Source organism: Acidovorax sp. GW821-FHT10A04 (assembly GCF_059415825.1).
The window spans coordinates 900,910-952,317 of sequence record NZ_JBWKNZ010000001.1 but is presented as its reverse complement, the minus strand read 5'-3'; the positions used below and the strand labels follow the sequence as shown (position 1 = coordinate 952,317).

Below are 51,408 nucleotides of genomic sequence, written 5' to 3'. Positions count from 1 at the left end.
AAGGACGAAGGCGGCCGCCACACCCCGTTCTTCAACAACTACCGTCCTCAGTTCTACTTCCGCACGACCGACGTCACTGGCGCGATCGAGCTGCCAGCGGACAAGGAAATGGTCATGCCAGGCGACAACGTGTCGATCACCGTCAAGCTGATCAACCCCATCGCCATGGAAGAAGGCCTGCGCTTCGCCATCCGTGAAGGCGGTCGTACCGTCGGCGCCGGCGTCGTGGCCAAGATCATCGCCTAATAGCGTTACAGGGGTATAGCTCAATTGGCAGAGCGTTGGTCTCCAAAACCAAAGGTTGTAGGTTCGATTCCTACTGCCCCTGCCACCTGAACAGTGGCACCCAACAAGCCCGCCAGACCCTGGCGGGCTTCGGCGTCTTGGGCGACGCCGCGAATCGGAGCAGGAAACAATACACATGGCCACTTCCCAGGTTGAAACCGTCAATACCGGTGCAGACAAAGCCAAGCTTGCAGCTGTGGCCGCACTGGTCATTGCATCGGTCGCTGGCTTTTATCTGCTGAGCAAGCAGGGTGCGATTGCCCAGTGGGCCGCATTGATCGTCGGGCTGGTTGCTGCGGCTGCCGTGTTCCTGGTGTCAGAACCAGGCCGGCAGTTTGTCGCGTTTGCGCGCGAAGCCTGGCGCGAAGTGAAGAAGGTCGTCTGGCCGACCCGCAAGGAGACCTTGCAGATGACGGCTTACGTGTTCGCGTTCGTCGTCATCATGGCGCTCTTCCTGTGGTTCACCGACAAGACCCTCGAATGGGTCCTGTACGACCTGGTTTTGGGCTGGAGGAAGTAACGCCATGACAACCACCCCTGTGGACACCACCGGAGCCGAAGCTCTGGCCCCCGCAACGCCGGGCAATCCCGATCTGCGCTGGTACATCGTCCACGCCTATTCGGGCATGGAAAAAGCGGTCGAGCGCAACATCGTGGAGCGCATCGGCCGTTCGGGCATGGAGACCAAGTTCGGTCGCATCCTCGTTCCCACCGAAGAAGTGGTGGAAATGAAGAACGGCCAGCGCAAGACCACCGAGCGTCGCCTGTTCCCCGGCTACGTCTTCGTTGAAATGGTCATGGACGACGACACGTGGCACCTGGTGAAGCACACCAACAAGGTCACGGGTTTCGTGGGCGGTGCGAAGAACCGTCCCGCCCCCATCTCGGAAGACGAAGTGCAGAAGATCGTCAGCCAGATGCAGGAAGGCACCGAGAAGCCGCGCCACAAGGTGGAGTTCATGGTGGGCGAACTGGTGCGCGTCAAGGAAGGCCCATTCACCGACTTCAATGGTTCGGTGGAAGAGGTGAACTACGAGAAGAGCCGTGTACGGGTGTCCGTCATGATCTTCGGCCGCTCCACCCCGGTGGAGCTCGAATTCGGCCAGGTCGAGAAGACCTGAGCCCCAAGGTTTGGATGCCGCACCTTTCGGCTCGGTGCGGATGAAAGTGTCGTGAGTCGTTAACCCCGGGGAGCTGCGGCCACATGGCCAAGGCGTTATCACCCGCAAGGAGTAAAGCATGGCGAAGAAAATCGTCGGTTTTATCAAGCTGCAAGTCCCAGCTGGTAAGGCCAACCCATCCCCACCGATCGGCCCAGCACTGGGTCAGCGTGGCCTCAACATCATGGAGTTCTGCAAGGCATTCAATGCGCAGACCCAGGGCGTCGAGCCAGGCCTGCCATTGCCCGTGGTCATCACGGCTTTCGCAGACAAGAGCTTCACCTTCATCATCAAGACGCCGCCCGCGACGACCCTGATCAAGAAGGCCATCAAGCTCGACAAGGGTTCTTCGAACCCTCTGAAGACCAAGGTCGGCAAGATCACGCGCGAACAGCTCGAAGAGATCGCCAAGACCAAGATGAAGGACATGAACGCTGCCAACGTCGACGCCGCTGTGCGCACGCTGGCTGGCTCTGCACGCTCGATGGGCGTGACGGTGGAGGGTTTGTAAGATGGCCAAGCTGACCAAGAAGCAAAAAGCCCTGCAAGGCAAGGTCGACAGCACCAAGCTGTACGCTTTCGCTGAAGCAGTTGCGATCGTGAAGGAAGCCGCTACGGCCAAGTTCGACGAATCCATCGACGTGGCCGTTCAGCTTGGCATCGATGCCAAGAAGTCAGACCAGGTGGTTCGCGGCGCCGTGGTGCTGCCCAACGGTACCGGCAAGACGACCCGTGTGGCCGTGTTCGCCCAAGGCGCCAAGGCTGAAGAAGCCAAGGCCGCTGGCGCCGACATCGTCGGCATGGACGACCTGGCCGCCATGGTCAAGGCCGGTGACATGCCTTTCGACGTGGTGATCGCTGCCCCCGACGCAATGCGCGTCGTCGGTACGCTGGGCCAGATCCTGGGCCCACGTGGCCTGATGCCCAACCCCAAGGTGGGCACCGTGACGCCTGACGTCGCTACGGCCGTGAAGAACGCCAAGGCTGGTCAAGTGCAGTTCCGCGTGGACAAGGCCGGTATCGTGCACAGCACGATCGGTCGCCGTTCGTTCGACAACGACAAGCTGCAAGGCAACTTGGCTGCACTGATCGAAGCGCTGACCAAGGCCAAGCCTGCAACCAGCAAGGGTGTGTACCTGCGCAAGGTGGCAGTGTCCTCCACGATGGGCCTGGGTGTCCGCGTGGATACGCAGACCATCGCAGCGTAATTGCAAGAAATCTTCGGGCCGGCCTTCGGGGCGGCCCGATGTGGTGGGCTGGGGCTGCTTCGGTAGCCACAGGCCATCCAAGACCGTTGGTGCGCGAGGATGTCGCGCTTAAAGCCAGAAAAGGTGCCAACGCAGATGGCGATCCCGCTGCAGATGGAAAATTTTCCTGAACAGTTGGTCGCTGCAACAAGAGCGTGCACGAGGCAGTCGCCGAGTGCGCATTTTAAGGAGTAGACCTTGAGTCTTAATCGCAGTGAGAAAGAAGCGGTCATCAGTGAAGTGACCAGCCTCGCCGCTAAAGCTCAAACGCTTGTGATCGCGGAATACCGTGGCATCACGGTCGCCGACATGACCAAACTGCGTGTTGATGCTCGCAGCAAGGGCGTGACCCTGAGTGTTCTGAAGAACACCCTGGCTCGCCGTGCTGTGGCTGGAAGCGCATTTGACGTGGTGGCTGACCAGATGACCGGCCCGCTGATCTACGGCTTCTCCGAAGACGCTGTGGCCGCCGCCAAGGTGGTGGCCGATTTCGCGAAGACCAACGACAAGCTGGTGATTCGCGGTGGCGCTTTCGGTGGCAAGGCCCTGGATGTCAACGGCGTTAAGCAACTGGCCAACATTCCTTCCAAGGAAGTGCTGCTGGCTCAGATTTGTGGCTTGCTTATGTCCCCCATGTCGCGTACGGCCGTTGTGCTGGGCGCACTGGCGGCGAAAAAAGGCGAAGGCGCAGCCGCACCGGCCGCCGAACCTGTCGCGGCTTGATGGCCCGATAGATAACCAACAAAATTGTTAGGAAATAAAAATGGCATTCGATAAAGACGCATTTTTGACCGCTCTGGACAGCATGACGGTTCTGGAACTCAATGACCTGGTGAAGGCCATTGAAGAGAAGTTTGGCGTGAGCGCTGCAGCCATGGCTGCACCCGCTGCCGGCGGCGGCGGCGGTGCTGCTGCAGCTGCAGAAGAGAAGACGGAATTCAACGTGGTGCTGCTCGAAGCCGGCGCCAACAAGGTTTCCGTCATCAAGGCAGTGCGCGAAATCACCGGCCTGGGCCTCAAGGAAGCCAAGGACCTGGTGGACGGCGCTCCAAAGAACGTCAAGGAAGCTATTGCCAAGGCCGACGCCGAAGCAGCAGTCAAGAAGCTGGTGGAAGCCGGTGCCAAGGCTGAACTGAAGTAATTCGGTCCCTTGCAAGGGCTGGAGTGCTCCTCGCGGGCCTCCAGCCTTTGGCGCTTTCAGAGCGCACCCGAAAGCCGCATCCCCAAAGCGGTTTTCGAGTGTCTTCTGACAACCCCGACAGCAGAAGATACCTTGGTTCGGGTGATGTGCAACGCATCGCCGTCCGCCATGGTTGGTAGTGGCCAACCGCCAAGCCCGCAAGGAGGAGAGCCTTTGCGGGTCAGTCGTCGAAGACCCAGGACTCATGTCTTTGCCCGGAGATCTCATGGCCTATTCCTATACCGAACGCAAGCGAATCCGCAAAAGTTTCGGCAGCCGCGACAGCGTGCTGGAAGTTCCTTATCTGCTGCAGATGCAGAAGGACGCATACACCGCTTTCCTGCAGGCAGACAAAGCACCACAGAAACGAACCATTGAAGGTCTGCAGGCTGCCTTTGACGCTGCCTTCCCCATCGTCTCACACAACGGTTTTGTGGAGATGAAGTTCATCGAGTACAACCTGGCCAAGCCGGCTTTCGACGTGCGCGAGTGCCAGACCCGTGGTCTGACCTTCGCCTCGGCCGTGCGCGCCAAGGTGCAGCTCATCATCTATGACCGCGAGTCCTCGACGTCGCAGTCCAAGGTGGTCAAGGAAGTCAAGGAACAAGAGGTCTACATGGGCGAAGTGCCCCTGATGACCGAGAAGGGCTCCTTCATCATCAACGGCACGGAGCGCGTGATCGTTTCGCAGCTGCACCGTTCGCCTGGCGTGTTCTTCGAACACGACAAGGGCAAGACGCACAGCTCGGGCAAGCTGCTGTTCTCCGCACGCATCATCCCCTACCGCGGCTCCTGGCTGGACTTCGAGTTCGACCCGAAGGACATCCTGTACTTCCGCGTGGACCGTCGCCGCAAGATGCCGGTCACGATCCTGCTCAAGGCCATCGGCCTGAACCCCGAGTCCATCCTCGCGAACTTCTTCGTGAACGACAACTTCCGCATCATGGACAGCGGTGCGCAGATGGAATTCGTGTCCGAGCGCCTGCGCGGCGAAGTGGCGCGTTTCGACATCACCGACAAGTCGGGCAAGGTCGTGGTGGCCAAGGACAAGCGCGTCACCGCGCGCCACACCCGCGAACTGGAGCAGTCCGGCACCACGCACATCAGCGTGCCCGAAGACTTCCTGATCGGCCGCGTGGTGGCCCGCAATATCGTCGATACGGACACCGGCGAAATCATCGCCAAGGCCAACGACGAGCTGACCGAAGCGCTGCTCAAGAAGCTGCGCGTGGCCGGTATCCAGGACGTGCAGTGCATCTACACCAATGAGCTCGACCAGGGCGCGTACATGTCGCAGACCCTGCGCATCGACGAAACGGTGGACGAGTTCGCTGCCCGCGTGGCCATCTACCGCATGATGCGCCCCGGCGAGCCGCCAACGGAAGACGCCGTGCAGGCCCTGTTCCAGCGCCTGTTCTACAACCCCGACACGTATGACCTGTCGCGCGTGGGCCGCATGAAGTTCAACGCCAAGATCGGCCGCGACGAATCCACCGGCCCCATGGTGCTGTCCAACGAAGACATCCTGGCCGTGGTCAAGATCCTGGTGGACCTGCGCAACGGCAACGGCGAAGTCGATGACATCGATCACCTGGGCAACCGCCGCGTGCGCTGCGTGGGCGAACTGGCCGAAAACCAGTACCGCACCGGCCTGGCACGCATCGAGAAGGCCGTGAAGGAGCGTCTGGGCCAGGCCGAGCAAGAGCCGCTGATGCCGCACGACCTGATCAACAGCAAGCCCATCTCGGCTGCGCTGAAGGAATTCTTCGGCGCCTCGCAGCTGTCGCAGTTCATGGACCAGACCAACCCGCTGGCAGAAATCACGCACAAGCGCCGTGTTTCCGCCCTGGGCCCGGGCGGTCTGACCCGCGAACGCGCAGGCTTCGAAGTGCGCGACGTGCACGTGACCCATTACGGCCGCGTCTGCCCTATCGAAACGCCTGAAGGCCCGAACATCGGCCTGATCAACTCGCTGGCCCTGTACGCCCGCCTGAACGAGTACGGTTTCATCGAAACCCCGTACCGCCGCGTGGTGGACGCCAAGGTCACGAACGAGATCGACTACCTGTCGGCCATCGAAGAAGGCAAGTACGTGATCGCGCAGGCCAACGCCGTGCTCGACAAGGACGGCCGCCTGTCCGGCGACCTGGTGTCGGCCCGTGAAAAGGGTGAATCCATCCTGTGCGGCGCGGACCGCGTGCAGTACATGGACGTGTCTCCCGCACAGATCGTGTCGGTGGCTGCCTCGCTGGTTCCGTTCCTGGAGCACGACGACGCGAACCGCGCGCTGATGGGCGCCAACATGTCGCGCCAGGCCGTGCCTGTTCTGCGTCCCGAGAAGCCCCTGGTGGGCACGGGCATCGAGCGCGTGGCCGCGGTCGACTCCGGCACCGTGGTCACGGCCAGCCGTGGCGGCGTGGTGGACTACGTGGATGCCACCCGCATCGTGGTGCGCGTGAACGACGCCGAAGCCGTTGCCGGTGAAGTGGGTGTGGACATCTACAACCTCATCAAGTACCAGCGTTCCAACCAGAACACCAACATCCACCAGCGCCCCATCGTCAAGAAGGGCGACATGCTGGTCAAGGGTGACGTGATTGCCGACGGCGCATCGACGGACTTCGGCGAAATCGCCATCGGCCAGAACATGCTGATCGCCTTCATGCCCTGGAACGGCTACAACTTCGAAGATTCGATCCTGATCTCCGAACGCGTGGTGGCCGAAGACCGCTACACCTCGATCCACATCGAGGAACTGGTGGTCATGGCCCGCGACACGAAGCTGGGCGCGGAAGAAATCACGCGCGACATCCCGAACCTGTCGGAACAGCAGTTGAACCGCCTGGACGAGTCCGGCATCATCTACGTGGGTGCCGAAGTGCAGCCCGGGGATACGCTGGTCGGCAAGGTCACGCCCAAGGGCGAGACCACCCTCACGCCCGAAGAGAAGCTCCTGCGCGCCATCTTCGGCGAGAAGGCTTCCGACGTGAAGGACACCTCGCTGCGCGTGGACCAGGGCTCGCAAGGCACCGTGATCGACGTGCAGGTGTTCACCCGTGAAGGCATCCAGCGCGACAAGCGCGCCCAGCAGATCATCGACGATGAACTCAAGCGCTTCCGCCTGGACCTGAACGACCAGCTGCGCATCGTCGAGGCCGACGCCTTCGACCGTATCGAGAAGCTGCTCAACGGCCGCGTGGCCAATGGCGGCCCGCAGAAGCTGGCCAAGGGCACGAAGATCGACAAGGCCTACCTGGCCTCGGTGGAGAAGTTCCACTGGTTCGACATCCGTCCCGCCGAAGACGAAGTCGCCACCCAGCTCGAGAGCATCAAGAATGCCCTGGAGCAGACGCGCCACAGCTTCGACCTGGCTTTCGAGGAAAAGCGCAAGAAGCTCACGCAAGGCGACGAGCTGCCAGCGGGCGTGCTGAAGATGGTCAAGGTCTACCTGGCCGTCAAGCGCCGCCTGCAGCCTGGTGACAAGATGGCCGGCCGCCACGGCAACAAGGGTGTGGTCTCCAAGATCGTTCCGGTCGAAGACATGCCCTACATGGCCGACGGCACCCCTGCCGACATCGTGCTGAACCCCCTGGGCGTGCCTTCGCGGATGAACATCGGGCAGGTGCTCGAAGTCCATCTGGGCTGGGCCGGCAAGGGCATCGGCCAGCGCATCGGCGACATGCTGCAGCAGGAAACCAAGGCAACGGAAATGCGCACCTTCCTCGAAGAGGTGTACAACTCGCGCGGCCGCAAGGAAGACCTGTCGCAGCTGACGGACGAGGACGTGCTGGCCATGGCCCAGCATCTGACCGCTGGCGTGCCCTACGCGACCCCCGTGTTCGATGGTGCTTCGGAAGAAGAAATCATGGACATGCTCAAGCTGGCCTACCCGGACGACATCGCAGAGCGCAAGGGCCTGACGCCCACGCGCACGCAGGCCTACCTGCACGATGGCCGCACCGGTGACCGCTTCGAGCGCCCCACCACCATCGGCTACATGCACTACCTGAAGCTGCACCACTTGGTGGACGACAAGATGCACGCCCGTTCCACGGGTCCGTACTCCCTGGTCACGCAGCAGCCGCTGGGCGGCAAGGCCCAGTTCGGTGGCCAGCGTTTCGGGGAAATGGAAGTGTGGGCCCTGGAAGCCTACGGTGCAGCCTACGTGCTGCAGGAAATGCTTACCGTCAAGTCCGACGACGTGGTGGGCCGTACCAAGGTGTACGAGTCCATCGTCAAGGGCGAACACGCGATCGAAGCCGGCATGCCGGAATCGTTCAATGTGCTGGTCAAGGAAATCCGTTCGCTGGGCCTTGATATCGAGCTGGAACGCTCCTAAGCGGAAAAGGAAAGAGTCACTATGAAATCGCTACTCGACCTGTTCAAGCAATTCACGCCGGATGAGCACTTCGATGCCATCCGCATCGGCATGGCTTCGCCCGAGAAGATCCGTTCGTGGTCCTTCGGTGAAGTGAAGAAGCCCGAGACCATCAACTACCGCACGTTCAAGCCCGAGCGCGACGGCCTGTTCTGCGCCAAGATCTTCGGTCCCATCAAGGACTACGAATGCCTGTGCGGCAAGTACAAGCGCCTCAAGCACCGCGGCGTGATCTGCGAGAAGTGCGGCGTTGAAGTCACGCAGACCAAGGTGCGCCGCGAGCGCATGGGCCACATCGACCTGGCTGCACCCTGCGCGCACATCTGGTTCCTGAAGTCGCTGCCATCGCGTCTGGGCCTGGTGCTCGACATGACGCTGCGCGACATCGAGCGCGTGCTGTACTTCGAAGCCTATGTGGTGACCGACCCCGGCATGACGCCGCTGAAGAAGTTCAGCATCATGTCCGAGGACGACTACGACGCCAAGCGCAAGGAATACGGCGACGAGTTCATCGCCAAGATGGGCGCCGAAGGCATCAAGGACCTGCTGGAATCCATCGACATCGACCTGTCGATCGAGCGCCTGCGCGGCGACCTGACCGGCTCCGAAGTCAAGGTCAAGAAGAACGCCAAGCGCCTGAAGGTCCTGGAAGCCTTCAAGAAGTCGGGCATCAAGCCCGAGTGGATGGTGCTCGAAGTGCTGCCCGTGCTGCCACCGGACCTGCGTCCGCTGGTGCCGCTGGACGGCGGCCGCTTCGCGACCTCTGACCTGAACGACCTGTACCGCCGCGTCATCAACCGCAACAGCCGCCTGCGCCGTCTGCTGGAGCTCAAGGCCCCTGAAATCATCGCCCGCAACGAAAAGCGGATGCTGCAGGAAGCCGTGGACAGCTTGCTGGACAACGGCCGCCGTGGCAAGGCCATGACGGGCGCCAACAAGCGTGCCCTGAAGTCGCTGGCCGACATGATCAAGGGCAAGTCCGGTCGTTTCCGCCAGAACTTGCTGGGCAAGCGCGTGGACTACTCGGGTCGTTCCGTGATCACCGTGGGCCCAACGCTCAAGCTGCACCAGTGCGGCCTGCCCAAGCTGATGGCCCTGGAGCTGTTCAAGCCCTTCATCTTCTCGCGCCTGGAAGCCATGGGCATCGCGACGACGATCAAGGCCGCCAAGAAGGAAGTCGAATCCGGCACGCCGGTGGTGTGGGACATCCTGGAAGAGGTCATCAAGGAACACCCGGTGATGCTCAACCGTGCGCCTACGCTGCACCGCCTGGGCATCCAGGCGTTCGAGCCCATCCTGATCGAAGGCAAGGCCATCCAGCTGCACCCCCTCGTCTGCGCGGCCTTCAACGCCGACTTCGACGGTGACCAGATGGCCGTCCACGTCCCGCTGTCGGTGGAAGCGCAGATGGAAGCCCGCACGCTGATGCTGGCCTCCAACAACGTGCTGTTCCCCGCTTCGGGCGAACCCTCCATCGTCCCGTCGCAAGACGTGGTGCTGGGCCTGTACTACGCTACCCGCGACCGCATCAACGGCAAGGGCGAAGGCCTGATCTTCGCCGACACCGGTGAAGTGCAGCGCGCGTTCGACGCGGGCGAAGTCGAGCTGGCCACGCGCATCAACGTGCGCCTGACCGAATGGTCCAAGAACAAGGAAACCGGCGAGTTCGTGCCCGAGACCAAGATGGTGGAAACCACCACTGGCCGTGCCCTGCTGTCCGAGATCCTGCCCAAGGGCCTGCCTTTCTCGAACATCAACAAGGCGCTCAAGAAGAAGGAAATCTCCAAGCTCATCAACGTCTCCTTCCGCAAGTGCGGTCTGAAGGAAACGGTGGTGTTCGCCGACAAGCTGCTGCAAAACGGTTTCCGCCTGGCCACCCGCGCCGGTATCTCCATCTGCATCGACGACATGCTGGTGCCGCCCCAGAAGGCCGGCATCATCGAGCGCTCCGAGAAGGAAGTGAAGGAGATCGAGCAGCAGTACGTCTCGGGTCTGGTGACCTCCGGCGAGCGCTACAACAAGGTGGTGGACATCTGGGGCAAGGCCGGCGACGAAGTGTCCAAGGTGATGATGGCCCAGCTGTCCAAGCAGAAGGTCATCGACCGCCACGGCAAGGAAGTGGACCAGGAGTCCTTCAACTCCATCTACATGATGGCCGACTCCGGCGCCCGCGGCTCTGCCGCCCAGATCCGCCAGGTGGCCGGCATGCGTGGTCTGATGGCCAAGCCTGACGGCTCGATCATCGAGACGCCCATCACCGCGAACTTCCGCGAAGGCCTGAACGTGCTGGAGTACTTCATCTCCACCCACGGTGCCCGTAAGGGTCTGGCCGACACGGCGCTGAAGACGGCCAACTCCGGCTATCTGACGCGCCGCCTGGTGGACGTGACGCAGGATCTGGTCGTGACCGAAGAGGATTGCGGCACCGCCAATGGCTCGCTGATGCGCGCCATCGTCGAAGGCGGTGAAGTGATCGAATCGCTGCGCGACCGTATCCTGGGCCGCACCGCTGCCGAAGACGTGCTGCACCCCGAAACCCGCAAGGTGCTGGTGCCTGCCGGCGTGATGCTGGAAGAAGACCTCATCGAGGAAATCGAAGCCGCTGGCGTGGACGAAGTCAAGGTGCGCACGGCGCTGACCTGCGAAACCCGCTACGGCCTGTGCGCCAAGTGCTACGGCCGCGACTTGGGCCGCGGCGGCCTGATCAACCTCGGCGAAGCCGTGGGTGTGATCGCTGCCCAGTCCATCGGCGAACCCGGCACGCAGCTGACCATGCGTACCTTCCACATCGGTGGTGCCGCATCGCGCGCTGCCATCGCCTCGAGCGTGGAAGCCAAGTCCAACGGCGTGATCGGCTTCAACGCCACGATGCGCTACGTGAGCAACACCAAGGGCGAGCTGGTGGTGATTGCGCGTTCGGGTGAAATCATCATCCACGACGAGCATGGCCGCGAGCGCGAACGCCACAAGGTGCCTTACGGCGCCCTGCTGACGGTCAAGGCCGACCAGTCCATCAAGGCGGGCACGATCCTGGCCAACTGGGATCCGCTGACGCGCCCGATCATTACCGAGTTCGCCGGCCAGGTAAAGTTCGAGAACGTCGAGGAAGGCCTCACGGTTGCCAAGCAGCTCGACGAAGTGACCGGTCTGTCCACCCTGGTGGTGATCGACCCCAAGCGCCGCGGCGCTGCCAAGGTCGTGCGTCCGCAGGTCAAGCTGATCGATGCGCAGAACAACGAAGTGAAGATCCCTGGCACCGACCACTCGGTGACCATCGGCTTCCAGATCGGTTCGCTCATCCAGGTGCGTGACGGCCAGGACGTGGGCCCCGGCGAAGTGCTGGCGCGTATCCCGGTCGAAGGCCAGAAGACCCGCGACATTACCGGCGGTTTGCCCCGCGTGGCCGAGCTGTTCGAAGCCCGTACCCCGAAGGACAAGGGCACGCTGGCCGAGATGACCGGCACCGTGTCGTTCGGCAAGGAAACCAAGGGCAAGGTCCGCCTGCAGATCACCGACCCCGAAGGCCACGTGTTCGAAGAACTCGTGCCCAAGGAAAAGAACATCCTGGTGCACGAAGGCCAGGTGGTGAACAAGGGCGAGTCCATCGTCGACGGCCCGGCCGATCCGCAGGACATCCTGCGCCTGCTGGGCATCGAAGAACTCTCGCGCTACATCGTCGATGAAGTGCAGGACGTGTACCGCTTGCAGGGCGTGAAGATCAACGACAAGCACATCGAGGTGATCGTTCGCCAGATGCTGCGCCGCGTCGTGGTCGAGAACGTCGGCGAGTCGAACTACATCGGTGGCGAGCAGGTCGAGCGTTCCGAGATCCTCAACACCAACGATGCACTGCAGTCCGAAGGCAAGATCCCAGCGACCTACAGCAACCTGCTGCTGGGTATCACGAAGGCATCGCTGTCGACCGACTCGTTCATCTCGGCGGCTTCCTTCCAGGAAACCACCCGCGTGCTCACCGAGGCTGCCATCATGGGCAAGCGCGACGAGCTGCGTGGCCTGAAGGAAAACGTGATCGTGGGTCGCCTGATCCCTGCCGGTACCGGCATGGCCTACCACCAGGCGCGCAAGGCCAAGGACGCCATGGACGACGCAGAGCGCCGCGCCATCGCCGAAGCCGAAGCCGCTGAAATGGCTGCGTCCTCGTCGACGGACGACGCCACGGAAGTCGAAGGCAGCACCACCACCGCCACGGACGCTTCCGCAGACTGAAGCCAGGTGGCACCGGACAAGGAGACCCCAGCGATGCACAGTGCGGCGCATGGGGACCTGGTTCGGCGCCGTCCCGGGCTCTGAAGCGCTCCCGCCCTGTCCCCGGACAGGCCGGGAGCGTTTTTACTGGAGCGGCAGAGCGCTCCGGCTTTTTCCCGTTTTCTCTTTCTCGGCCACGGGCTGCCCCTGCAGCGCACGCCCTTGGCAATGTGTATGTGGTCATCGCCCCTTTTCTGGATTTTTGTTGCCATCATGCTGTTCTGGGCCCTGGGGGCCTACAACCGCCTGACGCGGCTGCGCTCCTCCGTGGTCCAGGCCTTTGGCGCGGTGGACGCCCACCTCGTGCGCCTGATGGCGCTGCTCGGTGAGTTCGATGCAGTCCAGGGCCACCACCATATCGCCGACCCCGCCGTGTCCCGCGGTAGCGCAGACCATGTGCCGCAGCCGCAGGGCCCGGTGCTGGACCCCGCCAAGGTGGCGGCCCTGCGTGGCGCCACCACGCAGATGGGCGCATCGCTGGCCGTGGCGCGCTCGCAGCCCCTGCAGCGCGATGCGCTGGCCGCGCTCACCGCGGCGCGCAGCGTGCTCGACGCCACCTGGCGCAGCGTGGTGACCGAGGCCGATGGCCCCGGTGCCAAGGAGATGCTGGCCCCCTGGTCCATCCGCTGGGAGGAGCACCACGCGCAGATCGATCTGGCCGTGCAGGTGATCAACCATGCGGCCGAACAGCACAATGCCGCCATCCACCAGTTTCCGGCCCGTGTCCTCGCCTGGGTCTTTGGCTTCAAGGAAGCCAAGGGGCTGTGAGAACGCCTGCACGTTCTGCCCCCATCCCGGGCTGTTTTTTTCCGGCCTTTTTCTTTTTTGACCGCCAGACCCCGCGCCTGTGTGCCGGCACCCCGAGGCCCCGACCATGAAACCAGCCCCACCCCACCCCGCCGTGCCCGAAGGGCAGCGTCCCGGTTCCGGTCGCCCTGCCGCACAGGCCGGCGCCAGCCGGGGGGACGCTGCCCCGCAGGTGGCGCTGTGGCAGCAACTTGTCGCCGTGGCCGGCGTGCTCCAGGCGATCCGGGGCGGCACCTCGGGCACTGCGGCGCTGGACGCGGTCGGCGCCGCGCTGCGCCCAGGCGTGCAGGCCTTGCTGTTCCAGGTGCTGCGCAACCTGGGGCGTGCCGAGGCCCTGCGGCGCCAGCTGGCCCGCCGGCCACCGCCGCCCGATGCGGATGCCCTGCTGTGCACGGCGCTGGCGCTGTGCTGGCGTGCCGACGAAGCCCCCTATGAGCCCTTCACCCTGGTCAACCAGGCCGTGGAAGCCGCCAAGCGGCACCCGGCCACGCGCGCCCAGTCCTCGTTCATCAATGCCTGCCTGCGGCGCTTTCTGCGCGAAAGCGAGGCACTGGTGGCGGCCACCGAGGCCGACCCCGTGGCCCGCTGGAACCACCCGCTGTGGTGGATCAAGCGCCTGCAGAAGGACCACCCCGAGCAGTGGGAGCAGATCCTGCATGCCAACAACACCCACGCCCCGATGGCGCTGCGCGTGAACCGGCTGCAGGGCAGCCAGGCGCAATACCAGCAGGAGCTGGCCGACATGGGCGCCGCTGCCGACCCGGCCGGTGCCGTTGGCCTGGTGCTGCACCGGCCGCTGCCGGTGCAGGCACTGCCCGGGTTTGCCCAGGGCCGCGTGTCGGTGCAGGACATGGCGGCCCAGCAGGCGGCGCCACTGCTGCTGCAGGGCATGGACCGCACGCACAGCCTCAGGGTGCTGGACGCCTGTGCCGCCCCCGGCGGCAAGACCGCCCACCTGCTGGAGATGGCCGGGGAGGGCGCTCCGCTGCAGGTGACGGCCCTGGAGATCGACGCCACGCGCGCCGAGCGCATCCACCAGACCCTTTCCCGCCTGGGCCTGGCCGCCCAGGTGCTGGTGGCCGACGCGGCCCGGCCAGAGGCCTGGTGGCCGCAGGCCAGTGGCGGCGCGCTGTTCGATGCCATCCTGCTCGATGCACCGTGCACCGCCTCGGGCATCGTGCGCCGCCACCCGGACGTGCGCTGGCTGCGCCGCGAGACGGACATCGCCCAGCTGGCTACCCTGCAAAAGCAGTTGCTGGCCGCCCTGTGGCCGCTGCTCGCGCCCGGCGGGCGGCTGCTGTACTGCACCTGCTCCGTCTTCCGTGCGGAGGGGGACGCACAGGTGCAAACGTTTCTTGCACACAACACCGATGCACATTTGCTCCCCTCGCCTGGGCATTTAATCCCCCGCGCAGCGGACAAGCAGGGGGCTGTCCCGGACAATCGATTCGGTGATCACGACGGATTTTTTTACGCACTGTTGCAAAAATCGGCCGACTGAGCGCTCCGCAGCTCGTTGGGGGTGGATTGGTGCGCTTTTGATGCTGATCACCTTGTGGGTGTTGCCGATGTCCACCCGGGCGGAGACCAGCCGCGGTGAAGTGGCCGAACTGCGCCTGCAGCGCCTGGACGATGGCATCTACCTGAGCACCAGCCTGGAGTTCGACCTGCCCGAGCTCGCCGAAGATGCCTTGCGCAAGGGCATCCCCATGTATTTCGTGATGGAAGCGCAGGTCATGCGCGACCGCTGGTACTGGTCCGACCGCCTGGTGGCGGAGGCCACGCGCTACCTGCGGCTGAGCTACCAGCCCCTGACCCGGCGCTGGCGCCTGAGCACCTCGGCATCCCCCATCACCAACACCGGCCTGGGCGTGGCGCTGGGCCAGAATTTCGACGACCTGGAGGATGCGCTGTCGGCGATGCAGCGGGTTTCGCGCTGGAAGATTGCAGAAGCCACTGCAATCGATACCGATGCCGGCCATACGATACAGTTTCGCTTCAGGCTCGACATGTCGCAACTGCCCCGCCCGTTCCAGATCGGCGCCGTGGGCCGCTCTGGCTGGAACCTGCTGGTCTCGCGCACTGGGCGCCTGGCCTTGCCGGAAGGCGCCAAGTGACCACCGGGCCTGCTGCGGCGCCAGCGTCGGCTTCGGCCCATCTGGCGGCGCGCCAGTCTCGAGCGGTGCGCTGGGCGGTGGGTGTAGGGGCCGCCATCATGTCCGCCATCGGGCTGGTGTTGCTCTTTTTGCTGACGCTGGCCACCAACAACCGTGCGCTCTACGAGCGCAACTATGCCTGGCTCTTCGGCGTGAACGTGCTGGTGGCCCTGCTGCTGCTGGCGGTGCTCGGCTGGGTGGCCGTGCGCCTGTGGCTGCGCCTGCGTCGGGGCCGCTTCGGCAGCCGCCTGCTGGTCAAGCTGGCGGCCATCTTTGCGCTGGTGGGCCTGGTGCCCGGCCTGCTGATCTATGTGGTGTCCTACCAGTTCGTGACCCGGTCCATCGAAAGCTGGTTCGACGTGAAGGTGGAGGGTGCGCTGTCCGCCGGGGTGAGCCTGGCGCGCGTCTCGCTCGATGCCCTGGCGACCGACATGGCCTCCAAGACGCGCACGGCCAGCGCCCAGGTGGCGCAGGTCCCCGACGCCTCCGCCGGGGTGGTGCTCGAGCGCATCCGCGACCAGTTGGGGGCCACCGACGTCATCCTGTGGAACAGCGCGGGGCAGGCTGTGGCCAGCGCCGGCCAGTCGCGCTTCAGCCTGAACCCCGAGCGGCCCGGCGTGCCGCTGCTGCGCACCGTGCGCCAGCAGCGGGCGCTGACGCAGATCGAGGGGCTGGACGATATCGCAGACCCTGCCGCCGTGCAGAACGCGCGCGTGAAGATCATCGCCCTGGTCAGCAGCCCCACGGTGGGCCTGCTGGCCGAGCCGCGCTACCTGCAGGCCACGCTGATGCTGCCGCCGGCCCTGGTGGAGAACGCCATTGCCGTGCAGGAGGCCAACCGCGAGTACCAGGAGCGCGCCCTGGCGCGCGGCGGCCTGCGGCGCATGTATGTCGGCACGCTCACGCTGAGCCTGTTCCTGGCCGTCTTCGGTGCTGTGCTGCTGGCTGTGCTGCTCGGTAACCAGCTGGTGCGGCCGCTGCTGGTGCTGGCCGAGGGGGTGCGCGAGGTGGCCGCCGGCAACCTGAGCCCCAAGGCCGCCCTGCAGGGCAAGGACGAGCTCGGCGGCCTGACCCGCTCGTTCGCGCTCATGACCCAGCAGCTGGCGGACGCCCGTGGTGCCGTGGAGCAGAGCATGAGCGAGGTGGACGCGGCGCGCGCCAACCTGCAGACCATCCTCGACAACCTCACTGCCGGCGTGATGGTGCTCGACGGCGCGGGCACCATCCGCTCGTCCAACCCCGGCGCCACGCGCATTCTGCGTGCGCCCATGGCGGCCTTCGAGGGGCAGGCGCTGGCCGAAGTGCCCGGCCTGGCGGACTTTGCCGCCGCCGTGCAGAAACAGTTTGCGGCCTTCCTGGGCGAGCGCGACCACCACGGGCTGGACCACTGGCAGCACCCGTTCGAGTTGCACGCCTCGCTCGCCGGCGTCGGGCAGCACGCGACCAGCATCATTGCGCGGGGTGCGGAACTGCCGGATTCGACCCGACTGTTGGTTTTTGACGACATTTCCGAAATCGTTTCGGCGCAGCGCGCGCAGGCCTGGGGCGAGGTTGCACGGCGCCTGGCACACGAAATCAAGAACCCCCTCACGCCTATTCAACTGTCGGCCGAACGGCTCGAGATGAAGCTCACCGGCAAGGTCGCGGCCACCGAGCAGGCCGTGCTCACCAAGTCGGTCAGGACCATCGTCGAGCAGGTCGATGCGATGAAGCGCCTGGTCAACGAATTCCGGGACTACGCACGCCTGCCGGCCGCCGAACTGCACGCGCTGGACATCAACGCGCTGGTGACCGACGTGCTCCATCTGTATGGCGAGGAAAACGCCACAGTCCCCGTGAAAGCTGAGCTGGACGCGCGTTGCCCGGCGATTGCAGGCGATGCGCAGCAGTTGCGCCAGGTGGTGCACAACCTGCTGCAGAACGCGCAGGACGCGACCGAACAGGCGCGCGCCGCGGGTGGCGAAAACTCGTCGCCGGTGCGCATCACGACGCGCTGGAGCGAGTCTTCCGGGCGCGTGCGGCTCACGGTGTCGGACAGCGGCAGCGGCTTTCCGGCGCACATCCTGCAGCGTGCTTTCGAGCCCTATGTCACCACCAAACCGCGTGGCACTGGCCTGGGTCTCGCCGTGGTCAAAAAGATCGCGGACGAGCATGGGGCGCGCATCGACCTGTCCAACCGGGTCGAAGATGGCGTGGTGCGGGGCGCCCAAGTGTCGTTATCATTCGCCACTGAACCAGCGGTGGCGGCATAACAACACGCCCCGCAGTACCTCCCAAGGCGTTTTCACACACATGGCAAACATTCTGGTGGTCGACGATGAGCTCGGCATTCGCGACCTGCTGTCCGAAATCCTGAACGACGAAGGCCACAGCGTGGACCTTGCAGAGAACGCGACGCAGGCCCGTGCGGCGCGTGCCGGCAGCAGCTATGACCTGGTGCTGCTGGACATCTGGATGCCCGACACCGATGGCGTGTCGCTACTCAAGGAGTGGGCCACCGGCGGCGTGCTGACCATGCCCGTCATCATGATGAGTGGCCACGCCACCATCGACACGGCGGTGGAGGCCACCCGCATCGGTGCCTTCTCCTTCCTGGAAAAGCCCATTACCCTGCAAAAGCTGCTCAAGGCCGTGGAGCAGGGCCTGGCGCGCAACGCCGCCCACCACGCCGCCCCCGTGGCGGCCGTGCAGGCCCCGGCCGCCGCACCCGCCGACGCGCCTTTCACCCAGGTGCCGGTGATCACCGCGCTGTCCGGTGTCGAAGCCGGCCCGCATGCGCACCAGGGGTTCGACCTGGACCGCCCGCTGCGCGAAGCGCGCGACGGCTTTGAAAAAGCCTACTTCGAATTCCACCTGGCCCGCGAAGGCGGCTCCATGACCCGCGTGGCTGAAAAGACCGGCCTGGAGCGCACGCACCTGTACCGCAAGCTGCGCCAGTTGGGCGTGGACCTGGGTCGCGGCAAGCGCGCCTGAAAAAAATTGATCCGTAATCTTTTCAGGGTCAATTTTCTGGCTATAATTTGAGGCTCAGGCCCGGTAGCTCAGTCGGTAGAGCAGAGGATTGAAAATCCTTGTGTCGGTGGTTCGATTCCGCCCCAGGCCACCAAAATAGCGAACGCCCCAGTACTTTCAACGGTGCTGGGGCGTTTTGCATTGGACGCGCATGATCCACTGGACGGCGGGGGGGACCCTTTCCTAAGATGGCGGCCGTGCACACACCACCACTATCCCCAGACCCCTCCTTCTTTTCGCAGCCACCGGCGGGCGCGCTTGCGCAAGCGCTCGGCCTGCCGCTGTTCGAATCACCCTGGCACATGCCGCAATATCCCGAGGGCGCCGTGGGGCAGTGGCAACTGCGGCGCGGTGGCGTGGGCCTGGACCGCGGCTACCACAGCGGTCCTTGCGTCGTGGAGAATTCCGCCATCCTTCTGCGCAAGGGGGCCGGCGACCACTGGGAAACCTGGATGTCGCTCTCGCCGTTCGAGATCGAAAGCCAGGAATTGGCGTGCCGCCATGCGCATGGGCACACGGTCGTGATGGGACTGGGCATGGGCTGGGCCACGGCCAACATTGCGCTGCAGCCCGCCGTGCACAAGGTCACGGTGGTGGAGCGCGACCCACAGGTGCTGGAACTGTTCGATCGTTGCCGCGTGCTTGCCGGCCTGCCGCCGTCGGCTGCACAGAAGGTGGAGCTGGTAGAGGCCGATGCCTTGGAGTGGCGGCCTGCGCCGGAGATGCCACCCGTCGACTTCCTGTATGCCGACATCTGGCTGGGCATTGCCGAGCCGCGCATGCTGCCCGATGTGCAACGCATGCAGTCCCATGTCCAGGCGCGCGAGGTGTACTTCTGGGGGCAGGAGCTGGTGCTGGGGGCCCATGCGCGCAGGCAGGTGCCCACGGGGGAAGGCCCTTCGTGGCCGCTGGCCCTGGAGGCGGCGGCCCATGCGACAGGCCTGCCGCTGCTCCAGCAGCCTGCAGGCCGCTATGCGGACTTCGTTGCCCGGGTGTTGCGGTTGCGCGAGGGCACTGCGCCTTTGCGCTGAAAACGGATAGCCTTCAAAAATAATTTCACCAGGCTGTTGACCGCAGGGTAAAGACTATTTACTATTGCGTCCATCGCGGTTTCGACCGCACCCCTTTTCAACCGATTGCCCTCCCACCAGGATTCCCCATGAACGCCGCCGCCACCCTCACCAGCCGCCGACCCGCACCGGGCCGGGCGCTCGTGCGCGTCGCTGTGCTTGCGCCGTGTGCCGTCGTGCTGCGCCTGTTGCCATGCCTGGCCGCGGATGTGCTGTGTGCGCATGGCCATGATGAGGATCGCTGGCCACCGGGTGGAGGGCGCGCTTAGGCGCATCACCTCCAAACTCTCTTCGCAGAGGCCCGGGCACCGCAAGGTTCCGGGCCTTTTTGTTTTCAACCGGGCGGCAAGCCGCTCCCATCAATTTCGGGTGTGTCTTCACCACACCGCCAGCAAGCAGCTGCGCGAGGGCACATCCGAAATGGAAGGTTCTCCTTTTTTAAATCTCCAAGCCCCGGTGACGGAACCGGCATACGTGCTTGCCTTAGAAGCAAGATTTTGGGAGTTCGACTCTCCCCTGGGGCACCAATTTTTTCCCGCGTTAGCTCAATGGATCAGAGCACCTGCCTACGAAGCAGGGGGTTGCACGTTCGAGTCGTGCACGTGGGGCCATTTACCTGGGCCTTTTGGCGATCTTTTCGCGACCCTGAAAAGACCACCAACAGGCTCTCGAGGGTGCGGTAGCAAAGCGACCATGCAGCGGATTGCAAATCCGCAGACACCGGTTTGAATCCGGTCCGCACCTCCATCCATTTTCTGTATCCCTTTTCGTGGTGCGCGTAGCTCAATGGCAGAGCTGCGGGTTGTGATCCCGCCGATGACGGTTCGATTCCGTTCGTGCACCCCATTCCCCCTGCCTCTCTCCATGGCGCAATTGGCAGACGCACCAGCCTCAAATCCTGGCGCCTTCGGGCATGTCCGTTCGAATCGGACTGGAGAGACCAGCGCTTGCGTGGACCCGCGCGACAACACCCTGCCGCAAGTCCGGTGAAAGCCGTGCGTCCGGGCAGCGTCTGCAGACCCTGGTCTACGATAGGCGCTGTTCGCCAGCCCCGGCGGACGATGGCTCCCATGCCGCGCCATGGGGTGGGTTGTCCACCCCGGCGCCAGCCAGCCCCTGGGCACTGCCCGCGCGCGTCTCCCTGTCGTTTCGCGCCGGCCGTCGCCCCCAGGCCGCCCGCCGCCATGTCTCTCTTGCCATCGCTCGCGATGCCGACCGGCACCGGGGGCTCTCTCCCCGCCCTGATTGCAAAGGACACCATGTCTGTTTCCGATCCCTCCCACCCGGCCTTGTCCCAACCCCCGTTGTCTCCTGCGCAGCGCCATGCCATGGACCTGCTGCTCAGCCGGCAATCGCCGTGGCCCTTGGTCGAGCCGGCGCCCGATGCCGCTGCGCTGGACCTGGTGTTCGCCGCCGCGATGCGTGCCCCCGACCATGGGCAGCTGCGGCCCTGGCGCTTCGTCGTCGTGCGCGGCGAGGCGCGGTCTGCGCTGGGCCAGGTGTTCGCGCGCGCGGCCCGGGCCCGCGACCCCTATGACGATGGCGAGCGCTTTCGCGGCAAGGCCATGGCGGCACCGATGCTCGTGGCCCTGGTGGCGCATGTGAAGGTGCCGCACAAGGTGCCCGAGGGCGAGCAGGTGCTGGCCACCGGCGCTGCCGTGATGAACATGCTGAACGCCTTGCACATCCTGGGTTTCGGGGGCTTCTGGGCCACGGGTGCCAACTCCCATGACGACAGCGTGAAGGCGGCGCTCGGTCTGGGCGCCAGTGATCGCCTGCTGGGCTTTCTGTACATGGGCACGTCCAAGGACCGGCTGCCACCGCCCGCTCGCCTGGATGCGGGCGACTTCGTGCGCGAGTGGGTGCCACCCGGCACGGTGTAGCCAATGGCCGCGGTCTGCCTCAGGCGGCCCGGGCAGGGGCCCACAGGCGCACGGCCAGGGCCGCCAGGCTGGCTGCCGTGGCCAGCAGCGCCACGCCCATCCAGCCCCATTGGGCCAGCAGCAGGCTGCCCAGGGCCGCACCGGTCGCCATGCCGGTGAACATGCCCGCCATCAACACGGCATTGAGCCGGCTGCGGGCACCCGGGTCGATGCCATAGACCAGGGTCTGGTGCGCGATCAGCGCGGCCTGCACGCCGAGGTCGAAACCGATGGCGCACACCACCAGCAGGCACAACTGGGCGGTGGGGCCCATCCAGGGTGCCAGTGCCATCGCGGCGAAGGACAGGGCGGCCAGGCCGGCGCCCAGGCGGGTGACGAGTTCCGGCCCGCGGCGATCGGCCAGCCGGCCAGCCAGGGGCGCCGCCAGTGCACCGGCCGCACCGGCCAGGCCAAAGGCGCCGGCGGCGGTGCTGCCCAGGTGGAATGGTGCGCCATGCAACATCACCGCCAGCGTGGACCAGAAGGCGCTGAACCCCACCGAAAGCAGGCCTTGCGCCAGCGTGGCGCGCCGCAGGCCGGGATGGCGCTGCCACAGCGTGGCCAGCGAGGCCAGCAACCGGGCATACGGCAGTTGGGTGGTGGGCTGAAAACGCGGCAGGCCGCGCCATGTGGCCAGGCCCATGGCCGCCACGCTGGCCGCTGCGGCCACGAACACGGTGCGCCAGCCGAAATGTTCGGCCACGAAGCCGCTGACCACGCGCGACAGCAAAATGCCCAGCAGCAGGCCGGTCATCACCGTGCCCACCACCTTGCCGCGGTGGGCGGCAGGCGCCAGCGTGGCGGCGGCGGGCACGATGTCCTGCGCCAGGGTGGCGGTGATGCCGATGGCCAGGCTGGCAGCGAGCAGCACGCCGATGGAGGGCGCCACCGCGGCGAGCAGCAGCGCGCCCACCAGCGCGGTGGCCTTGGCGAGGATGATGCGGCGCCGGTCGAAGCGGTCCCCGAGCGGCGCGAGCAGCAGGATGCCCAGCGCATAGCCGAGTTGCGTGAGCGTGGGCACCCATCCCACAGCCTGGCCGGGGGCGCCGATGTCTGCCCCCAGCACGCCCAGCATGGGCTGGCTGTAGTACAGCGAGGCCACGCCCAGGCCGGCACCGGCGGCGAGCAGCAGCACCAGGGCGGCGGGAAGCGCCGGAGTCTGTGTTGCCGACCTGGGGCTGCCAGGCGCGATGCCCGTCAAGGCATCCGTTTTTTGCATGAAAGACATGGTGTTAACCCTTGGGAATGACCTGGGCGAAGTGTGATTCCTGCGGCGCCCTCTTGGTAGTAGGATGATTTGCACTTTGGATATACGCTGGATGCATGACAACACCACCGAAAGCACAGTCCACCGGCGCACCGCTCCAGGCGGGCTCCCGCAGCGCACTGGGCAATCGCCTGCAGTGGATGGAAACCTTTGTGCGCATCGTCGAAGCCGGCAGCCTGTCGGCCGCCGCGGCGCAGATGCACGCCACCCAGCCCACGGTGAGTCGCCGCCTGCAGGCGCTGGAACAGTCCCTGGGGGTGCGCCTGCTGCAGCGCACCACCCACACCATGCGCCTCACGGTGGATGGAGAGCGCTGCTACCAGCGGGCCAAGGAGCTGTTGGCGAACTGGGCGTCCTTCGAGGCCGACCTGCGCGGCGCACAGGAAGAACCCGAAGGCACGCTGCGCGTGGCCATGCCGCATGCCTTCGGGCAGGAGATGTTCGTGGGGCCGCTGGCGCAGTTCCTGGGCGCGCACCCGCGCGTGTCGGTCGAATGGCTGCTCCAGGACGATGTGCGCGACTTCATCGGCGCGGGCATCGACTGCGCCATCCAGGTCGGTGAGCCGGCCGATCCGGCCGTGGTGGCCATCCGCCTGGCCGAGGTGCCGCGCATCGTGGTGTGCGCGCCTTCCTTGCTGGGTGCGGGCGGCGCCATTCCCCACGATCCAGACGGGCTGGCAGGGCTGCCCTGGCTGGCCCTGCAGACCTACTACCGCAATGAGCTGGCGCTGACCCATGCCACCACAGGGGAAACGCGCCGCATTGCCTTTCGCCCGCGGATGAGCACCGACAGCCTGTATGCCCTGCGCAGTGCGGCAAAGCGGGGGCTCGGGGCCTGTGCGGGCTCGGCCTGGCTGATGCAGCAGGAACTGGCCCAGGGGGCGCTGGTGCATCTGGCCCCCCAATGGCAGCCCGCGCCGTTGCCGATGTACCTGGTCTATCCGCATGCCCGCTTCTACCCGTCGCGCCTGCAGCGCTTCGTGTCCGCCATGCGCGCGGCGGTACCGGCCATGATCGCGCCGGCACCGACCCCCTGAGGCCGCCATGGGCGCCTGCCCCAGGGGCTTGCTGCGCCATGGCACAATCCCGCTCCCCTTGCGCAAGGCCCCGCCGCCTTCGCTCCGCGCGCACCCGGCTGCGCCGCTTTCGCTTTCTGTTCCTTGCTTCTTTCTCCCTCTTCGATCCCCATGCCCCTCCTGAAGGACACCACCCTCGGCATTGACTTTGGCACCTCCAACTCGGCCATGGCCGTGCGCCAGGGCCGCTCGCCCGCCCGCATGATCGCGCTGGAGGGGCAGGGTGTCACCTTGCCCACGGCGCTGTTCTTCAACGCCGAGGACCACCGCACGCACTTCGGCCGCGACGCCGTCGGCCAGTACCTGGCGGGCACCGAAGGGCGGCTGATGCGCTCGCTCAAGAGCCTGCTGGGCAGCGCGCTGCTGCAGGACAAGACGGCGGTGCACAACCAGCTCATGAGCTACCAGGACATCATCGGCCTGTTCCTGCGCATGCTGGCGGCCAAGGCCACCGAAGCCCTGGGCGCCATGCCGGCCCAGGTGATCATGGGGCGGCCCGTGCACTTCGTGGACGATGATCTGGCGCGCGACCAGCAGGCCGAGGAATCGCTGCGCAAGGCGGCACTGGACGCGGGTTTTCAGAACGTGTCCTTCCAGTTCGAGCCCATGGCCGCGGCGCTCGACTACGAGCAGCGCATCAGCCGCGAGTCGCTGGTGCTGGTGGTGGACATCGGCGGCGGCACCTCGGACTTCACCGTGGTGCGGCTGGGGCCCGAGCGCCTGGCGCTCGGTGCCGACCGTGCTGCCGACGTGCTGGCCACGACAGGCGTGCATGTGGGCGGCACCGACTTCGACCGGCGCCTGAGCCTGGAGCTGCTGATGCCGATGCTGGGCTATCGGCACCTGGGGCCGAGCGGGCGCGAAGTGCCCAACCGCGTGTTCTTCGACCTCTCGACCTGGCACCTGATCCAGTGGCTGTACGCGCCCAAGGCGCTGCGCGACGCCCAGAACCTTCGCACCGACTATGCCAACCAGCGCCTGCATGCGCGGCTGATGACGGTACTCAACGAGCGCCTGGGCCACCGCATGGCCAATACGGTGGAGCAGGCCAAGATCGCGGCCTCGCTGTCGGATGCCGCGGCACCCATGGACCTGGGCTGGATCGAGCCCGCGCTGGACTCCGCTGTCACCCCCGAAGGGCTTGCGCAGCACCTGGCTTCGCCGCTGGAGCAGGTGGTGGCCTGCGCGCAGGAGTGCGTGCAGCTCGCCGGCCTCGCACCGCGCGGGCCGGATGCGATCTACCTGACCGGGGGCTCGTCCGCGCTGCGCCCGCTGCGCGAGGCCCTGCGCCGGGCCTTCCCGGAAACGCCCCAGGTCGAAGGCGATCTGTTCGGCGGCGTGGCGGCAGGCCTGGCGGTGTCGGGGCGCTGAGCTTTCAGCCCTCGGCGCCTTCCTTCTCGCCCTTTTTCCAGTCCAGCGCCGTGTCGTAGAGCACGTTGCGCGATGCGCCCGTGATCTCGGCGGCCAGGCGCACGGCGGTCTTGAGCGGCAGCTCGGCCAGCAGCAGGCGCAGCACGCGCAGGCTTTCGCCGTCATCTGCGGCCACCGGAACGGGGTGCAGCAGCACCACGAATTCACCGCGCGAGCGCTGCGGTGCGCCGTCGAGCCAGGCAGTGAGCGCCTGTGCAGGCTGGGTGGTGACTTCTTCGAACTGCTTGGTCAGCTCGCGCGCCAGGGTCACCGGGCGCTCGCCCAGCACCGCCAGGGCCTGTGCGAGCTCACCGATGCGGTGGGGCGCTTCGAGTAGCACCACGCAGCGTGCCTCGCCGGCCAGGTGCCCGATGGTGGCCGCGCGCTCGGCATTCTTTACCGGCAGGAAGCCCGCAAACACAAAGCCACCGTGCTCGGCACTGTGCGCCACCGCGCCGGCCACACTGAGTGCGGTGGTGATGCTGCTGGCGCCGGGCAGGGGCAGGGCGCGCAGGCCCGCGGCCTGCACGGCAGCCACCAGGCGGGCACCCGGGTCGCTCACGCCGGGGGTGCCGGCGTCGCTCACATAGGCCACGCGCTGGCCCTCGTGCAGCCGCTGCACCACGTTCTGCGCGGCCTCGGCTTCGTTGTGCTGGTGCACGGCGAGCAGCTGCGAGGCGCTTTTGTCGATGCCATAGGCGCGCAGCAGGGACTGGGTGTGGCGCGTGTCCTCGCAGGCCACGGTGTCGGCCAGCTGCAGGACGTGCAGCGCACGCAGGGTGATGTCGGCCAGGTTGCCGATGGGCGTGGCCACCACGTACAGGGCCCCCTGCGGATAATGCTGCGCAGCCGCTGCATCGCGCGCGGCGTCGAGGGCGGAAGCGAAAGAGGCGCTCAATGAAATTCCTTGGACTTGGAAAAAGGCAGGCCGCCGACAAGCCGGCGCCCGCCGTGGCTGGAAACACCACCCGGCAGCAGGGCGTGGTGGCGGAAGACCGCGCACTGGCGCACCTGCAGGCCGCCGGGTTGCGCCTGCTAACGCGCAATTATCGGACGCCCGGGCGCGGCGGGGGCGAGATCGACCTGGTGATGTGCGAGCGTGATGGCACCACCGTCTTCGTGGAAGTGCGCAGCCGTGCCAGCCAGGCCTTCGGCGGCGCCGGGGCGAGCATCGGCGCCGTCAAGCAGCAGCGCATCGTACTGGCGGCGCGGCACTACCTGATGCGCCTGGCTGCGCCACCGCCGTGCCGCTTTGACGTCGTGCTGGTCGAGGAAGCCCAGGTGCAATGGCTCAAGGCGGCTTTCGACGCGCAGTGAGCTGCAAAGTTCCTATCGGCGCCTGGGGCGCAACCCTCGGTGCAGCCTAAACCCTTTGCTACAAAATTTGCGACAAAAGCTGTAACACGCGGCGGGTATCATCGGGCCTCCATGCTTGAGCAACGCATCCAACAGCACTTCATCGACAGCGCCGACCTGAAATACCAGGCGGCCCAGACCCTGAGCACCCCCATTGCTGCGGCAGTGCACGCCATGCTGGCCTGCGTGACCAGCGGCGGCAAGGTGCTGGCCTGCGGCAACGGCCCCTCGGCCGCCGAGGCGCAGCAGTTCGCCGCCTTCTGCGTGGCCGGCTTCGAGCGCGAGCGCCCCGAGCTGGCCGCCCTGGCCCTCACCGCCGACAGCACGCTGCTGACGGCCGGGCCGGGTGGCGCGCAGGACCAGGGCTCCCAGCAATTTGCCCGCCAGGTGCGGGCACTGGGCCAGGCGGGCGACCTGTTGCTGGCCCTGTCGGTCAGTGGCAACGAGGCCAACCTGCTGGCGGCGACCGAGGCCGCGCACGAGCGCGACATGACCGTGGTGGTGCTCACCGGCCGCAACGGCGGCCAGCTGGCAGCCGTGCTGCGCGAAACCGATGTGCTGATCAGCGTGCCGCATGACCGCGCCGCCCGCGTGCGCGAGGTCCACGCCCTGGTGCTGCACTGCCTGTGCGATGGCGTGGACGCCCAGTTACTTGGTGAACAGGAGATACCGCTATGAAGCAAACCATGAACCGCACCCTCTGCACGGCCCTGGCCGCTGCCGCCCTGGCAGCCGGCCTTTCGGCCTGCGCCCCGCTGATCGTCGGGGGCGCCGTGGTGGGCAGCATGATGGCTGTGGACCGCCGCACGACGGGCACCCAGGTCGAGGACGAAGGCATCGAGCTGCGCGCAGCCAACCGCATCCGCGAGGCGCTGGGCGACCGCGCCCATGTGAACGTGACCAGCTACAACCGCCAGGCCCTGCTGACCGGCGAAGTGGCCAGCGCCCAGGACCGCGAAACCGTCGAGCGCATCGTGACCGGCGTGGACAACGTGCGTTCGGTGGTCAATGACCTGGCCGTGCTGCCCAACACCTCGCTGGGCCAGCGCTCCAACGACACCGTCATCACCGGCAAGGTGCGCGCCAGCTTCGTCGACGCGGCCGATATCTCGGCCAACGCCTTCAAGGTGGTGACCGAGCGCAACATCGTCTACCTGATGGGCCGCGTCACCCAGCGCGAAGCCGGCCGCGCCACCGAGATCTCCCGTGGCGTGAGCGGCGTGAGCAAGGTCGTGCGCGTGTTCGAGATCGTCACCGAAGAAGAGCTGCGCCGCAACTCGCCGACCCCCGCGCCGGTCACCACCGACACCGCGCCCGCCCGCTCGCTCTGACCCCGGCTGCTCGGGCCGTTTGTTCCCGGAACCTTTGAAACTGGCGCGCCCCGAGCCAGCGCCCCCGCGCAAGGGCCGCCCCGCCGCGCTGGGGGCGTCCCCCTCCGGGGGATGGCGCGAAGCGCCTCAGGGGGGCTTCACTTCAGGCGTTTGATCAGGCTCGACGTATCCCAGCGGTTGCCGCCCAGGCCCTGCACGTCGGCATAGAACTGGTCCACCAGCGCGGTGACGGGCACGCGCGAGCCGTTGCGGCGGGCCTCGTCGAGCACCAGGCCCAGGTCCTTGCGCATCCAGTCCACGGCAAAGCCGAAGTCGAACTTGTCGTCGACCATGGTCTTGCCGCGGTTGTCCATTTGCCAGCTCTGGGCTGCGCCCTTGCCGATCACGTCGAGCACCTGCTTCATGTCCAGGCCCGCGTTCTGGCCGAAGGCCACGGCCTCGGACAGGCCCTGCACCAGCCCGGCGATGCAGATCTGGTTGACCATCTTCGCCAGCTGGCCCGAGCCGCTGGCGCCCAGCAGCGTGAAGGCGCGCGCAAAGGCCAGGGCCACGGGGCGGACGGCATCGAAGGCAGCAGCATCGCCACCGCACATCACCGTGAGCTGGCCGTTCTGCGCACCCGCCTGGCCGCCCGACACCGGCGCATCGACGAACTGCAGGCCCGCGGCCTGGGCCGCAGCGTACAGCGCGCGCGCCACTTCGGCCGAGGCCGTGGTGTGGTCCACGAAGATGGCACCGGCCTGCATGCCCGCAAAGGCGCCGCCGGCACCGAGGGTGACCGAGCGCAGGTCGTCGTCATTGCCCACGCAGCAGAACACGATGTCGGCGCCTGCCGCGGCTTCGCGCGGGGTGGCGGCATGGCGCGGGGCCTTGCTGGTGGCGAACTCCTCGCACCAGGCGAGCGACTTGGCCGCAGTGCGGTTGTACACGGTGACTTCATGCCCGGCCAGGGCCAGGTGGCCGGCCATGGGGTAGCCCATCACGCCCAGGCCCAGGAAGGCGACCTTGCGGGAAGGGGTGGCGTCGTAGCTGCGGGGGTTGGTGCTTGGCATGGGAGGAAGAAATGATGGGCTGGTCGGGAAGAAAAAAAGCCCGCCCAGAAGGGCGGGCGAGAGTGTGTGCGGTGGCTTCTGCGGCAGTCCGGGGCGTCAGACGATCGCGAAGTGCTCGGTGCCCTGGGCCAGGTCGGGCGACTTGGCGCGCTGGCTGTTGAGCTTGATCTGCAGGCGCAGGTCGTTGAGCGAGTCGGCGTTGCGCAGCGCGTCTTCGTAGCTGATCACATTCGCCTCGTAGGCGTCGAACAGCGCCTGGTCGAAGGTCTGCATGCCCAGGTTGCGGCTCTTCTTCATGATCTCCTTGATCTCGGAGACATCGCCCTTGAAGATCAGGTCCGAGATCAGCGGGGTGTTGAGCATGATCTCCACGGCCGCGGCGCGGCCCTTGCCGTCCTGCTTGGGGATCAGGCGCTGGGAGACCAGGGCACGCAGGTTCAGCGACAGGTCCATCAGCAGCTGCGCGCGGCGTTCTTCGGGGAAGAAGTTGATGATCCGGTCCAGCGCCTGGTTGGCGCTGTTTGCGTGCAGCGTGGCCAGGCACAAGTGGCCGGTTTCGGCGAACGCCACGGCGTGCTCCATGGTTTCGCGGTCGCGGATTTCGCCCATCAGGATGACATCGGGCGCCTGGCGCAGCGTGTTCTTGAGGGCGGCTTCCCAGGTGTCGGTATCCAGGCCCACCTCGCGCTGCGTGACCACGCAGTTCTTGTGCGGGTGCACGAATTCGATCGGGTCCTCGACCGTGATGATGTGGCCGAAGGAGTTCTCGTTGCGCCAGTCCACCATGGCGGCCAGCGTGGTCGACTTGCCCGAGCCCGTGGCACCCACCAAGATGCACAGGCCGCGCTTGGTCATCGTCACTTCCTTGAGCACCTGCGGCACACCCAGGCCGTCGATGGTGGGCAGCGTGAGCGGAATCGTCCGCATCACCATGCCAACCTTGCCCTGCTGGATGAAGGCATTCACCCGGAAGCGGCCGATGCCGGCCGGCGAGATCGCGAAATTGCACTCCTTGGTGCGCTCGAAGTCCGCCACCTGCTTGTCGCTCATGACGGCTCGCGCCAGCGTGAGCGTGTGGGTGGGCGTGAGCGGCTGGGGCGACACCTTGGTCACCTTGCCGTCGACCTTGATGGCCGGTGGAAACTCTGCCGTGATGAACAAGTCGCTGCCATTGCGGCTGACCATCAGCTTGAGCAGGTCGTTGATGAATTTACTGGCCTGATCGCGTTCCATCAGAGTTTCTCCCTTGCGGTCCTGGTCTGCCGGACGGTCATTGTCATTTCTGGTTGCCGTCGCTCAGGCGGGCACTCACCACGCGCAGGCGCAACGACAGCTTGCGGGCCAGCAGCGCAATCAGGCTGGCAGCCAATTGGGGGTCCTTGGACATCATGTCGTCCATGGCTTCGGCGCTCAGCACGGCGATCTCGCAGTCGGTGAGCGTGGTGCAGGCGGAGAAGCGGATACCGCTGTCCAACAGGGACATTTCGCCCAGGATGTCGCCGGGCCGCGTCTCGGCCAGGCGCAGGTGCTCGCCCCAGGGCTGCACACGGTCCACGGCAATGGTGCCAGTGAGCAGCACCACCATGAAGTTGCCGTACTCGTCCTGGCGGATCACGTCGCGGTTGGAGGGGATGGCGGCAAATTCGAAAAAGCGCTCCATGCGCTCCACGGCGTCCTTGTCCAGGTGGGCCATGTACTTGTCCTTGGCCCACAGCCCCTGCAGCAGCTTGCCGCCACGGCTCGTGGGCAGGCGCTTGGCGCCCACCTCCACGGCACGGGCCTCCCAGGGCACCAGCATGGAGTCGTCCACGCCCTGGCCGGCAAAGGCCGTCGAGAACAGCACCGAATCGGTGTTGTCCTCGGCCGGCTTGTTGCCGATCGACTTCATGCGCAGAAGGCCGAGAATGCCTTTCATAATTTGCTCCGAGTGCGGCGCGCTGCGCCGCAGTGTCTTCTGTCAGTGTGTGCTCACCCGTGCTGAGATCAGCCGGGGAAGTTTTCGGGGATCTTGGCCTTGCCGCGCGCTTCGGCCGGGCTGATGATGTTGCGGCGCACCATGTCGGTGAGGTTCTGGTCCAGCGTCTGCATGCCCACGCTGTTGCTGGTCTGGATGGTGGAGTACATCTGCGCCACCTTGGCCTCGCGGATCAGGTTGCGGATGGCGCTGGTGCCCAGCATGATCTCGTGCGCGGCGACGCGGCCCGAGCCGTCCTTGGTCTTGCACAGGGTCTGCGAGATCACGGCCTGCAGCGATTCGGAGAGCATCGCGCGGACCATTTCCTTTTCTTCGGCGGGGAACACGTCGATGATCCGGTCGATGGTCTTGGCGGCGCTCGAGGTGTGCAGCGTGCCAAAGACCAAGTGGCCGGTTTCCGCCGCCGTCATGGCCAGGCGGATGGTTTCCAGGTCGCGCATTTCACCCACCAGGATGGCGTCCGGGTCTTCGCGCAGTGCGGATTTCAGCGCGGCGGCGAAGGACAGCGTCATCGGGCCGACTTCGCGCTGGTTGATCAGGCACTTCTTGGACTCGTGCACGAACTCGATCGGGTCTTCCACCGTAAGGATGTGGCCGTACTCGGTTTCGTTGAGGTAGTTGACCATGGCCGCCAGCGTCGTGGACTTGCCCGAGCCGGTCGGCCCGGTCACCAGCACCAGGCCACGCGGCTTCAGGGCCAGGTCGCCGAAGATCTTGGGGGCATTGAGCTGCTCCAGCGTCAGGATCTTGCTCGGAATGGTCCGGAACACGGCGGCGGCGCCGCGGTTCTGGTTGAATGCGTTGACGCGGAAACGCGCCAGGCCTTCGATTTCGAACGAGAAGTCGACTTCCAGAAATTCCTCATAGGTCTTTCGCTGGGAGTCGCTCATGATGTCGTACACCATGCCGTGGACCGTTTTGTGGTCCAGCGCGTCCACGTTGATGCGGCGCACATCCCCGTGGACCCGGATCATGGGCGGCAGACCTGCGGAGAGGTGCAGGTCGGAAGCCTTGTTCTTGACGCTGAACGCCAGCAGCTGGGTAATGTCCACGGGATCCCCTCTATCGTTTGGTACGCTTGCCAATCATTATGACCACGATTGATAACAACCTCCAACAGGTTATGGGCAGGATTGCACAGGCCTGCGCCGCAGCCGGGCGCGATCCGGCCGGGGTGGCGCTGCTGGCGGTTTCCAAGACCTTCGGTTCCGACGCGGTGGCCGAGGCCGTGGCCGCGGGCCAGCGGGCCTTTGGCGAAAACTACATCCAGGAGGGCGTGGAGAAGGTGGCGGCCCTGCGCCAGCTATCGCCCGCCAGCCTGCAATGGCACTGCATCGGGCCCATCCAGAGCAACAAGACGCGCCTGGTGGCCGAACACTTCGACTGGGCACACACGGTGGACCGGTTGAAGATCGCCGAGCGCCTGTCGGCCCAGCGCCCGGAACACCTGGCACCGCTGCAGGTGTGCATCCAGGTCAACGTGGACGGTGGCGATACCAAGGCCGGCGTGCCGCCGCAAGAGGCCCTGGCCCTGGTGCAAGCTGTGGCTAAACTGCCACGGCTTGCGGTGCGCGGGCTCATGAGCATCCCCGACCATGCGCCGGATTTCGAGACCCAGAAGGAACTGCACCTGCGCGCCCAGCACCTTTTCCTGCAAATCCAGGCCAGCGGCGTGCCCGGCCTGGCGGGTTTCGACACCCTGTCGATGGGCATGACGGCCGACCTCGAGGCCGCAATCCACGCCGGCAGCACCCTGGTGCGGGTCGGCACCGGCATCTTCGGCGGGCGGGTGTACCCCGCTGCCTGAAGCCGGGGGCTCAGCCGCCGGTGAAGATGGCCACGCAATCGAGCGCGGCCTTGATGTCGGCGTCGCTGATGTCAAGGTGGGTCACCCAGCGCAGCCGGGTCTGGCCCGCGTAGAGGCCGCTGGTCACGCGCACGCCGTGCTGCGCCAGCCAGGCCGTGAAGGCGGGGGCGACCTCCGTGTGCAGGTCGGTGAACAAAATGTTGGTCTGCCAGGGGTGGACGGTGATCTTGCCCTGGAGCACGGGATGGCTGCGGTTGGCCTCGGCCAGGCCCTCGGCCAGCCGGGCCAGGCGGGCGTGGTCGTCGGCCATGCGGCGCACGTGGTGTTCCAGCGCATAGCGGCCGGCCGCGGCCAGCACGCCGGCCTGGCGCATGCCGCCGCCCAGGATCTTGCGCGTGCGGCGCGCCTGGCGGATGAAATCCTGGCTGCCCAGCACCAGCGAGCCGATGGGGGCGCCCAGCCCCTTGCTCAGGCACAGCGAGGCCGAGTCGAAATGGCTGCACAGGGCGCGGGCTTCGTCGTACACGTCGCTGCCTGCCCGGGCGGCATTGGCCGTGGCAGCGTTGAACATGCGTGCGCCATCCAGGTGCATGGCCAGGCCGCGCTGGCGTGCCAGGACCGAGACCTCGGCCACATAGGTCGGGGGCAGCACCTGGCCGCCCGTGGTGTTCTCCAGCACCACCAGGCGGGTGCGCGCGAAGTGCGGGTCGTCGGGTTTGATGGCGGCCGCGATGTCGGCCAGGCGCAGCGTGCCGTCGGGCTGGGTCTCCACGGGCTGGGGCTGGATGGAGCCCAGCACCGCCATGCCGCCGGCCTCCCAGCGGTAGGTGTGCCAGCTCTGGCCGACGATGGCCTCGTCACCGCGCTGGCAGTGGCCCCACAGGGCGATCAGGTTGGTCTGCGTGCCCGAGGGGGCGAACAGCGCGGCCTCGAAACCCAGCAGTTGCGCTGCGTACTCCTGCAGCGCGTTCACGGAAGGGTCGTCACCGAACACATCGTCGCCCAGCGGGGCATCGAACATGGCCGCGCGCATGGCGGGCGTGGGCTGGGTGACGGTGTCGCTGCGAAAGTCGGGCATGGGGCGGTTTCCTCGGGTTCTGGGCTATGGCCGCCATGGTAGCCGCGGCCCATGGCAGTTGCTGCCGTACGGGCAAGCCGGGCGCCCCCGGCCTGTACTCAAGGCCTGGCCATCTTGCACTCCGTGCCCTGGGCCAGTTCGTTGCCGGTGTAGATGGCATCGGTGCGAAAGCCGTAGTTCGTGCCTTCCCAGCCGGTCTTCACGGCCTTGCCGTCCACCGGGGTGATGGTGTTGACCACCTGGGGCAGCAGCAGCTGGTGGTCTTCGCCGCGCATGCGCACCGGGCCGACCACCGTGTCCACGGTCAGGTCTTCGAGCGCGCGGGCCACCTTCACCGGGTCGGTCGACTGGGCCTTGTTGATGGCGGCGGCCAGGAAGCGCGGCGTCATGTCGATGCGCGGCGCGAGGAAGTCCTTGCCGGTCTTGGCCTTGTAGGCCTTGGCCAGGGCATCCGTCCTGGCGCTGTCGGCCTGGCCCGGGTGCCATTCGGCCACCCAGGTCAGCTGGCCGAGTTTGGCCTGCGAGAAGGCCAGCACGGTGCCGGGCACCGCGCCGGCGCTGTGGTTGAAGTAGCGCAGGTTGTAGCCTGCATCGCCAGCGGCCTTGAGCAGCAGCACCATGTCCTGCCCCCAGTTGCCGGTGATGACCGAATCGGCCTCGCTGCCCTTGACCTTGGACACATAGGGCGAAAAGTCCTTGACGCGGCCGATGGGGTGCAGGCTTTCGCCGACGAACTGGATGTCGGGCCGGGCCAGGCCCACCATCTCGCGGCCATAGTGCGCCCACTGCTTGCCGTGCGCGTAATCCTGGTTGAGCAGGAACACCTTCTTGATGTCCGGTTGCTTCTTGATGTAGTTGGCGATGGCCTTCATCTTCATGGCCGTGTTGGCATCGAACTGGAAATGCCAGAAGCTGCAGGCTTTGCCCGTGAGTTCGGGGTCGATGGAGGAGTGGTTGAGCACCAGGATCTCCTTGCCCGGGTTGCGCTGGTTGTGGCGCGCAGCCGCCTGCACCAGCGCCGTGACCACGGACGAGCCCGAGCCGCCCGTGACGATGGCGCGCGCGCCCTGGTCGATGGCTGCCTGCAGCGCGCTCTGGCTCTCCTGGGCCGAGAGCTTGCTGTCGAACTGCAGCAGCTGCAGCTTGACCCCCTTGAGCACGCCGCCCTTGGCGTTGATGTCCTCGATGGCGTACTGCGTGTGGGTGAGCATCAGCTCGCCCACGTTGGCGAACGGACCCGAGAGCGGGTCGATGTAGGCGACCTTGAAGGTCTCCTGCGCCAGCGCCGGGGCGGCTGCGCACAGCAGGGCCGCGCCGGCGGCCACGGGCGTCGTCGTCATCAGGGAACGCAAAAGGTGGTGCATGCGGGTCTCGCTTTCTTGTGTTGTGGAAAAACGGTGGGCGCCGGGGGCCTGCTGGGGGCGGTGGCTCAGTGCGCAGCCCGGCGCCGGGTGCGCAGGCCCAGCACCCGGTAGGCCAGGGCGGCCAGCTCCCGTGCCACCCCGTCGGCCGGCAGGCGACCATCTGGCCTGTACCAGTTGTAGAGAAAGCCTGGCAGGCTGCAGGCCGCCAGGGCCGTGATCTTGGTGTCGTTGAACTCGAACATGCCGTCCCGTCGGCCCTCTTCGAGCAGGGCGCAGAGCCGGTCGTAGAAATGGTTGGCCAGCTGCTTTTGCGCCGCCAGGTACTCGGGGCGGTAGACCTGGGGTTCGCGGTAGGGGAAAAAGGCCGCCGGGTGGTGCGCGAGCGTGGCGTGGATCAGCCGCTCGATGCCTGCGGTCACCTTCTCGTGCGCGGGGCGGGTGTCGCCCTCGGCGAAATCCATGGCCGTGAAGCAGGCCACGGCGGGCGTCCAGCACAGGGTCTCGAAGATCTCCTGCTTGTTGCGGAAGTAGTAGTAGACAAAGGGCTTGGTCACGCCCAGCTTCTGCACGATCTGCTCGATGGTGGTGTTGGCGTAGCCCTGGGCGTCGAACAGCGCTTCGGCGGCGCGCAGGATGCGCTCGCGCTTCTCGTCCGACCCGGCCGTGGCGGCCTTTTGCCGGCCAGTGGCCTGCACGGGAGCCTGCTGGTTCATCGGTGTCCTTTGCGCGACGGTTGATTTATACCCATGGGTAGCATTGTTCTACCAGCGGGTATATATTGGCAAGACGCTGGCGGGTGGGGCGCCCTATCGAAAACCCTTGGATGCCCCGTGAACCAGCGATTGCAGACACCTTGGAGACAACGCATGCCCGATACCGCAACGCCGCTGCTGCCGCTGCACGAACACCTGCGCCGCCATGCGCGCGACACTCCCGACCGCACCGCCTACCTCTGGTACGGCCAGCCCATCACCTGGGCCGAGATCGATGCGGCCAGCGACGCCTTCGCTGCGCGGCTGCAGGCGCTCGGGGTGCGCCAGGGCGAGCCGGTGGCGCTGTTCATGAACAACTGCCCGCAGTACGTGATGGCGCACTACGGCATCCAGAAGATCGGTGCCATCGTCTGCCCCTGCGGGCCGCTCAACAAGGAGCACGAGCTGCAGTACCAGCTGTCGGACCTGAAGGCCCGCGTGATCGTGGCGGCCGATGTGCTGCTGCCCGTGGTCGACAAGGTGCGCGCGACGACGGATCTGGCCCATGTCTTCGCCGTGCGCTATGGCGAGCTGCTTCCCGGCACGCCCAGCATCGACGTGCCGGCCGAGCTGCTGGCCATGCAGGCGGCGTCGGCTCCCGTGCCCCAGGGCTGCGAGGACTTCATGGCCGTGGTGCGCGCGGGTGGCTCGCCCGTGCCGGTGGCCATCGGCATGGACGATGTGGCGCTGATGACCTACACCTCGGGCACCACCGGCCTGCCCAAGGGCGCCATGCTGAGCTATGGCAATGCCAGCTTCAAGACCGCCGCATCGGCCGAATGCAACGGTGCGCGCGGCGACGACGTGCTGCTGGCCGTGGCGCCGCTGTACCACATCGCCGGCATGGTGATGGGCGTGAACCTGCCCATCTACACCGGGGCCACGACGGTGCTGCTGTACCGCTTCGACCCCCTGGGCATTGCCCAGGCGCTGGAGCGCCACCGGGTGAGCTGGTGGTACAGCATCGCGCCCATGAACGGCGCCCTCATGCAGGTGCCCGGCGCACGGGCGATGGACTGGAGCGCGCTGCGCAGGAACCCCGTCACGAGCTTCGGCATCACCTTCACCGAAGCGCTGGCGCAGCAGTGGACGGAGTTTGCCCCGAACTGCACCTCGTTCGAGGCGTCCTACGGCCTGTCGGAGACGCACACGGTGGACACCTACATGCCGCACGATTCGATCCGCTGGGGCGCGCACGGCAAGCCCGTTCCGGGCAACACCATCCGCATCATCGACCCGGAGACCGGCGCGCCGCTGCCGGCCGGCGAGGTCGGCGAGATCACCATCCATGGGCCTGGCAACTTCAAGGGCTACTGGAACAAGCCCGACGCCACGGCGCAGACCCTGCGCAATGGCTGGGTGCACACCGGCGACATGGGGCGCATGGATGCCGACGGCTACCTGACCTTCATCGGCCGCTTCAAGGAGATGATCAAGGTCTCGGGCTACAGCGTGTTTCCCGAAGAGGTCGAGACCCTGCTCATCAAGCACCCCGCGGTGGCGCAGGCCGCCGTGATCGGCGTGGCCGATGCCGAGAAGGGCGAGGTGGTGCGCGCCTTCATCGTGACGAAGCCCGGCCAGGAGGTGGATGCCGCCACCCTGGTGGCCTGGGCACGCGAGAACATGGCGCCCTACAAGACCCCGCGCGAGGTGCGTTTCATCGATGCGCTGCCCGCCACGGGCGCCGGCAAGGTGCTGCGCCGCCTGCTGCGCGACATTCCCTGAAACCGTCTGCAAGAACGACTCCGATGAATTCACCGCTGTTCCACAAAGTCCTGATCGCCAACCGCGGCGAGATCGCCCTGCGCACCGTGCGCGCCCTGCAGGACCTGTCCATCGCCAGCGTGGCCGTGTATGCGCAGGACGATGCGCAGGCGCCCCATGTGCGCGCTGCCGATGCGGCGGTGGCTTTGGGGGCCACGGGCCCCTCTGCCTACCTGGATGGCGCGAACCTCATCGCCATTGCGCTTGCGCAGGGCTGCGATGCCGTGCACCCGGGCTACGGCTTTCTGAGTGAGCGAGCCGACTTCGCACGTGCTTGCGCAGAGGCCGGGCTGCGCTTCACCGGGCCCACGCCGGAGCAACTGGCGCTGTTCGGCGACAAGGCGCAGGCGCGCGCCCTGGCACTGCGCTGCGGGGTGCCGCTGATGCCGGGCACGCAGGCCGCCGTCACGCTGGAGGAGGCGCAGCAATTCTGGCAGGCGCAGGGCGGCGCGGGCATCGTGGTCAAGGCCATCGGCGGCGGCGGCGGGCGCGGCATGCGTGCCGTGCAGTCGGCCGATGAACTGCCGGCGGCCTATGCGCGCTGCCGCAGCGAGGCGCTGGCTGCCTTTGGCGTCGAGGGGGTTTACGTAGAGCGGCTGATGGCCGGTGCGCGCCACATCGAGGTGCAGGTGCTGGGCGACGGGCGCGAGGTGATGGCCTTGGGCGAGCGCGAATGCACGCTGCAGCGGCGCTTCCAGAAGGTGGTGGAGGTGGCGCCCAGCCCCTCGCTGCCGGCACCGCTGCGCGAACGCATCGTGGCCGCCGCGCTGGCCATGGCGCGCGAGGTGGCCTACGAGGGCCTGGGCACCTTCGAGTTCCTGGTGGATCTGGCGTCCGATGCGCTGCCCTTCGTCTTCATCGAGGCCAACCCGCGCCTGCAGGTGGAGCACACCATCACCGAGGAGGTCACGGGCGTGGACCTGGTGCAGACCCAGATCGCGCTGGCCGCGGGCACAAGCCTGCGTGAGCTGGGGCTCGACCCCGATGCGCCACCTGCAGTCCAGGGCTTTGCGCTGCAGTGGCGCATCAACGCCGAGACCCTGGATGCGCAGGGCGGTGCCGTGCCAGGCAGCGGTCCGCTCACGCGCTTCGACCTGCCGGCCGGCCCCGGCATCCGTGTGGACACGCACGGCGTGGCGGGTGTGGCCCCCTCGCCGCACTACGACACGTTGCTGGCCAAGCTCATCGTGCACACGCGTGGCCCCCGCTTCAGCGACGTGCTGCGGCGCTCCCAGCGCGCGCTGGCCGAGTGCCGCATTGGCGGCGTGGCGACCAATGTGGCGCTGCTGCGCGCGCTGGCCGCACGGCCCGAGATGGACAGCCAGCAGGTGCACACGCGCTGGCTGGAAACGGTCTTGCCCGAGCTGCTGGCGGCGGCGGGCCACCTGGCGGATGAACCCCTGGCCGCGGTGGCAGGCCAGGAAACTGCGCAGCCCGGATCCGCACCCGAAGGGGCGGTGCTGGCGCCCATGCCTGCGCGGCTGGTGCAGCTGGCCGTGGCCGAGGGCGATGTGGTGGCCGCCGGGGCCGAGCTGGCCGTGCTCGAAGCCATGAAGATGGAGCATGTGCTGCTGGCGCCGCAGGCGGGCCGGGTGCGCGCTTTGCTCGCAGCGGCGGGCGGCTACCTGGTGCAGGGCCAGCCGCTGCTGGTGCTGGAACCTGCGGAGGGTGCGCAGGCCGCGGTGGAGGAGGGCGCTGCAGCGCAGGGCGCCGACCACATCCGCCCCGACCTGCAGCGCGTGCGCGATCGCCATGCCTTCACGCTCGACGCCGCGCGTCCCGAGGCCATGGCCAAGCGCCGCGCGCAGGGCGGGCGCAGCGCGCGCGAAAACATCGCTGACCTGTGCGACGAGGGCAGCTTCATCGAATACGGTGCGCTGGCCATTGCCGCGCAGACGCGCCGGCGCAGCCTGGAGGACCTGGTCGCCAACACGCCGGCCGATGGCATGGTCACGGGCATTGGCGGCATCAATGGTGCGGAGTTCGGCCCCGAGAAATCGCGTGCGGTGGTCATGTCCTACGATGCCACGGTGCTGGCCGGTACGCAGGGCGCGCGCAACCACGCCAAGACGGACCGCATGCTGGGCATTGCCCTGGCGCAGAAGCTGCCCGTGGTGCTGTTCGCCGAAGGCGGCGGCGGCCGGCCCGGCGACACCGACATGCCGGTGGTAGCGGGTTTGCACGTGCACACCTTTGCCAGCTATGCCGCGCTCTCGGGCCAGGTGCCCGTGGTCGGCATTGCGGCAGGGCGCTGCTTTGCCGGCAATGCGGCGCTGCTCGGCTGCAGCGACGTGGTCATTGCCACGCGCAGCGCCAACATCGGCATGGGCGGACCGGCCATGGTCGAGGGCGGAGGGCTTGGCGTCTTCAAGCCCGAGCAGATCGGCCCGAGCCACGTGCAGCACGCGAACGGCGTGATCGATGTGCTGGTCGACGACGAGGCTGCAGCGGTGCGTGCGGCGCGGCACTACCTGTCGTTCTTCCAGGGGCGCCTGGCGCAGTGGTCGGCGCCCGACCAGCACCTGCTGCGCAGCGTGGTGCCCGAGAACCGGCTGCGCGTGTACGACACGCGCGCCGCCATGGCGGGCCTGGTGGACGAAGGCAGCCTGCTGGTGCTGCGCACCGGTTTCGGTGCCGGCATCCACACGGCGCTGGCGCGCATCGAGGGGCGGCCTGTGGGCGTCCTGGCCAGCAACCCGCTGCACCTGGGTGGCGCCATCGACGCCGATGCGGCCGACAAGGGTGCGCGCTTCATGCAGCTGTGCAACGCGCATGGCCTGCCGCTGGTGAGCCTGGTGGACACGCCCGGTTTCATGGTCGGCCCCGAGGTGGAGGCCACGGCGCAGGTGCGCCATGTGAGCCGCCTGTTCGTGACCGCCGCGAGCCTGCGCGTGCCCTACTTCAGCGTGGTGCTGCGCAAGGGCTATGGCCTGGGTGCCATGGGCATGACCGCCGGGGGCTTCCACGCCCCGGTGTTCACCGTGGCCTGGCCTACCGGCGAGTTCGGTGCCATGGGGCTCGAAGGCGCCGTGCGCCTGGGCTTTCGCAAGGAGCTCGAAGCCGTGTCCGAAGGCGTGGAGCGCGACGCCCTGTTCCAGAAGCTCGTGGCACGCCAGTACGCCAATGGCGAGGCCCTGCACATGGCGGCCACGCTGGAGATCGACGCGGTGATCGATCCGGCCGAGACCCGCGCCTGGCTCGCGCGGGGGCTGGCATCGGCCCAGGTCGCGCCCATGGGGCACCGCTTTGTGGATACCTGGTGACCCCATCGGTGTGAAGGGGCCATGCTAAGCTGGCCGGCTGATGGAGGCGCCTGCGGCCGAATGGTCGCGTGCTGCCCTGTGCCCCTTCCAATGGAGACTTTCCCATGCCCGGACTGCTGCCCGATATCGATCCCGATGGCCTGCTCGAATTCTCGGTGGTCTACACCGACCGTGCGCTCAACCACATGTCCAAGCGCTTCACCGGCGTGATGCAGGACATCCTGGCCACGCTCAAGCAGGTCTACAACGCCCACACCGCCGTGCTCGTGCCCGGCAGCGGCACCTTCGGCATGGAGGCCGTGGCGCGCCAGTTTGCCAACAACGAAAAGGTGCTCATCGTGCGCAACGGCTGGTTCAGCTACCGCTGGAGCCAGATCTTCGACGCGGCCGGCGGCCTGGGCGGCGGTGCCGTGGTGTGCAAGGCACGCAAGCAGGGCGATGGCCCGCAGGCGCCCTGGGCGCCGTGCCCGGCCGACGAGGTGGCCGCGGCTATCCGCGCGGAGCGGCCCAAGGTGGTGTTCGCCCCGCATGTGGAAACCGCCAGCGGCATCATCCTGCCCGATGACTACCTGCGCACGCTGACCGCGGCCGCGCACGAGGTGGGCGCGCTGTTCGTGCTGGACTGCGTGGCCTCGGGTGCGATGTGGGTGGACATGCAGGCCACCGGCGTGGACGTGCTGATCTCGGCCCCGCAAAAGGGCTGGAGCGGCTCGCCCTGCTGCGCCATGGTCATGCTCAGCGAGCGAGCACGCCAGGCCATCGAGGGCACGACGAGCAGCAGCTTCTCGTGCGACCTCAAGAAGTGGATGCAGATCGCCGAGGGCTACGAAAAGGGCCAGCACGCCTACCACACGACCATGCCCACCGACGCGCTGGTGCGCCTGCGCGAGGTGATGCAGGAGACGCGCGAATATGGCTTCGACAAGGTGCGTGCCGAGCAGATCGAGCTGGGCACCAAGGTGCGCGCGCTGCTCGAATCCAAGGGCTTCCCCAGCGTGGCGGCCGAGGGCTACAAGGCCCCGGGCGTGGTGGTGAGCTACACCACCGACCCCGGCATCCAGAACGGCAAGAAGTTCATGGAGGTGGGCCTGCAGACCGCTGCCGGTGTGCCGCTGCAGTGCGACGAGGGCCCGGACTTCAAGACCTTCCGCATCGGCCTGTTCGGCCTGGAGAAGTGGCACAACGTGGAGCGCACGGTGGGCCATTTGTCCAAGGCGCTCGACCAGATCGCTGCGGCAGCCTGACCGGCGCCGCTGCGCCGCCCGATGGCATCTTCCACCGACGCGGACGCCGCCCACGCCGCGCTGCGCAGGGCCAAGCGGCAGGCCCTGGCCCTGCTGCTGCTGGCCACGGCGGTGTTCATCGGCACCAGCCTGGTGGAGCGGGGCCTGGCCCTGAACTGCCTGAAAGCCGTGGCCGAAGCGGCCATGGTGGGCGCGCTGGCCGACTGGTTCGCCGTGGTGGCACTGTTCCGCCACCCGCTGGGCCTGCCGATTCCGCACACGGCCATCATCGCGCGCAACAAGGACCGCATCGGCCGCAACCTGGCCGGCTTCGTGCGCGACAGGTTCCTCGATGCGCCCTCGCTGGTGGCGTTGATCCGCCGGCACGACCCGGTCGCGCGCGTGGCCGACTGGCTGGTGGCGCCGGGCAATACCGCCTTGCTGGGCCAGCAGGCGGTGCGCCTGGTCTCTGCCGGGCTCGACGCCGTGCAGGATGCGCAGGTGGAGCGCTTCATCCAGCGCGCCGCGCGCACACTGATCGGGCAGATCGACCTGTCGCAGACCATGGCCACGGTGCTGGGCGCGCTCACGCACAACGGCCGCCACCAGGCCCTGCTCGACGATGGGCTGGCCCGGCTCATCACCGTGCTGCAGAGCGAGGAAACCCGCGACCTGATCGCGCGCACCATCGTGCAGTGGCTCAAGAAGGACCACCCGGTCAAGGAGAAGATGCTCCCTACCGACTGGCTGGGCGACAAGGGCTCGGCGATGGTGGCCAACGCGCTCGCCGGGCTGCTTGCCGAGGTGGCCGCCAACCCGCAGCACCAGCTGCGCGAGCGCTTCGACGAGGCCGTGCAGCGGCTCATCGAGCGCCTGCAGACCGACCCCGACTGGCAGCAGCGGGCCGACGAGATACGCCAGTACCTGCAGACCGACGCCACGCTGGGCCACTACGTGCAGGAGCTGTGGCAGGGCATGCGCACGGCGCTGCGCCGCGACCTGGCCAACCCCGATTCGGCCGTGGCGCGCAACGTGCAGGCCATGGGCGGCTGGCTCGGCCAGTCGCTGGCGGGCGATCCTGCCCTGCGTGACTCGCTCAGCGCGCGGCTGGAACGCTGGGCCCAAGGGCTGGCGCCCGAGGTGTCCGCGTTCATCGCGCAGCACATCGAAGACACCGTGCAGCGCTGGGATGCACGGGAAATGTCCGATCTCATCGAATTGCAGGTCGGCCGTGACCTGCAGTACATCCGCATCAACGGCACGGTGGTGGGCGGGCTGATCGGCCTGGTACTGTTCGGCGTGTCGCACGCGGGCGAGATCTGGCGGGCGGCTGCTCGCTGAGGTGGGATCAGAACAACGTCACCACCAGCGGCACCAGCAGGGCCGCCAGCACCACCTGCAGGCCCAGTGCCAGGCCGGCATAGGCGCCTGCGTCGGCATCGTCCTGCAGCGCCTGGGCAGCACCGATGCCGTGCGAGGCGGTGCCCAGGGCGAAGCCGCGGGCGACCATGCCCGGTGCGTCGGTGCCCACGCGCAGCCAGCCGAACAGGGTGCGGCCCGAGAGCGCGCCCACCATGCCGGTGAGCACAGCGAACAGTGCCGCCAGCGCCGGCACGCCGCCGATCTGCGCGGCCACGCCCATGGCCACGGGCGCGGTGACCGATTTGGGCGCCAGCGACATCAGCATGTCCGGCGGCAGGCCCATGGCCCAGCCCAGGCCCACGGCACTCGCGGCGGCTGCACTGCCACCGGCCAGGGCGGCCAGCAGCAGGCGGCCCCAGCGCCGGCGCAGTTCGGCCCGGCGTAGCCACAGCGGCCAGCCCAGGGCCACCACAGCGGGCCCGAGCAGGAATTGGATGAACTGCGCCCCGGCAAAGAAGGTGGGGTAGGCCGTGCCCGTGGCCAGCAGCGCACCGGCCAGCACCACCACCGACCACAGCACCGGATTGGCCCAGGCCGCATGGCCCATGCGCGCGGAAAACGCCTGCGCCAGCACGTACACCGCCAGCGTGGACGTGAGACCGAACAGCGGCGCCTGCGAGAGGTAGACCCAGAGCTCAACGAAGTTGGCCATCGCCAGCCTCCTGGGTCTCCGGGCGTGGCTTGAACAGGCGCAGCACGAGCACCGTGGCCGCCATGCCGGCCCAGGTGGACAGCACGATCACCACCACCAGGCGCAACCCATAGGCGCCCAGCAGATCGAGGTGCGTCATCACGCCCACGCCCACCGGCACGAACAGCAGCGACAGGTGGGTGAGCAGAAACCCTGCCGCCGGTGCCACGGCCCGCTGCACCGGGCCCCATTGCAGCGCCAGGAGCAGCAGCACCATGCCGACCACCGGGCCGGGCACGGGCAGGTGCAGAAAATGCGACAGCGCCTCGCCGGCCGACTGCATGAGCAGCAGAAAGGCCAGGCCTTGCAGGCCTTTCATGGGGCCGGGTGCCTGTGGGTTATTGGCAGACCGCTGCTCGTGCATGGCATCCCAGTTAGCCAATGCACTTCGTGTCGTCCAGGGTGCGCGAGACTGGCGCGCTCGAGGCCAGTGCTCCCGCGCAAGGGCCGCCCCGCCGCGCTGGGAGCGTCCCCCTCCCGACTCGCGCAGCGGGTCGAGAGAGGGGTGAAGGCGCGAAGCGACTCAGGGGGTGCTTCATCAAAACCGGGGAAGATCGGGGTGCTTGATCTGCCCCGCGCGCACCAGCATCTTGCCGTACTCCGCACAGCGGTGCAGCGTGGGGATGACCTTGCCGGGGTTGAGCAGCCCGGCCGGGTCGAACGCATGCTTGAGGCCGGCCATCTGCGCGTTCTCCTCGGCGCTGAACTGCACGCACATGCTGTTGAGCTTCTCCACGCCCACGCCGTGCTCGCCGGTCACCGTGCCGCCCATGGCCACGCTGGTCTCCAGGATGTCGGCGCCGAAGAGTTCGCAGCGGTGCAGCTGGTCGGGGTCGTTCGCGTCGAACAGGATCAGCGGGTGCAGGTTGCCGTCGCCCGCGTGGAACACGTTGGCGCAGCGCAGCTGGTATTTTTTCTCCATCTCGGCGATGGCCAGCAGGATGTCGGCCAGGCGCTTGCGCGGGATGGTGGAGTCCATGCACATGTAGTCGGGGCTGATGCGGCCGCTGGCCGGGAAGGCGTTCTTGCGCCCGCTCCAGAAGCGCAGGCGCTCGGCCTCGTCGCGGCTCACAGAGATGGCCACGGCGCCCGCGGCGCGCAGCACCTCGGTCATGCGGCCGATTTCTTCTTCCACTTCCTCGGGCGTGCCGTCGCTCTCGCACAGCAGGATGGCCTCGGCATCGAGGTCGTAGCCCGCGTGCACGAAGTCCTCCACCGCGGCGGTCATGGGCTTGTCCATCATCTCCAGGCCTGCCGGGATGATGCCGGCCGCGATCACCGCGGCCACGGCGGCGCCGGCCTTGCGCACGTCGTCGAAGCTGGCCATGATGCAGCGCGCCAGCTGCGGCTTGGGAATCAGCCGCACCGTGACCTCTGTGGTCACCGCCAGCATGCCCTCGCTGCCGATCACGGCGGCCAGCAGGTCGTAGCCAGGCGCATCGAGCGCGTCGCTGCCGAACTCCACGGCCTCGCCCTCGATGGTGAAGCCGCGCACCTTGAGCACGTTGTGTACCGTGAGGCCGTATTTGAGGCAGTGCACCCCGCCCGAGTTCTCGGCCACATTGCCGCCGATGGTGCAGGCGATCTGGCTGCTCGGGTCGGGTGCGTAGTACAGGCTGTAGGGCGCGGCCGCCTCGCTGATGGCCAGGTTGCGCACGCCGCACTGCACCAGGGCCGTGCGGGCCACCGGGTCCACGTTGAGGATGCGGTTGAACTTGGCCAGCGAGAGCGTCACCCCCAGGGCATCGGGCATGGCCCCGCCCGACAGCCCCGTGCCCGCGCCGCGTGCCACCACGGGCACGTGCAACCGGTGGCAGGCCTGCAGCACGGCCTGCACCTGCTCGTAGGTCTCGGGCAGGCAGACCACCAGCGGGCGCTGGCGGTAGGCCGTGAGCCCGTCGCATTCGTAGGGGGTGGTGTCTTCGGCGTGCCAGAGCAGGGCGTGGGCCGGCACGGTGCGGGCCAGCGCCTGCACCACCTCGGCCTGGCGCGCTGCGCGCTCGGCTGGCGTGGGCCCGGTGGGCGCGCTGGCTGCGAGGGAGGAAAGGGAGGCGGTCTGCATGCCGCCACTGTAAGGCCATGGCGGCGCCGGCCGCCGTGAGATTTTTGGAGGGCCGGCGTGAAATCCGGTTCAAGGCCCGGCAGGGCCGCCCGGCGCCAGCGCGCAGACCTGGCGCAGCTCGTCAATCGGCGCTCCGGCCACCGTGATGGTCCTGGCGCTCCCCGGCTCGGGCGCGAAGCCCAGCGCCGCATAGAAGCGGATGGCCCGCTGGTTGGCGGCCAGCACCCACAGGCTGGCCTCGGCCTTGCCCTGTTCCAGCAGCCGCACCCGGGCCTGCTGCCACAGCGCCTGGCCTGCGCCCTGCGACCAGCAGGCCGGGTCCACATAGATCGCCCAGACCTCTGCCCGGGTTGCTGGGGCATCCGCATCGCGGCAGTCGCCGAAGGCGATCCAGCCCGTCACGGCGCCGCCGCCGTCCTGCGCCAGCAGCAGCCCGGGCCGGCCCTGGGCAATGGCCTGGGCCCAATAGGTTTCGCGCTGGGCGGCGGACAGGGCCGCCAGGTAGGCGGCATCGATGATGCCCGCGTAGGCCGCCTGCCAGGCCGCTACGTGGATGCGCGCGATGGCCGCGGCGTCTTCGCGTTGTGCTGGGCGGATGAGCAAGCTCACACCATGATCTTGCGCAGCCATTCGGCAAACGCCGCGCATTCCCAGCGGTCCATGGTGCCGGTGCGCCAGCACAGGTAGTGGGCGTGGGGGCTGGTGGTGTCGGTGTCGAACAGGCGCACCAGGGTGCCGTTCTCGAGCCAGGGTGCCCCGAGCTTCAGGCGCACCAGGGCCACGCCCATGCCGGCCGCCGCGGCGTCGCACATCAGGCCGATGTCGTTGAACTGCGAGCCCTCGCTCGGCTCGGACCAGTCCAGGCCGGTGGCCCCGAACCAGGTGCGCCAGGGCTCCAGCGGGCTGCGCAGCAGCGCCACACCCTCCAGGTCCTCGGGGCGCTCGAAGGGGCCGTGCTCGCGCACGAAGGCCGGCGAGGCCAGCGGGGTGACCACGTCGCGCGCCAGCTCCACATGCTCCACGTCGGCATAGTGGCCCGCGCCGAATCGCACCATCAGGTCGGCGTCTTCGGCCACCACGTCCAGGAGCGGGATGGAGACCTGCAGCGCCAGGTCGATTTCGGGGTAGGCCTCGGTGAACTGGCGCAGGCGCGGTATCAGGATGGTGCGTGCAAACGTCGGCGTCACGGCCAGCTTGAGCCGGCGCCGGCCCGGCGCTGCCGCCGCGCCCGGAAAACGCTGCAGCGCCCCTAGCCCCTCGCGCACATGCGCCAGGTAGGCGCTGCCCTCGGTGGTCAGCGAGAAGTCGGCCCGGCCGAACAGCCGCACGCCCAGGATCTGCTCGAGCTGCTTGACGCGGTGGCTCACCGCGCTGGGCGTCACGCACAGCTCGTCGGCCGATTGCGTCACGCTGCGCAGGCGCGCCAGTGCCTCGAAGGTCAGCAGGCACTGGATGGGCGGGATCCGCCGCGCCGCGCTGCTCAGGAACGAGGAGGGGGAGGCCGTGGCCATCGTCGCTCTCGCGCCAGGCTCAGCGGAAAACGACCGTCTTGTGCCCGTTGAGCAGCACGCGGTGCTCGCTGTGCCACTTCACGGCGCGGGCCAGCACCTGGCTTTCGGTGTCGCGGCCGCGGGCCGTGAGGTCTTCCACCGTGTCGGTGTGGTCGGCGCGGGCCACGTCCTGCTCGATAATCGGGCCTTCGTCGAGGTCGGCGGTGACGTAGTGTGCGGTGGCGCCGATGAGCTTCACGCCCCGGTCATGGGCTTGGTAGTAGGGCTTGGCGCCCTTGAAGCTGGGCAGGAAGCTGTGGTGGATGTTGATCGCCCGGCCCGCAAGCTTCTTGCACAGGTCGTCCGACAGCACCTGCATGTAGCGCGCCAGCACCACCAGCTCGGCCCCTTCGGCCTCGATGATCTCGAACTGCTTGGCCTCGGCCTGCGCCTTGGTGGCGGCCGTGACCGGGATGTGGTGGAAGGGCACGTTGTAGCTGGCGGCCAGCTGGTAGAAGTCGCGGTGGTTGCTGATGATGGCGCGGATGTCCACGGGCAGCAGGCCGGATTTCCAGCGGAACAGCAGGTCGTTCAGGCAGTGGCCTTCCTTGCTGACCATGAGCACGGTCTTCACGGGCTGGGCCGTGGCGTGCAGGCTCCAGCGCATCTGGTTCGGCTCGGCGAACGCCGTCAGGCGCTCTCTGAGCGTGGCATGGTCGTGCTGGTCGCAGGCGAACTGCACGCGCATGAAGAACAGGCCCGTGGCGTGGTCGTTGTACTGCGCGGCTTCTTCGATGTTGCCGCCGTGCTCCAGCAGGAAGCCGGAGACGGCGTGCACCAGCCCCAGGCGGTCGGGGCAGGACAGGGTAAGGATGTAGGCTTGGGTCGTCATAGCTGTGCCATTGTCGCAGCAAGGCCCGGATGGGTTTGGAAGAGGGATTTGATGCAAGAGTTGGAAGGCCCACGGTCGTTGGTTCCCTGGCGCGTGGCGGCGCTGTACCTGGTGCTGGGCGTGGTGTGGGTGTGGGTCGGCGATCTGCTGCTGGTCCACGGGGTCACGGACCCGGATGACCTGACGCGCTACCAGACCTGGAAGGGCTGGCTCTACGTGCTGCTGACCGGGGCACTGGCTGGATGGCTGGCGCACCGCGCACGCCAGGCCGAGCAGGCCCGGATGCGCATGCTCAAGGACCGGGGCGACATCGCGGCCGTGCGTGCGGCCCTGGCCACCAGCGAAGAGCGCCAGCGCCTGGCCAGCACGGTGGTCGACAACACCATCGAGGGCGTGGTGGTGACCGACGCGCAAGGCCGCATCCTCTCGGTCAACGCGGCCTTCACCCGGCTGCTGGGCTATGCCGAGACCGAGCTGCTGGGCCAGAACCCGCGCGTGTTCAAGTCGGGCCGCCATGACAAGGCCTTCTACGACGCCATGTGGGCCTCCATCCACGGCACCGGCCACTGGCAGGGCGAGATCTGGAACCGGCGCAAGAACGGCGAGGTGTTCCCTGAGCACATGTCGCTGAGCGCCGTGCGCGACCCGCAAGGCGCCGTGACGCACTACGTGTGCATGTTCTCCGATATCTCCGAGGAGAAGGCGCAGCAGCAGCGCCTGGAGTTCCTGGCGCACAACGATGCGCTCACGGGCCTGTCCAACCGCACGCGCTTTGGCGCCGAACTGGCCGAGGCCGTGGGCGAGGCACGCCTGAGCGGCGAGCACCTGGCGGTGCTGCTGATCAACCTGGACCGCTTCAAGGACGTGAACGACAGCTATGGCCATGCCACGGGCGACCAGGTGCTGCAGCACATTGCGAAGAAGGTGCAGTCGGCCCTGCGCCCGGGTGACCTGCTGGGCCGCATGGCGGGCGACGAACTGGCCGTGGTGGCGCGCCACATGCGCAACTCCGAGGGTGCGGCCGCCGTGGCGCGCCAGCTGATCGCGGCCGTGGCCGAGCCCTGGCGCTCGCCCGACGGGCTGGAGGTGGTGGCCGGGGCCAGCGTGGGCATCTGCATGTACCCCACCCATGCCGACACGGTGGAGGGCCTGCAGCAGGGCGCGCACGCTGCCGTCTACGGTGCCAAGGCGCGCGGCCGTGGCGCCTGGTGCTTCTTCCACGAGACCATGACCCAGGCCGCGCGCGAGCGCCTGGCGCTGGAATCGCGCCTGCGGCTGGCGCTGGCGCAGGGGCACATGGAGGTGTACTACCAGCCGCAGGTGGACATTGCCACGGGCCGCATCGCCGGGGCCGAGGCCCTGGTGCGCTGGAACGATCCCGACGAGGGGCTCATCTCGCCCGCGCGCTTCATCCCCGTGGCCGAGACCTCGGGCGTCATCGGCCCGCTCGGTGAATGGGTGCTGCGCGAGGTGTGCCGCCAGGGCCGGCAGTGGCGCGATGCCGGCCTGCCGGAGGTGACGCTGGCCGTCAACGTCTCGCCGCGCCAGTTCCACCTGACCGACGTGGCCGGCTGCACGGCGGCGGCGCTGGCCGATTCGGGCTTTCCGGCCGCGCTGCTCGAGCTGGAGATCACCGAGACCGCGCTGGCCGAGCGCGCCGAGGAGGCCCTGCAGGTGCTGCTGGGCCTGCGCGACCTGGGGGTGCGCATTGCGGTGGACGATTTCGGCACGGGCTATTCGTCGCTTGCCCAGCTCAAGCGCTTTCCCATCGACGTGCTGAAGATCGACCAGGGCTTCACGCGCGATATTCCGCAGAGCGCCGACGACATGGCCATCAGCGCGGCCATCATCGCCATGGGCCACAGCATGGGCCTGTCGGTCCTGGCCGAAGGGGTGGAGACCCCCGCGCAACTGGCCTTCCTGCAGGAGCGCGGCTGCGACGCCTACCAAGGCTACCTGTGCAGCCGGCCCTTGCGGGCGCAGGCGTTCGAGACCTTGCTGCGGGCGCAGCTGGTATTGCCCGGCGGGCGCTGACAGCGCTCAGGGCTTGCGCGGCGCGGCCTTCCACTGCTCGCGCAGTTCGGCGCAGGCATCGCGCGGCGGCAGGGCCGGGGTGACCACGACCTGGTCGGCATCGTCATCCCTGGCCGCCGTCGTGGCCCCGGCCCGTGCCACCACCACCTTGGCCGCCACCCGGGGCCCCAGGTGTGTGGGCACGCCCAGGCTGCGCCAGACATGGCCGGCACCGGCCACCAGCAGCACCGTCTTGCCGGGCTGCAGGGCCGAGGTCGCGGTTTGCGCCATGCTGGCGTCGCGTGCGATCTGGATGCGGGCCATGGGCGCGATCTGGGCTTCGGGCAGCAGGCCGCAGTGGCCGTCGCGGATCTCGGTGTACTGGCGCTGCAGCGCCGGGGCCGGCAGGTGCGCGTCCCAATGCGCCTGGCCCATGGTGGAACGCATCTGGCTGCGCGGCAGGTTGCCGCCCAGCACCGGCACCCCCGCGCTCACCGCAGCCATCACCACCGGGCCGTACTTCGCCCAGGGCCAGGCCTTGTCCTGCCAGTTCAGGGCCGCCTGGGCCTCGGCTTCGGTGGCGCCCTTGGGCAGGCCGGCGGTGCTGCTGCCCTGCTCGGCCATCTCCATCACCACG

General features: G+C 67.4%; 43 protein-coding genes and 7 tRNA genes (1 of these 50 only partly in view). 34 read left to right on the top strand and 16 right to left on the bottom strand.

Annotated features, from left to right (window positions below):
• The 23 genes from AC07PF_RS04395 to AC07PF_RS04285 form a co-directional block, all read left to right on the top strand.
• The coding region (locus tag AC07PF_RS04395) for an EF-Tu C-terminal domain-related protein (RefSeq protein WP_494610989.1) at window positions 1-246 on the top strand (246 nt) is incomplete at its 5' end.
• 9 nt (window positions 247-255) lie between these two features.
• Window positions 256-331, top strand: a tRNA-Trp gene (locus tag AC07PF_RS04390).
• 90 nt (window positions 332-421) lie between these two features.
• The gene (gene secE, locus AC07PF_RS04385; protein WP_007850056.1) at window positions 422-805 is read left to right on the top strand and encodes a preprotein translocase subunit SecE; all 384 of its coding nucleotides are present in this window, start codon (window positions 422-424) and stop codon (window positions 803-805) included.
• A 4-nt stretch (window positions 806-809) separates the two neighbouring features.
• Window positions 810-1,406 (top strand): transcription termination/antitermination protein NusG, encoded by a 597-nt coding sequence (gene nusG, locus AC07PF_RS04380; protein WP_007850053.1) that lies wholly within the window; start codon window positions 810-812, stop codon window positions 1,404-1,406.
• A gap of 118 nt (window positions 1,407-1,524) precedes the next feature.
• Window positions 1,525-1,956 (top strand): 50S ribosomal protein L11, encoded by a 432-nt coding sequence (rplK, locus tag AC07PF_RS04375; RefSeq protein WP_007850051.1) that lies wholly within the window; start codon window positions 1,525-1,527, stop codon window positions 1,954-1,956.
• A 1-nt stretch (window position 1,957) separates the two neighbouring features.
• Entirely contained in the window at window positions 1,958-2,653 is a 696-nt protein-coding gene (gene rplA / locus AC07PF_RS04370) for a 50S ribosomal protein L1 (protein ID WP_007850049.1), read from the top strand.
• A gap of 237 nt (window positions 2,654-2,890) precedes the next feature.
• Complete coding sequence (rplJ, locus tag AC07PF_RS04365; RefSeq protein ID WP_007850048.1) at window positions 2,891-3,415, top strand: 50S ribosomal protein L10; 525 nt, start codon at window positions 2,891-2,893, stop codon at window positions 3,413-3,415.
• Window positions 3,416-3,455: 40 nt separating this feature from the next.
• Window positions 3,456-3,833: a 50S ribosomal protein L7/L12 gene (rplL, locus tag AC07PF_RS04360; RefSeq protein ID WP_007850046.1), complete on the top strand. Its 378-nt coding sequence runs from the start codon at window positions 3,456-3,458 to the stop codon at window positions 3,831-3,833.
• 265 nt (window positions 3,834-4,098) lie between these two features.
• The gene (rpoB, locus tag AC07PF_RS04355; protein WP_145694929.1) at window positions 4,099-8,211 is read left to right on the top strand and encodes a DNA-directed RNA polymerase subunit beta; all 4,113 of its coding nucleotides are present in this window, start codon (window positions 4,099-4,101) and stop codon (window positions 8,209-8,211) included.
• Between the two features lie 21 nt (window positions 8,212-8,232).
• Window positions 8,233-12,477 (top strand): DNA-directed RNA polymerase subunit beta', encoded by a 4,245-nt coding sequence (rpoC, locus tag AC07PF_RS04350; RefSeq protein ID WP_007850039.1) that lies wholly within the window; start codon window positions 8,233-8,235, stop codon window positions 12,475-12,477.
• Between the two features lie 252 nt (window positions 12,478-12,729).
• Window positions 12,730-13,284 (top strand): LemA family protein, encoded by a 555-nt coding sequence (locus AC07PF_RS04345; protein ID WP_007850036.1) that lies wholly within the window; start codon window positions 12,730-12,732, stop codon window positions 13,282-13,284.
• Window positions 13,285-13,390: 106 nt separating this feature from the next.
• A complete protein-coding gene (rsmB, locus tag AC07PF_RS04340) occupies window positions 13,391-14,824 on the top strand; it encodes a 16S rRNA (cytosine(967)-C(5))-methyltransferase RsmB (protein ID WP_494609156.1) in 1,434 nt (477 codons plus the stop codon).
• Window positions 14,825-14,864: 40 nt separating this feature from the next.
• Window positions 14,865-15,440, top strand: coding sequence for a DUF4390 domain-containing protein (locus tag AC07PF_RS04335; protein ID WP_007850021.1), 576 nt, complete (start codon window positions 14,865-14,867; stop codon window positions 15,438-15,440).
• Between the two features lie 98 nt (window positions 15,441-15,538).
• The gene (locus tag AC07PF_RS04330) at window positions 15,539-17,731 is read left to right on the top strand and encodes a sensor histidine kinase (protein WP_494610988.1); all 2,193 of its coding nucleotides are present in this window, start codon (window positions 15,539-15,541) and stop codon (window positions 17,729-17,731) included.
• A 40-nt stretch (window positions 17,732-17,771) separates the two neighbouring features.
• Window positions 17,772-18,452 (top strand): response regulator, encoded by a 681-nt coding sequence (locus AC07PF_RS04325; RefSeq protein WP_007850017.1) that lies wholly within the window; start codon window positions 17,772-17,774, stop codon window positions 18,450-18,452.
• 57 nt (window positions 18,453-18,509) lie between these two features.
• Window positions 18,510-18,585: transfer RNA gene (locus AC07PF_RS04320), tRNA-Phe, on the top strand.
• A gap of 208 nt (window positions 18,586-18,793) precedes the next feature.
• Complete coding sequence (locus tag AC07PF_RS04315) at window positions 18,794-19,522, top strand: hypothetical protein (RefSeq protein ID WP_494610987.1); 729 nt, start codon at window positions 18,794-18,796, stop codon at window positions 19,520-19,522.
• Window positions 19,523-20,011: 489 nt separating this feature from the next.
• Window positions 20,012-20,088: transfer RNA gene (locus AC07PF_RS04310), tRNA-Leu, on the top strand.
• A gap of 7 nt (window positions 20,089-20,095) precedes the next feature.
• Window positions 20,096-20,172 (top strand) — tRNA-Arg (locus AC07PF_RS04305).
• A gap of 62 nt (window positions 20,173-20,234) precedes the next feature.
• A tRNA-Cys gene (locus AC07PF_RS04300) sits at window positions 20,235-20,308 on the top strand.
• Between the two features lie 25 nt (window positions 20,309-20,333).
• Window positions 20,334-20,407, top strand: a tRNA-His gene (locus AC07PF_RS04295).
• Window positions 20,408-20,419: 12 nt separating this feature from the next.
• Window positions 20,420-20,504, top strand: a tRNA-Leu gene (locus AC07PF_RS04290).
• 316 nt (window positions 20,505-20,820) lie between these two features.
• On the top strand, window positions 20,821-21,444 hold the full coding sequence (locus AC07PF_RS04285; RefSeq protein WP_007850014.1) for a nitroreductase family protein: 624 nt from the start codon (window positions 20,821-20,823) through the stop codon (window positions 21,442-21,444).
• Between the two features lie 19 nt (window positions 21,445-21,463).
• On the opposite strand, the gene AC07PF_RS04280 is transcribed toward AC07PF_RS04285, so the two are convergent.
• Entirely contained in the window at window positions 21,464-22,711 is a 1,248-nt protein-coding gene (locus AC07PF_RS04280) for an MFS transporter (protein ID WP_494610986.1), read from the bottom strand.
• A gap of 179 nt (window positions 22,712-22,890) precedes the next feature.
• Here AC07PF_RS04280 and AC07PF_RS04275 point away from each other — a divergent pair, with 179 nt between their 5' ends.
• The gene (locus AC07PF_RS04275) at window positions 22,891-23,787 is read left to right on the top strand and encodes a LysR family transcriptional regulator (protein WP_494611006.1); all 897 of its coding nucleotides are present in this window, start codon (window positions 22,891-22,893) and stop codon (window positions 23,785-23,787) included.
• A 150-nt stretch (window positions 23,788-23,937) separates the two neighbouring features.
• The gene (locus AC07PF_RS04270; RefSeq protein ID WP_494610985.1) at window positions 23,938-25,197 is read left to right on the top strand and encodes an Hsp70 family protein; all 1,260 of its coding nucleotides are present in this window, start codon (window positions 23,938-23,940) and stop codon (window positions 25,195-25,197) included.
• Window positions 25,198-25,201: 4 nt separating this feature from the next.
• Here AC07PF_RS04270 and rsmI read toward each other — a convergent pair whose 3' ends face one another.
• Entirely contained in the window at window positions 25,202-26,134 is a 933-nt protein-coding gene (gene rsmI / locus AC07PF_RS04265; protein WP_007850004.1) for a 16S rRNA (cytidine(1402)-2'-O)-methyltransferase, read from the bottom strand.
• Here rsmI and AC07PF_RS04260 point away from each other — a divergent pair.
• The 3 genes from AC07PF_RS04260 (at window position 26,134) to AC07PF_RS04250 (ending at window position 27,923) form a co-directional block, all read left to right on the top strand.
• Window positions 26,134-26,553 (top strand): YraN family protein, encoded by a 420-nt coding sequence (locus AC07PF_RS04260; RefSeq protein ID WP_035202263.1) that lies wholly within the window; start codon window positions 26,134-26,136, stop codon window positions 26,551-26,553. The genes rsmI and AC07PF_RS04260 overlap by 1 nt on opposite strands.
• Before the next feature lie 111 nt (window positions 26,554-26,664).
• Entirely contained in the window at window positions 26,665-27,270 is a 606-nt protein-coding gene (locus AC07PF_RS04255) for an SIS domain-containing protein (RefSeq protein ID WP_007849999.1), read from the top strand.
• Entirely contained in the window at window positions 27,267-27,923 is a 657-nt protein-coding gene (locus AC07PF_RS04250) for a BON domain-containing protein (protein WP_007849996.1), read from the top strand. The genes AC07PF_RS04255 and AC07PF_RS04250 overlap by 4 nt, the downstream gene beginning before the upstream one ends.
• Window positions 27,924-28,060: 137 nt before the next feature.
• Here the strand turns inward: AC07PF_RS04250 and AC07PF_RS04245 are convergent, their stop codons facing one another.
• The 4 genes from AC07PF_RS04245 to AC07PF_RS04230 form a co-directional block, all read right to left on the bottom strand.
• Entirely contained in the window at window positions 28,061-28,975 is a 915-nt protein-coding gene (locus AC07PF_RS04245; RefSeq protein ID WP_494610983.1) for an NAD(P)-dependent oxidoreductase, read from the bottom strand.
• A gap of 96 nt (window positions 28,976-29,071) precedes the next feature.
• Window positions 29,072-30,208, bottom strand: coding sequence for a PilT/PilU family type 4a pilus ATPase (locus AC07PF_RS04240; RefSeq protein ID WP_007855987.1), 1,137 nt, complete (start codon window positions 30,206-30,208; stop codon window positions 29,072-29,074).
• A gap of 43 nt (window positions 30,209-30,251) precedes the next feature.
• Window positions 30,252-30,890, bottom strand: coding sequence for a cyclic nucleotide-binding domain-containing protein (locus tag AC07PF_RS04235; protein WP_007855992.1), 639 nt, complete (start codon window positions 30,888-30,890; stop codon window positions 30,252-30,254).
• Window positions 30,891-30,958: 68 nt separating this feature from the next.
• Window positions 30,959-32,002, bottom strand: a complete 1,044-nt coding sequence (locus tag AC07PF_RS04230) for a type IV pilus twitching motility protein PilT (protein WP_007855993.1) — start codon at window positions 32,000-32,002, stop codon at window positions 30,959-30,961.
• A gap of 38 nt (window positions 32,003-32,040) precedes the next feature.
• Here AC07PF_RS04230 and AC07PF_RS04225 point away from each other — a divergent pair, with 38 nt between their 5' ends.
• Complete coding sequence (locus tag AC07PF_RS04225) at window positions 32,041-32,757, top strand: YggS family pyridoxal phosphate-dependent enzyme (RefSeq protein ID WP_494610982.1); 717 nt, start codon at window positions 32,041-32,043, stop codon at window positions 32,755-32,757.
• A gap of 10 nt (window positions 32,758-32,767) precedes the next feature.
• On the opposite strand, the gene ltaE is transcribed toward AC07PF_RS04225, so the two are convergent.
• The 3 genes from ltaE to AC07PF_RS04210 all read right to left on the bottom strand — a co-directional run bounded on the left by ltaE (window position 32,768) and on the right by AC07PF_RS04210 (window position 35,912).
• Window positions 32,768-33,835, bottom strand: a complete 1,068-nt coding sequence (gene ltaE / locus AC07PF_RS04220; RefSeq protein ID WP_494610981.1) for a low-specificity L-threonine aldolase — start codon at window positions 33,833-33,835, stop codon at window positions 32,768-32,770.
• Window positions 33,836-33,933: 98 nt separating this feature from the next.
• The gene (locus AC07PF_RS04215) at window positions 33,934-35,199 is read right to left on the bottom strand and encodes a branched-chain amino acid ABC transporter substrate-binding protein (RefSeq protein ID WP_494610980.1); all 1,266 of its coding nucleotides are present in this window, start codon (window positions 35,197-35,199) and stop codon (window positions 33,934-33,936) included.
• Between the two features lie 65 nt (window positions 35,200-35,264).
• The gene (locus tag AC07PF_RS04210) at window positions 35,265-35,912 is read right to left on the bottom strand and encodes a TetR/AcrR family transcriptional regulator (RefSeq protein WP_494610979.1); all 648 of its coding nucleotides are present in this window, start codon (window positions 35,910-35,912) and stop codon (window positions 35,265-35,267) included.
• A gap of 153 nt (window positions 35,913-36,065) precedes the next feature.
• Here AC07PF_RS04210 and AC07PF_RS04205 point away from each other — a divergent pair, with 153 nt between their 5' ends.
• The 4 genes from AC07PF_RS04205 (at window position 36,066) to AC07PF_RS04190 (ending at window position 43,542) form a co-directional block, all read left to right on the top strand.
• Window positions 36,066-37,676, top strand: a complete 1,611-nt coding sequence (locus tag AC07PF_RS04205) for an AMP-binding protein (RefSeq protein WP_494610978.1) — start codon at window positions 36,066-36,068, stop codon at window positions 37,674-37,676.
• Window positions 37,677-37,711: 35 nt separating this feature from the next.
• Complete coding sequence (locus AC07PF_RS04200) at window positions 37,712-40,978, top strand: acetyl-CoA carboxylase family protein (RefSeq protein WP_494611005.1); 3,267 nt, start codon at window positions 37,712-37,714, stop codon at window positions 40,976-40,978.
• Window positions 40,979-41,082: 104 nt separating this feature from the next.
• The gene (locus AC07PF_RS04195) at window positions 41,083-42,222 is read left to right on the top strand and encodes a pyridoxal-phosphate-dependent aminotransferase family protein (RefSeq protein WP_494610977.1); all 1,140 of its coding nucleotides are present in this window, start codon (window positions 41,083-41,085) and stop codon (window positions 42,220-42,222) included.
• Between the two features lie 21 nt (window positions 42,223-42,243).
• A complete protein-coding gene (locus AC07PF_RS04190) occupies window positions 42,244-43,542 on the top strand; it encodes a DUF445 domain-containing protein (protein WP_494610976.1) in 1,299 nt (432 codons plus the stop codon).
• A 7-nt stretch (window positions 43,543-43,549) separates the two neighbouring features.
• Here AC07PF_RS04190 and AC07PF_RS04185 read toward each other — a convergent pair whose 3' ends face one another.
• From AC07PF_RS04185 to purU, 6 genes are all read right to left on the bottom strand, one after another.
• A complete protein-coding gene (locus tag AC07PF_RS04185; RefSeq protein ID WP_494610975.1) occupies window positions 43,550-44,275 on the bottom strand; it encodes an LrgB family protein in 726 nt (241 codons plus the stop codon).
• On the bottom strand, window positions 44,259-44,633 hold the full coding sequence (locus AC07PF_RS04180) for a CidA/LrgA family protein (protein WP_145694912.1): 375 nt from the start codon (window positions 44,631-44,633) through the stop codon (window positions 44,259-44,261). The genes AC07PF_RS04185 and AC07PF_RS04180 overlap by 17 nt, the downstream gene beginning before the upstream one ends.
• A 219-nt stretch (window positions 44,634-44,852) precedes the next feature.
• Window positions 44,853-46,376, bottom strand: a complete 1,524-nt coding sequence (locus AC07PF_RS04175; RefSeq protein ID WP_494610974.1) for an FAD-linked oxidase C-terminal domain-containing protein — start codon at window positions 46,374-46,376, stop codon at window positions 44,853-44,855.
• Window positions 46,377-46,445: 69 nt separating this feature from the next.
• Window positions 46,446-46,985: a GNAT family N-acetyltransferase gene (locus AC07PF_RS04170; protein ID WP_238541853.1), complete on the bottom strand. Its 540-nt coding sequence runs from the start codon at window positions 46,983-46,985 to the stop codon at window positions 46,446-46,448.
• Window positions 46,982-47,887: a LysR substrate-binding domain-containing protein gene (locus tag AC07PF_RS04165; protein WP_007856008.1), complete on the bottom strand. Its 906-nt coding sequence runs from the start codon at window positions 47,885-47,887 to the stop codon at window positions 46,982-46,984. The genes AC07PF_RS04170 and AC07PF_RS04165 overlap by 4 nt, the downstream gene beginning before the upstream one ends.
• A gap of 19 nt (window positions 47,888-47,906) precedes the next feature.
• Window positions 47,907-48,758, bottom strand: coding sequence for a formyltetrahydrofolate deformylase (gene purU / locus AC07PF_RS04160; RefSeq protein WP_007856009.1), 852 nt, complete (start codon window positions 48,756-48,758; stop codon window positions 47,907-47,909).
• Window positions 48,759-48,809: 51 nt separating this feature from the next.
• Here purU and AC07PF_RS04155 point away from each other — a divergent pair, with 51 nt between their 5' ends.
• Window positions 48,810-50,792, top strand: a complete 1,983-nt coding sequence (locus AC07PF_RS04155; protein ID WP_494610973.1) for a putative bifunctional diguanylate cyclase/phosphodiesterase — start codon at window positions 48,810-48,812, stop codon at window positions 50,790-50,792.
• Between the two features lie 6 nt (window positions 50,793-50,798).
• On the opposite strand, the gene AC07PF_RS04150 is transcribed toward AC07PF_RS04155, so the two are convergent.
• Window positions 50,799-51,408: the 3' portion of a ChaN family lipoprotein gene (locus AC07PF_RS04150; RefSeq protein WP_494610972.1), read on the bottom strand. Its footprint extends 242 nt past the window's final position; only the last 610 of its 852 coding nucleotides appear in the window; its start codon lies beyond the right edge, outside the window; the stop codon is at window positions 50,799-50,801.

Excerpts from the sequence above, each read along its gene's own strand:
- secE (WP_007850056.1), top strand. The coding sequence starts at position 422 with ATGGCCACTTCCCAGGTTGAAACCGTCAATACCGGTGCAGACAAAGCC.
- nusG (WP_007850053.1), top strand. The coding sequence starts at position 810 with ATGACAACCACCCCTGTGGACACCACCGGAGCCGAAGCTCTGGCCCCC.
- rplK (WP_007850051.1), top strand. The coding sequence starts at position 1,525 with ATGGCGAAGAAAATCGTCGGTTTTATCAAGCTGCAAGTCCCAGCTGGT.
- rplA (WP_007850049.1), top strand. The coding sequence starts at position 1,958 with ATGGCCAAGCTGACCAAGAAGCAAAAAGCCCTGCAAGGCAAGGTCGAC.
- rplL (WP_007850046.1), top strand. The coding sequence starts at position 3,456 with ATGGCATTCGATAAAGACGCATTTTTGACCGCTCTGGACAGCATGACG.
- rpoB (WP_145694929.1), top strand. The coding sequence starts at position 4,099 with ATGGCCTATTCCTATACCGAACGCAAGCGAATCCGCAAAAGTTTCGGC.
- rpoC (WP_007850039.1), top strand. The coding sequence starts at position 8,233 with ATGAAATCGCTACTCGACCTGTTCAAGCAATTCACGCCGGATGAGCAC.
- AC07PF_RS04345 (WP_007850036.1), top strand. The coding sequence starts at position 12,730 with ATGCTGTTCTGGGCCCTGGGGGCCTACAACCGCCTGACGCGGCTGCGC.
- rsmB (WP_494609156.1), top strand. The coding sequence starts at position 13,391 with ATGAAACCAGCCCCACCCCACCCCGCCGTGCCCGAAGGGCAGCGTCCC.
- AC07PF_RS04335 (WP_007850021.1), top strand. The coding sequence starts at position 14,865 with ATGCTGATCACCTTGTGGGTGTTGCCGATGTCCACCCGGGCGGAGACC.
- AC07PF_RS04330 (WP_494610988.1), top strand. The coding sequence starts at position 15,539 with ATGTCCGCCATCGGGCTGGTGTTGCTCTTTTTGCTGACGCTGGCCACC.
- AC07PF_RS04325 (WP_007850017.1), top strand. The coding sequence starts at position 17,772 with ATGGCAAACATTCTGGTGGTCGACGATGAGCTCGGCATTCGCGACCTG.
- AC07PF_RS04315 (WP_494610987.1), top strand. The coding sequence starts at position 18,794 with ATGCCGCAATATCCCGAGGGCGCCGTGGGGCAGTGGCAACTGCGGCGC.
- AC07PF_RS04285 (WP_007850014.1), top strand. The coding sequence starts at position 20,821 with ATGTCTGTTTCCGATCCCTCCCACCCGGCCTTGTCCCAACCCCCGTTG.
- AC07PF_RS04280 (WP_494610986.1), bottom strand. The coding sequence starts at position 22,711 with ATGTCTTTCATGCAAAAAACGGATGCCTTGACGGGCATCGCGCCTGGC.
- AC07PF_RS04275 (WP_494611006.1), top strand. The coding sequence starts at position 22,891 with ATGGAAACCTTTGTGCGCATCGTCGAAGCCGGCAGCCTGTCGGCCGCC.
- AC07PF_RS04270 (WP_494610985.1), top strand. The coding sequence starts at position 23,938 with ATGCCCCTCCTGAAGGACACCACCCTCGGCATTGACTTTGGCACCTCC.
- AC07PF_RS04260 (WP_035202263.1), top strand. The coding sequence starts at position 26,134 with ATGAAATTCCTTGGACTTGGAAAAAGGCAGGCCGCCGACAAGCCGGCG.
- AC07PF_RS04255 (WP_007849999.1), top strand. The coding sequence starts at position 26,665 with ATGCTTGAGCAACGCATCCAACAGCACTTCATCGACAGCGCCGACCTG.
- AC07PF_RS04250 (WP_007849996.1), top strand. The coding sequence starts at position 27,267 with ATGAAGCAAACCATGAACCGCACCCTCTGCACGGCCCTGGCCGCTGCC.
- AC07PF_RS04245 (WP_494610983.1), bottom strand. The coding sequence starts at position 28,975 with ATGCCAAGCACCAACCCCCGCAGCTACGACGCCACCCCTTCCCGCAAG.
- AC07PF_RS04240 (WP_007855987.1), bottom strand. The coding sequence starts at position 30,208 with ATGGAACGCGATCAGGCCAGTAAATTCATCAACGACCTGCTCAAGCTG.
- AC07PF_RS04235 (WP_007855992.1), bottom strand. The coding sequence starts at position 30,890 with ATGAAAGGCATTCTCGGCCTTCTGCGCATGAAGTCGATCGGCAACAAG.
- AC07PF_RS04225 (WP_494610982.1), top strand. The coding sequence starts at position 32,041 with ATGACCACGATTGATAACAACCTCCAACAGGTTATGGGCAGGATTGCA.
- ltaE (WP_494610981.1), bottom strand. The coding sequence starts at position 33,835 with ATGCCCGACTTTCGCAGCGACACCGTCACCCAGCCCACGCCCGCCATG.
- AC07PF_RS04215 (WP_494610980.1), bottom strand. The coding sequence starts at position 35,199 with ATGCACCACCTTTTGCGTTCCCTGATGACGACGACGCCCGTGGCCGCC.
- AC07PF_RS04210 (WP_494610979.1), bottom strand. The coding sequence starts at position 35,912 with ATGAACCAGCAGGCTCCCGTGCAGGCCACTGGCCGGCAAAAGGCCGCC.
- AC07PF_RS04205 (WP_494610978.1), top strand. The coding sequence starts at position 36,066 with ATGCCCGATACCGCAACGCCGCTGCTGCCGCTGCACGAACACCTGCGC.
- AC07PF_RS04195 (WP_494610977.1), top strand. The coding sequence starts at position 41,083 with ATGCCCGGACTGCTGCCCGATATCGATCCCGATGGCCTGCTCGAATTC.
- AC07PF_RS04190 (WP_494610976.1), top strand. The coding sequence starts at position 42,244 with ATGGCATCTTCCACCGACGCGGACGCCGCCCACGCCGCGCTGCGCAGG.
- AC07PF_RS04185 (WP_494610975.1), bottom strand. The coding sequence starts at position 44,275 with ATGGCCAACTTCGTTGAGCTCTGGGTCTACCTCTCGCAGGCGCCGCTG.
- AC07PF_RS04180 (WP_145694912.1), bottom strand. The coding sequence starts at position 44,633 with ATGAAAGGCCTGCAAGGCCTGGCCTTTCTGCTGCTCATGCAGTCGGCC.
- AC07PF_RS04175 (WP_494610974.1), bottom strand. The coding sequence starts at position 46,376 with ATGCAGACCGCCTCCCTTTCCTCCCTCGCAGCCAGCGCGCCCACCGGG.
- AC07PF_RS04165 (WP_007856008.1), bottom strand. The coding sequence starts at position 47,887 with ATGGCCACGGCCTCCCCCTCCTCGTTCCTGAGCAGCGCGGCGCGGCGG.
- purU (WP_007856009.1), bottom strand. The coding sequence starts at position 48,758 with ATGACGACCCAAGCCTACATCCTTACCCTGTCCTGCCCCGACCGCCTG.
- AC07PF_RS04155 (WP_494610973.1), top strand. The coding sequence starts at position 48,810 with ATGCAAGAGTTGGAAGGCCCACGGTCGTTGGTTCCCTGGCGCGTGGCG.